This window comes from Mycolicibacterium sp. SMGY-1XX (assembly GCF_059132455.1).
The window spans coordinates 5,905,218-5,961,868 of the sequence record NZ_CP101139.1 but is presented as its reverse complement, the minus strand read 5'-3'; the positions used below and the strand labels follow the sequence as shown (position 1 = coordinate 5,961,868).

56 protein-coding genes, 2 tRNA genes and 1 riboswitch (2 of these 59 cut by a window edge) are annotated in these 56,651 nt (G+C 67.1%); of the genes, 27 read left to right on the top strand and 31 right to left on the bottom strand.

Annotated elements, in window-relative coordinates; translation table 11 throughout:
• On the bottom strand, positions 1 to 1,291 hold the 5' portion of the coding sequence (locus NL241_RS28475) for a cytochrome P450 (RefSeq protein WP_494395694.1). The gene continues 80 nt to the left of window position 1, outside the view; only the first 1,291 of its 1,371 coding nucleotides appear in the window; the start codon lies at positions 1,289 to 1,291; its stop codon lies beyond the left edge, outside the window.
• Positions 1,292 to 1,376: 85 nt separating this feature from the next.
• Positions 1,377 to 2,015 carry an NADPH-dependent F420 reductase gene (locus NL241_RS28470; RefSeq protein WP_494395693.1) on the bottom strand — a complete coding sequence of 213 codons (639 nt, stop codon included), beginning with the start codon at positions 2,013 to 2,015 and terminating at the stop codon, positions 1,377 to 1,379.
• Positions 2,016 to 2,107: 92 nt separating this feature from the next.
• On the opposite strand from NL241_RS28470, the gene NL241_RS28465 reads away from it, so the two are divergent.
• Complete coding sequence (locus tag NL241_RS28465) at positions 2,108 to 2,656, top strand: TetR/AcrR family transcriptional regulator (RefSeq protein WP_494395692.1); 549 nt, start codon at positions 2,108 to 2,110, stop codon at positions 2,654 to 2,656.
• Here NL241_RS28465 and NL241_RS28460 read toward each other — a convergent pair.
• From NL241_RS28460 to thiC, 3 genes are all read right to left on the bottom strand, one after another.
• Positions 2,653 to 3,285: an alpha/beta hydrolase family protein gene (locus NL241_RS28460; protein WP_487696717.1), complete on the bottom strand. Its 633-nt coding sequence runs from the start codon at positions 3,283 to 3,285 to the stop codon at positions 2,653 to 2,655. The genes NL241_RS28465 and NL241_RS28460 overlap by 4 nt on opposite strands.
• Positions 3,275 to 4,114: a bifunctional hydroxymethylpyrimidine kinase/phosphomethylpyrimidine kinase gene (thiD, locus tag NL241_RS28455; protein WP_494395691.1), complete on the bottom strand. Its 840-nt coding sequence runs from the start codon at positions 4,112 to 4,114 to the stop codon at positions 3,275 to 3,277. Before thiD ends, NL241_RS28460 begins: the two co-directional genes overlap by 11 nt.
• Positions 4,111 to 5,676 (bottom strand): phosphomethylpyrimidine synthase ThiC, encoded by a 1,566-nt coding sequence (gene thiC, locus NL241_RS28450; RefSeq protein ID WP_487696719.1) that lies wholly within the window; start codon positions 5,674 to 5,676, stop codon positions 4,111 to 4,113. Before thiC ends, thiD begins: the two co-directional genes overlap by 4 nt.
• Positions 5,668 to 5,777, bottom strand: a riboswitch (TPP riboswitch). (Overlaps the previous gene by 9 nt.)
• 160 nt (positions 5,778 to 5,937) lie before the next feature.
• On the opposite strand from thiC, the gene NL241_RS28445 reads away from it, so the two are divergent.
• The 7 genes from NL241_RS28445 (at position 5,938) to NL241_RS28415 (ending at position 13,831) form a co-directional block, all read left to right on the top strand.
• The gene (locus NL241_RS28445) at positions 5,938 to 7,683 is read left to right on the top strand and encodes an MFS transporter (protein WP_487696720.1); all 1,746 of its coding nucleotides are present in this window, start codon (positions 5,938 to 5,940) and stop codon (positions 7,681 to 7,683) included.
• A gap of 59 nt (positions 7,684 to 7,742) precedes the next feature.
• On the top strand, positions 7,743 to 8,696 hold the full coding sequence (locus NL241_RS28440) for an efflux ABC transporter ATPase subunit, DrrA-related (protein WP_487696721.1): 954 nt from the start codon (positions 7,743 to 7,745) through the stop codon (positions 8,694 to 8,696).
• Entirely contained in the window at positions 8,693 to 9,544 is an 852-nt protein-coding gene (locus NL241_RS28435) for an ABC transporter permease (RefSeq protein ID WP_494395690.1), read from the top strand. The genes NL241_RS28440 and NL241_RS28435 overlap by 4 nt, the downstream gene beginning before the upstream one ends.
• 92 nt (positions 9,545 to 9,636) lie before the next feature.
• Positions 9,637 to 10,629 carry a LacI family DNA-binding transcriptional regulator gene (locus tag NL241_RS28430; RefSeq protein ID WP_487696744.1) on the top strand — a complete coding sequence of 331 codons (993 nt, stop codon included), beginning with the start codon at positions 9,637 to 9,639 and terminating at the stop codon, positions 10,627 to 10,629.
• A gap of 112 nt (positions 10,630 to 10,741) precedes the next feature.
• A complete protein-coding gene (locus NL241_RS28425) occupies positions 10,742 to 11,743 on the top strand; it encodes a substrate-binding domain-containing protein (RefSeq protein ID WP_487696723.1) in 1,002 nt (333 codons plus the stop codon).
• Between the two features lie 141 nt (positions 11,744 to 11,884).
• Entirely contained in the window at positions 11,885 to 12,811 is a 927-nt protein-coding gene (locus tag NL241_RS28420; RefSeq protein ID WP_487696724.1) for an aldo/keto reductase, read from the top strand.
• On the top strand, positions 12,812 to 13,831 hold the full coding sequence (locus NL241_RS28415) for a zinc-dependent alcohol dehydrogenase (RefSeq protein ID WP_494395689.1): 1,020 nt from the start codon (positions 12,812 to 12,814) through the stop codon (positions 13,829 to 13,831). It abuts the gene before it with no gap.
• On the opposite strand, the gene NL241_RS28410 is transcribed toward NL241_RS28415, so the two are convergent.
• The 3 genes from NL241_RS28410 to NL241_RS28400 all read right to left on the bottom strand — a co-directional run bounded on the left by NL241_RS28410 (position 13,816) and on the right by NL241_RS28400 (position 15,484).
• Positions 13,816 to 14,088 (bottom strand): hypothetical protein, encoded by a 273-nt coding sequence (locus NL241_RS28410; RefSeq protein ID WP_487696726.1) that lies wholly within the window; start codon positions 14,086 to 14,088, stop codon positions 13,816 to 13,818. The genes NL241_RS28415 and NL241_RS28410 overlap by 16 nt on opposite strands.
• Positions 14,089 to 14,165: 77 nt before the next feature.
• A complete protein-coding gene (locus NL241_RS28405; protein WP_494395688.1) occupies positions 14,166 to 14,855 on the bottom strand; it encodes a hypothetical protein in 690 nt (229 codons plus the stop codon).
• Positions 14,856 to 14,998: 143 nt separating this feature from the next.
• Entirely contained in the window at positions 14,999 to 15,484 is a 486-nt protein-coding gene (locus NL241_RS28400) for a DUF6611 family protein (RefSeq protein WP_494395687.1), read from the bottom strand.
• 123 nt (positions 15,485 to 15,607) lie between these two features.
• Between NL241_RS28400 and NL241_RS28395 the strand changes: the two genes are divergently transcribed.
• Positions 15,608 to 16,642 carry a 4Fe-4S binding protein gene (locus tag NL241_RS28395; RefSeq protein ID WP_487696729.1) on the top strand — a complete coding sequence of 345 codons (1,035 nt, stop codon included), beginning with the start codon at positions 15,608 to 15,610 and terminating at the stop codon, positions 16,640 to 16,642.
• A gap of 99 nt (positions 16,643 to 16,741) precedes the next feature.
• Here the strand turns inward: NL241_RS28395 and pth are convergent, their stop codons facing one another.
• The 8 genes from pth to NL241_RS28355 form a co-directional block, all read right to left on the bottom strand.
• On the bottom strand, positions 16,742 to 17,320 hold the full coding sequence (gene pth / locus NL241_RS28390) for an aminoacyl-tRNA hydrolase (RefSeq protein WP_494395686.1): 579 nt from the start codon (positions 17,318 to 17,320) through the stop codon (positions 16,742 to 16,744).
• A 21-nt stretch (positions 17,321 to 17,341) separates the two neighbouring features.
• Positions 17,342 to 17,998 carry a 50S ribosomal protein L25/general stress protein Ctc gene (locus tag NL241_RS28385; RefSeq protein WP_494395685.1) on the bottom strand — a complete coding sequence of 219 codons (657 nt, stop codon included), beginning with the start codon at positions 17,996 to 17,998 and terminating at the stop codon, positions 17,342 to 17,344.
• A 143-nt stretch (positions 17,999 to 18,141) separates the two neighbouring features.
• A complete protein-coding gene (locus tag NL241_RS28380; protein WP_494395684.1) occupies positions 18,142 to 19,011 on the bottom strand; it encodes an oxidoreductase in 870 nt (289 codons plus the stop codon).
• 10 nt (positions 19,012 to 19,021) lie between these two features.
• Positions 19,022 to 19,675, bottom strand: coding sequence for an LpqN/LpqT family lipoprotein (locus NL241_RS28375; RefSeq protein WP_494395683.1), 654 nt, complete (start codon positions 19,673 to 19,675; stop codon positions 19,022 to 19,024).
• Positions 19,672 to 20,031, bottom strand: a complete 360-nt coding sequence (arsC, locus tag NL241_RS28370) for an arsenate reductase (glutaredoxin) (RefSeq protein WP_494395682.1) — start codon at positions 20,029 to 20,031, stop codon at positions 19,672 to 19,674. Before arsC ends, NL241_RS28375 begins: the two co-directional genes overlap by 4 nt.
• Positions 20,032 to 21,012, bottom strand: coding sequence for a ribose-phosphate diphosphokinase (locus tag NL241_RS28365; protein ID WP_487696735.1), 981 nt, complete (start codon positions 21,010 to 21,012; stop codon positions 20,032 to 20,034).
• Positions 21,013 to 21,099: 87 nt separating this feature from the next.
• A complete protein-coding gene (gene glmU, locus NL241_RS28360; protein ID WP_494395681.1) occupies positions 21,100 to 22,557 on the bottom strand; it encodes a bifunctional UDP-N-acetylglucosamine diphosphorylase/glucosamine-1-phosphate N-acetyltransferase GlmU in 1,458 nt (485 codons plus the stop codon).
• Positions 22,558 to 22,562: 5 nt separating this feature from the next.
• Positions 22,563 to 22,634, bottom strand: a tRNA-Gln gene (locus tag NL241_RS28355).
• Between the two features lie 39 nt (positions 22,635 to 22,673).
• On the opposite strand from NL241_RS28355, the gene NL241_RS28350 reads away from it, so the two are divergent.
• Positions 22,674 to 23,315: a TetR/AcrR family transcriptional regulator gene (locus NL241_RS28350; protein ID WP_494395680.1), complete on the top strand. Its 642-nt coding sequence runs from the start codon at positions 22,674 to 22,676 to the stop codon at positions 23,313 to 23,315.
• Positions 23,316 to 23,430: 115 nt separating this feature from the next.
• The gene (locus NL241_RS28345; RefSeq protein WP_494398408.1) at positions 23,431 to 24,336 is read left to right on the top strand and encodes an endonuclease domain-containing protein; all 906 of its coding nucleotides are present in this window, start codon (positions 23,431 to 23,433) and stop codon (positions 24,334 to 24,336) included.
• A gap of 7 nt (positions 24,337 to 24,343) precedes the next feature.
• On the opposite strand, the gene NL241_RS28340 is transcribed toward NL241_RS28345, so the two are convergent.
• Positions 24,344 to 25,507, bottom strand: coding sequence for a diaminopimelate decarboxylase family protein (locus NL241_RS28340; protein WP_494395679.1), 1,164 nt, complete (start codon positions 25,505 to 25,507; stop codon positions 24,344 to 24,346).
• A gap of 108 nt (positions 25,508 to 25,615) precedes the next feature.
• Between NL241_RS28340 and mfd the strand changes: the two genes are divergently transcribed.
• Both mfd and NL241_RS28330 read left to right on the top strand, forming a co-directional pair.
• Entirely contained in the window at positions 25,616 to 29,263 is a 3,648-nt protein-coding gene (gene mfd / locus NL241_RS28335) for a transcription-repair coupling factor (protein WP_494395678.1), read from the top strand.
• Positions 29,260 to 30,252 carry a nucleoside triphosphate pyrophosphohydrolase gene (locus NL241_RS28330; RefSeq protein WP_494395677.1) on the top strand — a complete coding sequence of 331 codons (993 nt, stop codon included), beginning with the start codon at positions 29,260 to 29,262 and terminating at the stop codon, positions 30,250 to 30,252. The genes mfd and NL241_RS28330 overlap by 4 nt, the downstream gene beginning before the upstream one ends.
• 9 nt (positions 30,253 to 30,261) lie before the next feature.
• On the opposite strand, the gene efeB is transcribed toward NL241_RS28330, so the two are convergent.
• From efeB to efeU, 3 genes are read right to left on the bottom strand one after another with little or no spacing between them, the layout of a single operon-like run.
• On the bottom strand, positions 30,262 to 31,587 hold the full coding sequence (gene efeB, locus NL241_RS28325; protein ID WP_494395676.1) for an iron uptake transporter deferrochelatase/peroxidase subunit: 1,326 nt from the start codon (positions 31,585 to 31,587) through the stop codon (positions 30,262 to 30,264).
• Positions 31,568 to 32,731 carry an iron uptake system protein EfeO gene (gene efeO, locus NL241_RS28320; protein ID WP_494395675.1) on the bottom strand — a complete coding sequence of 388 codons (1,164 nt, stop codon included), beginning with the start codon at positions 32,729 to 32,731 and terminating at the stop codon, positions 31,568 to 31,570. Before efeO ends, efeB begins: the two co-directional genes overlap by 20 nt.
• On the bottom strand, positions 32,728 to 33,642 hold the full coding sequence (efeU, locus tag NL241_RS28315) for an iron uptake transporter permease EfeU (protein WP_487697414.1): 915 nt from the start codon (positions 33,640 to 33,642) through the stop codon (positions 32,728 to 32,730). The genes efeO and efeU overlap by 4 nt, the downstream gene beginning before the upstream one ends.
• Positions 33,643 to 33,835: 193 nt before the next feature.
• Here efeU and NL241_RS28310 point away from each other — a divergent pair, with 193 nt between their 5' ends.
• Positions 33,836 to 34,558, top strand: a complete 723-nt coding sequence (locus NL241_RS28310) for a lytic transglycosylase domain-containing protein (RefSeq protein WP_487697415.1) — start codon at positions 33,836 to 33,838, stop codon at positions 34,556 to 34,558.
• A gap of 21 nt (positions 34,559 to 34,579) precedes the next feature.
• Here NL241_RS28310 and NL241_RS28305 read toward each other — a convergent pair whose 3' ends face one another.
• On the bottom strand, positions 34,580 to 35,905 hold the full coding sequence (locus tag NL241_RS28305; RefSeq protein WP_494395674.1) for an aminotransferase-like domain-containing protein: 1,326 nt from the start codon (positions 35,903 to 35,905) through the stop codon (positions 34,580 to 34,582).
• A 138-nt stretch (positions 35,906 to 36,043) separates the two neighbouring features.
• On the opposite strand from NL241_RS28305, the gene NL241_RS28300 reads away from it, so the two are divergent.
• From NL241_RS28300 to NL241_RS28275, 6 genes are all read left to right on the top strand, one after another.
• On the top strand, positions 36,044 to 36,442 hold the full coding sequence (locus NL241_RS28300) for a PaaI family thioesterase (RefSeq protein WP_487697423.1): 399 nt from the start codon (positions 36,044 to 36,046) through the stop codon (positions 36,440 to 36,442).
• An 87-nt stretch (positions 36,443 to 36,529) separates the two neighbouring features.
• Positions 36,530 to 37,819, top strand: a complete 1,290-nt coding sequence (gene eno, locus NL241_RS28295; RefSeq protein WP_487697418.1) for a phosphopyruvate hydratase — start codon at positions 36,530 to 36,532, stop codon at positions 37,817 to 37,819.
• Between the two features lie 38 nt (positions 37,820 to 37,857).
• Positions 37,858 to 38,535, top strand: coding sequence for an FtsB family cell division protein (locus tag NL241_RS28290; RefSeq protein WP_494395673.1), 678 nt, complete (start codon positions 37,858 to 37,860; stop codon positions 38,533 to 38,535).
• Complete coding sequence (locus NL241_RS28285) at positions 38,528 to 39,019, top strand: DUF501 domain-containing protein (RefSeq protein ID WP_494395672.1); 492 nt, start codon at positions 38,528 to 38,530, stop codon at positions 39,017 to 39,019. Before NL241_RS28290 ends, NL241_RS28285 begins: the two co-directional genes overlap by 8 nt.
• A complete protein-coding gene (locus NL241_RS28280) occupies positions 39,016 to 39,960 on the top strand; it encodes a Ppx/GppA phosphatase family protein (RefSeq protein ID WP_494395671.1) in 945 nt (314 codons plus the stop codon). Before NL241_RS28285 ends, NL241_RS28280 begins: the two co-directional genes overlap by 4 nt.
• Positions 39,961 to 40,013: 53 nt before the next feature.
• On the top strand, positions 40,014 to 40,571 hold the full coding sequence (locus NL241_RS28275; RefSeq protein WP_494395670.1) for a YdcF family protein: 558 nt from the start codon (positions 40,014 to 40,016) through the stop codon (positions 40,569 to 40,571).
• Here the strand turns inward: NL241_RS28275 and NL241_RS28270 are convergent.
• The gene (locus NL241_RS28270; RefSeq protein ID WP_494395669.1) at positions 40,548 to 41,063 is read right to left on the bottom strand and encodes a DUF4383 domain-containing protein; all 516 of its coding nucleotides are present in this window, start codon (positions 41,061 to 41,063) and stop codon (positions 40,548 to 40,550) included. The two genes, NL241_RS28275 and NL241_RS28270, sit on opposite strands and share 24 nt — an antisense overlap.
• 97 nt (positions 41,064 to 41,160) lie before the next feature.
• On the opposite strand from NL241_RS28270, the gene NL241_RS28265 reads away from it, so the two are divergent.
• A complete protein-coding gene (locus NL241_RS28265; RefSeq protein ID WP_487692747.1) occupies positions 41,161 to 41,946 on the top strand; it encodes an SDR family NAD(P)-dependent oxidoreductase in 786 nt (261 codons plus the stop codon).
• Between the two features lie 17 nt (positions 41,947 to 41,963).
• On the opposite strand, the gene NL241_RS28260 is transcribed toward NL241_RS28265, so the two are convergent.
• Genes NL241_RS28260 through NL241_RS28235 form a run of 6 tightly spaced genes read right to left on the bottom strand, consistent with a single transcriptional unit; the run spans position 41,964 to position 49,902 of the window.
• Positions 41,964 to 42,650 carry a response regulator gene (locus NL241_RS28260; protein WP_494395668.1) on the bottom strand — a complete coding sequence of 229 codons (687 nt, stop codon included), beginning with the start codon at positions 42,648 to 42,650 and terminating at the stop codon, positions 41,964 to 41,966.
• Positions 42,650 to 45,205 carry a DUF4118 domain-containing protein gene (locus tag NL241_RS28255; RefSeq protein WP_494398407.1) on the bottom strand — a complete coding sequence of 852 codons (2,556 nt, stop codon included), beginning with the start codon at positions 45,203 to 45,205 and terminating at the stop codon, positions 42,650 to 42,652. The genes NL241_RS28260 and NL241_RS28255 overlap by 1 nt, the downstream gene beginning before the upstream one ends.
• A complete protein-coding gene (locus NL241_RS28250) occupies positions 45,162 to 46,013 on the bottom strand; it encodes a potassium-transporting ATPase subunit C (protein WP_494395667.1) in 852 nt (283 codons plus the stop codon). Before NL241_RS28250 ends, NL241_RS28255 begins: the two co-directional genes overlap by 44 nt.
• A gap of 1 nt (position 46,014) precedes the next feature.
• Positions 46,015 to 48,141, bottom strand: a complete 2,127-nt coding sequence (kdpB, locus tag NL241_RS28245; protein ID WP_494395666.1) for a potassium-transporting ATPase subunit KdpB — start codon at positions 48,139 to 48,141, stop codon at positions 46,015 to 46,017.
• A gap of 1 nt (position 48,142) precedes the next feature.
• On the bottom strand, positions 48,143 to 49,813 hold the full coding sequence (gene kdpA, locus NL241_RS28240) for a potassium-transporting ATPase subunit KdpA (protein ID WP_494395665.1): 1,671 nt from the start codon (positions 49,811 to 49,813) through the stop codon (positions 48,143 to 48,145).
• Complete coding sequence (locus NL241_RS28235; protein WP_487692752.1) at positions 49,813 to 49,902, bottom strand: potassium-transporting ATPase subunit F; 90 nt, start codon at positions 49,900 to 49,902, stop codon at positions 49,813 to 49,815. Before NL241_RS28235 ends, kdpA begins: the two co-directional genes overlap by 1 nt.
• Positions 49,903 to 50,190: 288 nt before the next feature.
• On the opposite strand from NL241_RS28235, the gene NL241_RS28230 reads away from it, so the two are divergent.
• Complete coding sequence (locus tag NL241_RS28230; protein ID WP_494395664.1) at positions 50,191 to 50,889, top strand: hypothetical protein; 699 nt, start codon at positions 50,191 to 50,193, stop codon at positions 50,887 to 50,889.
• Between the two features lie 68 nt (positions 50,890 to 50,957).
• On the opposite strand, the gene NL241_RS28225 is transcribed toward NL241_RS28230, so the two are convergent.
• Positions 50,958 to 51,368 (bottom strand): RidA family protein, encoded by a 411-nt coding sequence (locus NL241_RS28225; RefSeq protein WP_494395663.1) that lies wholly within the window; start codon positions 51,366 to 51,368, stop codon positions 50,958 to 50,960.
• A 267-nt stretch (positions 51,369 to 51,635) separates the two neighbouring features.
• A complete protein-coding gene (locus NL241_RS28220; protein WP_494395662.1) occupies positions 51,636 to 52,637 on the bottom strand; it encodes a LysR family transcriptional regulator in 1,002 nt (333 codons plus the stop codon).
• 208 nt (positions 52,638 to 52,845) lie between these two features.
• Between NL241_RS28220 and NL241_RS28215 the strand changes: the two genes are divergently transcribed.
• From NL241_RS28215 to NL241_RS28195, 5 genes are all read left to right on the top strand, one after another.
• Complete coding sequence (locus NL241_RS28215; RefSeq protein WP_487692756.1) at positions 52,846 to 53,253, top strand: hypothetical protein; 408 nt, start codon at positions 52,846 to 52,848, stop codon at positions 53,251 to 53,253.
• Between the two features lie 55 nt (positions 53,254 to 53,308).
• On the top strand, positions 53,309 to 54,175 hold the full coding sequence (locus tag NL241_RS28210) for an alpha/beta fold hydrolase (protein WP_494395661.1): 867 nt from the start codon (positions 53,309 to 53,311) through the stop codon (positions 54,173 to 54,175).
• 279 nt (positions 54,176 to 54,454) lie between these two features.
• Positions 54,455 to 54,531: transfer RNA gene (locus NL241_RS28205), tRNA-Leu, on the top strand.
• A 95-nt stretch (positions 54,532 to 54,626) separates the two neighbouring features.
• A complete protein-coding gene (locus NL241_RS28200; RefSeq protein ID WP_494395660.1) occupies positions 54,627 to 55,241 on the top strand; it encodes a hypothetical protein in 615 nt (204 codons plus the stop codon).
• Between the two features lie 196 nt (positions 55,242 to 55,437).
• Complete coding sequence (locus tag NL241_RS28195) at positions 55,438 to 56,364, top strand: NAD(P)/FAD-dependent oxidoreductase (RefSeq protein WP_494395659.1); 927 nt, start codon at positions 55,438 to 55,440, stop codon at positions 56,362 to 56,364.
• A gap of 4 nt (positions 56,365 to 56,368) precedes the next feature.
• Here NL241_RS28195 and NL241_RS28190 read toward each other — a convergent pair whose 3' ends face one another.
• Positions 56,369 to 56,651: the final stretch of a PQQ-dependent sugar dehydrogenase gene (locus NL241_RS28190; RefSeq protein WP_494395658.1), read on the bottom strand. It continues 758 nt past the right edge of the window; the window shows 283 of its 1,041 coding nt (coding positions 759-1,041); its start codon lies off the right edge, out of view; it ends in the stop codon at positions 56,369 to 56,371.

Genomic DNA, 56,651 nt, shown 5'->3' with positions numbered 1-56,651 from the left:
GTGACTCGATCCGGGCGCCGCGCACCAGCGTGGCCAATGCCAGGGTCGCCTCCAACATGGCGAAGTGATCGCCGATGCAGGACCGAGGACCACCGCCGAACGGCAGGTACTGCCAGCGGTTGCGTCCGTGCGAGCGTTCCGGCAGGAACCGGTCCGGGTCGAATGTCAGCGGGTCGTCCCACAGGTTCGGGTCCCGGTGCAGCGCGTAGATGGAGATGCTGAGCATGGTGCCCGCTTCCACGCGGTGGCCGTCGACGGTGATCTCCTCGGAGATGACGCGGGGCATGCCGGCTGCCGGTGGACACAGCCGCAACGCCTCGTGCAACACCCGCACCGTGTACCCGAGCGCCGGGACGTCCTCCGGTGTCAGGGGTCGGCCACCGAGTGCTGCCACCTCGTCGTACACCCGTTGCTGGAGGTCCGGGTGGCGCCCGAGCGCCCACAGGGCATACGTCAGCGTCGTCGACGTGGTGTCATGCCCGGCGAGCATGAACAACACCAGTTCGTGGCAGATCTCCTCGTCGGTCAGCGCTCGACCGGTCGCGGGGTCCGACGCGTCCACCAGAGCCCGCACCAGTGGGGCATCGACGTCCGGGTCCGCACGCACCGAGGTCAGGATCTCGGCGGCCAACCGCTGCAGTGTGGCACTGGCCTCGCGGGCCCGCCGCTGGCCCGCAGTGGGCACCCATTGCGGCAGGTTGAGGGGCCGCGACGCGCGATCGGCGATCCATCCCAGCGCGGTCCGCAACGCCGGGCCCACCGAATCCGCGCGCTCGTCGAGATCCAGACCGAACACCGACCGCCCCAGTGCTCGCAGGGTCAGCGCCCGGCTTTCGATATCGAGATCGACAAGTTGGCCGTCGCGCCACCGCTCGGCGACCATCTGCGCTGCGGTGGCCATGTGGCCGGCGTAGCGCGGCACATGGGATTTGGTGAACATCGGCTGCAAGGCACGCCGCCGCGGCAGCCACTGGTCATGGGGCAGGTCGAGCAGGTTGCCGCCCATCAGGGTGCGCATCTGCACCATCGCCGTCGACCGGCCGCGGTCGGACACCGCGTCGCGTCGGCTCAGGACGTCATGCGCCCCTTGCGGTGTGGCCACGAGAACGATGGGTGGCACCAACCATTTGGGTCCGAAGGTGATGCGTGAGATCCGGCCCCCGGACGCGATCAGCACAGCGTGGCCTTCGACGAACGAGCGCAGCAGAGCCAGTTGTCGACGGCGCGGGAGCGGATTCATCGGCGCCAGCGGCAGTGCTGTCAGCTCGGTGCGTGTGGCGGTGTCCACCATGACCCATCCCCCCGATTCCTGTGCTCAGGTGTCAGGGTTCGAGCGTGCCGGGTGCGCGAGGCCCCGGCTTACGTAGTGCGCTACCTCAATCGGCCAGGTCCATCTCCGCGGGGCTGTTGCCGCCGATGGGCTGCGACAGCAGACTCAGCGTCGTCAGCGGCCCGCCGAACTGCTGCAGCAACCCGCCTTCGTCGTTGCGGCCCAGGTCGATCGGCGTGAATCCGAACTGCTGGATCAGCGCCTTCACTTCCTCGTTTGCGCTCGGGTGATTGCCGGAGACGAAGAGGACGCGGCGAGCACCCGATGTGTCGCGCGGTTCGCGGGCCAGGACCTTGGCCCAGGTGTGGCCGAACGCCTTGACCACGCGGGCGTTGACGGCCCATTCGCCCACCAGGTCCGACGATGCGCGTCCGCCCAGATCGGCCGGGGAGAAGTCGCTGTAGTCGATTGCGTTGGTGGCATCGACGATGATGCGTTGCCGCCAGTCCGGTATCTGCTCGACGAGTCCGCGAACGGCCTCGAAGGGGACCGCCAGCACCACCACATCGGCGAGAAGCGCGTCGCCGACCTCGATGGGCCTGATGGCGGGACCGATCTCACTCACCAGGCGGGATACCGAGTCGACACCTCGTGCGGCTGCGACACCGACCGGGATATCCGCGCGAGAGAACTGCCGGGCCACTGCAGAGCCGATGTTGCCGGCTCCGATGATCGCGTACTGCACTTTCCGCTCCTTCTGGTTCTATAACGCTCGACACAGAACGCCGACGATAGCAGGTTCTATAACGGTCGGCACAGAACGGTTAGAATCGCGCCATGGCACGGCCACGGGAATTCGACCGAACCGAAGCGCTCGAGCGCGCGATGTACGAATTCTGGAGTCGCGGCGGCTACGACCACACGTCGATCAGTGATCTCACGGCGGCCATGGGCATCTCATCGCCCAGTCTCTACGCCGCCTTCGGAGGCAAGCGGGGGCTGTTCGACGAAGCCGTGGCGATGTACGAGAGCCGACCGGCGGCGCCGGCCACGCGCGCGGTGGCCGCGCCGACCTCGCATGACGTGGTCGAGCGGATGCTGACCGCGGCGGCGCGCGAATACACCGACGCCGGCCATCCCCGCGGGTGCCTTGTCATGGCGGATCCCCAGTTGGCGCAACGACGCAATGACGGCCGGGCGTTCATTGCCGACCGGCTGCGGGACAGTGCCGACTCCGGTGACCTGCCGGACTCACTGGATCCCGAAGATCTTGCCGAGTTCCTCATCGTGATGCTGAACGGAATGGCCGCGCGCGCCCGAGACGGCGTCGATCACGAGCGCCTGAGCGCGGTCGCCGACATCGCGGTGCGCTGCCTGCGCTCCTAGAGCGCGCGCAGCGCGGCGTCGACCGCCAGTGCGGGCACGTCCAGCGTCTTGGAGTTCAGATCGTGACGGGCGCCGGTGATCTCGACGATCTCGGTGGGCCCGCTCACCAGTGCCGCGGCTGCCGTCAACTCCTCGATCGAGCCGAACGGGTCGGCCGTGCCGTGGGTGAAAACGGTGGGGATGCGGATGTCCGGCAGGTGTTCGGTGCGCGCCCGCTCCGGCTTGCCGGGCGGGTGCAGGGGATAGGAGAACAACGTCAGAGCTGTCAGGCCGCCACCGCCTGCCGCTCCGGCTTCTTCTCGCGCCGCCACCATGGACGTCATCCGCCCGCCGTACGAATGCCCGCCGGCCAGCACCGGGCCGTCGCTCAGCGTGTGCGCCAATTCGATGGCCTCCACGATGCCGGCCTGATCGGCCGCGGCTGAACCCGACGGCGGTCCCTTGGGGCGTCGCCGTCGATAGGGGAGGTTGTAGCGGATGGCCAACCACCCGCGGCCGGCCCACTCGTCGCACAGTCGGACCAGCAGTGGCGCCTCGCGGCTGCCGCCGGCCCCGTGTGTCAACAGCACGACTCCGGCGGGCGGGCTGTCGGGTTCGTGCGCCACCCCGGCGATCGGCTCAAGATCCATCGTCGGCCAACCGGAACAGTGGGTTGACGGGTCCGTGCCCACGGCCCAGAGGATAGGCGGCCCGGATGCACTCGGTCACCCACGCTTTGGCGAACTGCACCGCATCCGGCACCGAATAACCATGTGCCAGAGCGCAAGCGGTCGCGGCGGCCAGGGTGTCACCAGCACCGTGATCGTGGCCGGTGTCCACCCGCGGAGCGGCGAACTCGTAGAACTCCGTGCCGTCGAAGAGCAGGTCGGGGCTCGCGCTCGACGAGCGCAGGTGCCCACCCTTGACCAGCGCCCACTGCGGCCCGAGAGCGTGCAGCGCCCGCGCTGCGTCGCGCTGGGACTCGGTGTCGACCACCTCGATGTCGACCAGCAGGCGCACTTCGTCGAGATTCGGTGTCACCAACGTGGCCAGCGGGAACAACTCGGTGCGGATGGCCGACAGGGCGCTGGGGTGCACCAGCGGGTCCCCGTGCATCGATGCGCACACCGGGTCCACCACCAGCGGCACTGTCAGTGCCTCGGCTCGCCAGGTCTCGGCCACGCATCCGATGATCTCTGATGACGCCAGCATGCCGGTCTTGGCGGCTTCGATGCCGATATCGGAAGTCACCGCGCTGATCTGCCCGGCCACCACGTCGAGTGGAATCTCGTGAAAGCCCTTGACGCCCACCGAGTTCTGCACCGTCACCGCGGTGACGGCTACGCAGCCATGTAGGCCCAGCATCGCAAACGTGCGCATGTCGGCCTGGATGCCCGCACCGCCGCCGGAGTCGGAGCCGGCGATGGTCATCACCCGGTGCGGTGTCTGCCCGGGCGGGCTCAGCGGTAGGTACGTCATGAGGTCAAGGGTAGGTAGACGCGGTTGCCCTGCTCGGCGAACTCCGCAGATTTCTCCGCCATGGCTTCGCGGATGTCCTGGGTGATGCGCATCGAGCAGAACTTCGGTCCGCACATCGAACAGAAGTGGGCGGTCTTGGCCGGGGCCGCCGGCAGCGTCTCGTCGTGGAATTCGCGGGCGGTGTCTGGATCCAGCGACAAATTGAACTGATCCTCCCAGCGGAACTCGAACCGGGCCTTGCTCAACGCGTCGTCACGTTGTTGAGCGCGCGGGTGTCCCTTGGCCAGATCGGCGGCATGCGCAGCGATCTTGTAGGCGATCACGCCGTCCTTGACGTCTTTCCGGTTCGGAAGGCCCAGGTGCTCTTTGGGAGTGACGTAGCAGAGCATCGCCGTGCCGGCCTGGGCGATCATCGCCGCGCCGATCGCCGAGGTGATGTGATCGTACGCAGGCGCGATATCGGTGGTCAGCGGTCCCAAGGTGTAGAACGGTGCCTCGTCGCAGAGCTCTTCTTCGAGGCGGACGTTCTCGACGATCTTGTGCATCGGCACATGACCGGGTCCTTCGATCATCACCTGCACGCCATGGCTTTTCGCGATCTTCGTCAGTTCGCCCAGGGTTTCCAGTTCGGCGAACTGCGCCGCGTCGTTGGCGTCGGCGATCGACCCGGGGCGCAGCCCGTCGCCGAGGGAGAACGTCACGTCATACCGGGCCAGGATCTCGCACAGCTCGGCGAAATGGGTGTAGAGGAAGGACTCGGTGTGATGGGCCAGACACCACGCCGCCATGATGGAGCCGCCGCGGCTGACGATGCCGGTGACCCGGTTGACGGTGAGCGGGATGTAGCGCAGCAGCACACCGGCGTGCACGGTCATGTAGTCGACGCCCTGCTCACATTGCTCGATCACGGTGTCGCGGTACACCTCCCAGGTCAGCGCCGTCGGGTCACCGTTGACCTTCTCCAGGGCCTGATACATCGGCACGGTGCCGACGGGGACGGGCGAGTTACGCAGGATCCACTCGCGGGTCAGGTGAATGTCCTTACCGGTGGACAGGTCCATGATGGTGTCGGCACCCCACCGGGTGGCCCACACCATCTTGTCGACCTCCTCGCCGATCGACGAGCTCACCGCCGAATTGCCGATGTTGGCATTGACTTTCACCGCGAAGGACTTGCCGATGATCATCGGTTCGGTCTCGGGATGGTTGTGATTGGCCGGGATGACCGCGCGGCCCCTGGCAACTTCGGAACGCACCAGTTCTGCTGGTACACCTTCCCTTTCGGCGATGAAGGCCATCTCCGCGGTGATCTCCCCGGCGCGCGCCCGCTGCAGCTGGGTACCCCGGTCGCGCACGACCGTACGGCGTGGCAGCCCCTTCTCCAGGTCGACGTGCGCCTCGGCGTCGGTGTACGGCCCGGACGTGTCGTACAGGTCGAGATGCTCACCGTTGGTCAGGTTCACCCGACGGAACGGCACCTTGGCGCCGTCGGGAAGTTCGCGGTAGGTCTTGTGGCTGCCCGAGATGGGGGCATGGGTCACGGATACGGCAACAGCACTCATCAGTTCACTCCCTACGCCGGCATTACCCGGTCAGGTTCGTACGGTCGACGGCCCCAGCCGTCCTCTCAGCGCACTCGGTGTGCACTCCCGTGTGGGTTACGCGACCAACCTAGCGCAGTCCGGTGCCGTGCCACACCCCGGGACGACGGAACGGGATGGAATGGGAATTGCACCACGAAGGTTTGCATAGCTAACATATGTAAATTGCGGCACACACCGTGGTGGGCTGCGCACGCACTCGATACGAAACGAAGAATGCTGATGACTGCCGAGCTCACCACCACCGACGCGAGCCTCACCGCCACCGCTCGACGCCGGATCAAGATGGACCACGACCACCCCCGCTACAAGTGGGTGGTGCTGTCCAACACGACCCTGGGCACCCTGCTGGCCACCATCAACGCGTCCATCGTGTTGATCTCGCTGCCGGCGATCTTCCGCGGTATCGGCCTGAATCCCTTGGCGCCCGGCAATGTGAGCTACCTCCTCTGGATGCTGATGGGCTACCTGGTGGTGACCGCCGTGCTGGTGGTGCCATTCGGCCGCCTGGGCGACATGCTCGGCCGGGTGCGGATCTACAACCTCGGGTTCGTGGTGTTCACGGTCGCCGCGGTGGCCCTGTCGTTCGACCCGTTCTCCATGGGCGGCGGTGCGGTGTGGCTGATCGCCTGGCGCGTGGTCCAAGGTGTCGGCGGCGCCATGCTGATGTCGTCGTCCTCGGCGATCCTCACCGACGCCTTCCCGGCCAATCAACGCGGTATGGCGCTGGGCGTGAACATGGTCTCCGCGGTCGCCGGCTCATTCCTGGGCCTGCTGATCGGCGGTTTCCTCTCCGAGTGGCACTGGCAGGCCATCTTCTGGGTGGGCGTGCCGATCGGCCTGGCCGGCACGGTCTGGAGCCTGCGCTCGCTCAAAGAACTCGGATCCCGTACACCGGGCCGCATCGACTGGGCCGGAACGCTGACCTTCGGCGTCGGTCTGACGGTGCTGCTGGTCGGTATCACCTACGGCATCCAGCCCTATGGCGACTCCACCACCGGCTGGACCTCTCCTCTGGTCCTCGGTTCGATTGCCGCCGGGTTGGCACTGCTGGTGGTGTTCTGCCTCATCGAACTGCGGGTGTCGCAGCCGATGGTCGACATGAAACTGTTCAAGTCCGCATCGTTCGGCATGGGCAACCTCGCCGGGTTGATGTCGTCGGTGGGTCGCGGCGGCCTGCAGTTCATGCTGATCATCTGGTTGCAGGGCATCTGGCTTCCGCTGCACGGTTACAGCTTCGAGTCGACGCCGCTGTGGGCGGGCATCTACCTGCTGCCGGTCACCATCGGGTTCCTGGTGGCGGGTCCGATCGCGGGATCGCTGTCCGACCGGTTCGGGGCCCGGCCGTTCACCGTCGGCGGCATGCTGTTGATGGCGGTGACATTCGTTGCGCTGCTGCTGATCCCGGTGAACTTCGACTACTGGATGTTCGCGGTGATCGTGTTCCTCAACGGTCTGGGTGGCGGTATCTTCACCGCCCCGAACACCGCGGCCATCATGTCGAGCGTGCCGGCATCCCAGCGCGGTGCCGCCTCGGGTGTGCGCGCCACGTTCTTCAACGCCGGCTCGTCACTGTCGATCGGTATCTTCTTCTCGCTCATGATCGTCGGGCTGGCCAACACGCTGCCCTCCACCCTCAGCACCGGGCTGCAGGCGCAAGGCGTGTCCGCTGACGTCGCACACGACGTCGCCGGCCTGCCACCCGTCGGGAGTCTCTTCGCGGCGTTCCTGGGCTACAACCCCATCGCCGAACTGCTGGAGCCGTACCACGCGTTGCAGCAGCCGGGCGTCAACGCCGAGGTGCTCACCGGTAAGACGTTCTTCCCGGAGCTGATCACCCAACCGTTCCACGCGGGTCTGGTGGTGGTGTTCGCGGCTGCGGCGGTGATGATGGTGCTCGGCGCCGTCGCGTCCTGGATGTCGCCGGGCCGCTACGCCGACGCACCCGGCGCCGACAACGCCGCCTGATCCGGGCACCCCACAAAATCCAGTGGGGCTTGTCGGAGTCACCCGCTACGGTCGAGGGCATGCCCGAGGCAGCCATCGAGGCCATCGATCTGGTGAAGAGGTTCGGCGACCATACCGCCGTCGGCGGTATCAGTTTCACCGTCCCGCAGGGCACGGTGCTGGGACTTCTCGGACCCAACGGCGCGGGCAAGACCACCACGGTGCGGATGATGACCACGCTCACCGAACCCACCAGCGGCACGGCGCGGGTGGCCGGCTTCGATGTGCGGCGCGACCCCGAACAGGTACGCCGCCACATGGGCCTGACCGGGCAGGCCGCCACGGTGGACGAGCTGCTCACCGGCCGGGAGAACATCCGGATGATCGGCAGCCTCTACGGGCTGCGGCGCAAGGAGTTGGACCGGCTCGGCGACGAGCTGCTGCAGCAGTTCTCCATTGCGGACGCCGCCGATCGTGTGGTGAAGGGCTACTCGGGCGGGATGCGCCGCCGCCTGGACCTCGCGGTCAGCCTGATCGCCGCCCCGCCGGTGCTGTTCCTGGATGAGCCCACCACGGGTCTGGACCCGCGGTCGCGCAGCGAGCTGTGGGACGTGCTGCGCGGACTCGTCGCGGACGGCACCACGCTGCTGCTCACCACGCAGTATCTGGAGGAGGCCGACCAACTCGCCGACACCATCGTCGTCGTCGACCGCGGCCGCATCATCGCCGAGGGCACTCCGCTTCAGCTCAAGGAGCAGGCGGGCAATGCCAGCCTGGTCGTCACCGTGTCGCACGCCGCTGACCTGGAAAGCGCACAGGCCATCGTCGCCAGAACCGGTGCCGAGGTCCACGTCGACGTCGGCGCGCGCAGGCTCACCGCGTCGGCCGACGGGCTCGATGACATGACCCGGGTCGCGTCCTGGCTGCAGGACAGCCACATCGAGGTCGACGACATCGGCCTGACCCGGCCCAGTCTCGATGACGTGTTCCTGTCATTGACCGGCCGCACCACCGCTGAGGAGGCCACCGCATGACCACCGTCCGGGAAGGCGCGCCACCCAGCACCGCCGCGCGTCCACAGACCCGCCGCACGTCGCTGGCGTACCAATCGTGGATCATGGTGAAACGCAACATGATCCACACCAAGCGCATGCCGGAGATGTTGTCGGACGTCACCGCGCAACCCATCATGTTCGTGCTGCTGTTCGCCTTCGTCTTCGGTGCGTCCATCACCAATACCGGCGGAGCGTCCTACCGGGAGTTCCTGCTGCCCGGCATCCAGGCGCAGACCATCGTGTTCTCCGCGTTCGTCGTCGCCGCAGGCATCACCGCCGACGTCGAGAAGGGCATCATCGACCGGTTCCGGTCGCTGCCGATCTCCCGATCGTCGGTGCTCATCGGCCGCAGCGTCGCCAGCCTGATCCACTCGTCGATCGGCATCGTGGTGATGGCGTTCACCGGCCTGGCCATCGGCTGGCGCATCCGGGGCAGCGTCGGCGAGGCGGTCCTGGCCTTCGCGCTGGTGCTGGTGTTCGGGTTCGGCATGATCTGGTTCGGCATCCTGATCGGCTCGTTGATGCGCTCGGTGGAAGCCGTCAACGGCGTCATGTTCACCGTGCTGTTCCCGGTCACGTTCCTGGCCAACACTTTTGTGCCCACCGAACCGATGCCGCATTGGTTGCGGGTGATCGCCGAATGGAATCCGGTGTCCTCGCTGGCGCAGGCCATGCGCGAACTGTGGGGCAACGGCCCGGCTGCGGCGCCGGACGCGCAACTGCCACTGCATCATCCGGTGCTCGCGACCATTCTGTGGTCGTTGGCGCTGACCGCGGTGTTCGCGCCCTTCGCGTTGCGGGCGTACACCCGGCGCACATCCGACTGACGTTCAGTTGGACCGGTCGAAGCGAGCGCTATGCTGTGCCCAAACGCCGACGGCTAGGGGTAGCAGTGCCACAGGACAAGAGCCGGCCGACCATGCAGGACATCGCCGACAAGGTCGGCGTGTCCAAGGCGCTTGTGTCACTGGTGTTTCGCAAGGCGCCCGGCCCCAGTGCGGAAACCCGGGAGAAGGTGCTCGCCGCCGCTGAGGAACTCGGCTACCGGGTGAACCGCACGGCGGCGTTGATGACGGCGCGGCGGTCGCATCTGATCGGTGTTGCGGCGTTGATCCGGAACAGCTTTCACGCCGAGGTGGTGGAGCACATCGTCGCCGCCGCCGACCGCGCAGGATACGAGGTGGTGCTGGGTGCGGTGACGCCCACCCACGGCGAATCCAGGGTGATCGACACACTGCTCGACTTCCGCTGTGAAGGCCTGCTGCTGATCGGACCGGAGCTGGCGGGGACAGCGCTGACCGAGTTGGGGGAGCGGGTGCCCACGGTGGTGGTCGGCAGGCGGATCTCCTCGGAGTCGCTGGACGTGGTCCGCACCGCCGACGCCCGCGGTATCGGCGCCATGGTCGACCACCTCGTGGAGGCCGGGCACCGCCATATCGTGCACGTCGACGCCGGTTCCGGTGTCATCGCCACCGACCGGCGCAACGGATACCTGCGGGCCATGCGACGCCACGGTCTCGGTGACGCCACGCAGGTGGTCGGGGGCGCCTTCACCGAGGAGGCGGGCATGGCAGCGGCGAAGTCGCTGTTGAGCGCCGAGCTGCCGACCGCGGTGGTGTGCGCCAATGACCGCATCGCCGTCGGGGTCATCGACACCTTCCGGCGGGCCGGGCTCGACGTGCCCGCCGATGTCTCGGTCACCGGCTACGACGACAGTGCCCTGGCGCGGCTGGGCCACATCGACTTGACGACCGTGAGCCAGCAGCCCCGTGAGCAGGCCGATCGCGCCATCGGTGCGGTGGTGTCGCGGCTGGACGCGGGCCGCACCGAGCCGCTGTCCTCGGTTCTGGCCCCTGAGCTCGTGTTCCGCACCACCACGGCGGCGCCGCGCCGCCACGCTGATACCGCCTGAGGCGAGCGACCACTCCACTCTTGACACCCGGGTGTGACCGCGCTCATAGTGGGACTTAGACCGGTCAAATAGACCGGAGCAAGTCAGATCATTCGATCGAGAGAAGGACACCGTGGCTTCACCGAAACGTGCGGTAGGAATCGCCTTGGCCACTGCCGCTGTGGCCCTCGGCCTGGTGGCCTGCAGCAGCACCGGCGGGAAGCCGGAAGAGCAGGGTGGCTCCCAGGACGGAGCGAGTATGAACGTCGATCTGCCCCGGCACACCGTGGCGATGATCGGGCACTGGGACCCCAGCGACGCGTTCGTCGACATCCTGCGCAAGGGTGCTGAGCAGGGCGCCGCCACCAACAACGTGGAGTTGCGCTACTCGTCTGATCCGCAACCCGACAAGCAGGCCACGCTGGTGCAGAACGCGATCGACACCGACGTCGACGCCATCGCACTGGATCTCGCGCATCCGGAAGCGCTGATGGAGGTCTCCAAAAAGGCTGTCGCAGCCGGTATTCCGGTGGTCGCCTTCAACTCCGGTTATGACGACTGGAAGCGTGCCGAAGCGTTGATGTACATCGGTCAGGACGAAGTGATCGCCGGGACCGCAGCCGGCGAGCGACTCAAGGACCAGGGCGCCACCAAGGTGCTCTGCGTGGTGCACGAGCAGGGCGTCTCGGCACTCGACAAACGGTGCAACGGAGTCGAAGCCGGCTTCGGCGGCGCAGTCGAACGGATCTATCTGTCGGGCTTCGACATGGCCGCCGCACGCAGCACCATGGAAGCAAAACTGGCCCAGGACCCGGCCATCGACGCGCTCATCACCCTCAACGCCTCGTACGCCATGACCGCGCTACCGGTCACCGAAGCCACCGGCCGGCCGATCACCGTGGCCACCTTCGACACCAACCCGGAACTGATGAACGCCATCAAGGACAACAAAGTGGCCTTCGCCGTCGACCAGCAACCCTGGCTGCAGGGTTACCAGGCCGTCGACACGCTGGCCAACTACCTCAACAACCGCAGCATCCTCGGCGGTGGTCAGCCGATCCTCACCGGTCCGTCCTTCATCGACGGCTCCAACATCGAACAGATCGCGCAGTACGCACAGGAAGGTGTGCGTTGACGGCGGATAGTCACCGAATCAGCCCAATACCGCTGCGCTGCCGTCACACTCGTCTAGAAGCGAAAGGGAGTCCATGAAGCTCGGTGTCTACACCGCGATCCTGAATGCCGTGCACCTGCGCGCCGACTCGGTGTCGATTCGGTGAAGTATCAGCCGCTGGGTACGACGGGGCTGCAGGTGTCGGCGGTGTCGTTCGGCACCGCCCCGCTCGGTGACATGTTCGGCACCGCCGACCAGGGCACCGCGATCAGGTCGGTGCGTGAGGCGCTGGATGCCGGCATCAACTTCTTCGACTCCTCGCCGTATTACGGCGGCGGTTTGGCCGAGGAGCGTCTGGGTGCCGCATTGAAAGGCCGTCGCGACGACGTGATCATCGGCACCAAGGCGGGCCGCTACGGATTCGACGAGTTCGACTTCTCACCACAGCGCATCCGCGACGGTGTGCACCGTAGCCTGGAACTGCTGCAGACCGATCACGTTGATGTCCTGCAGCTGCACGATATCGAATTCGTCTCGCTGGACGGCGTTTTCGCAGACTCCTACGGGGAACTCGTCCGGTTGCGTGACGAAGGGAAATGCCGGTTCATCGGGATGACGGGCTACCCGTTGCACACGTTGCGGCGGGCGGTGACCGAAACCGATCTCGACGTGGTGCTCAACTACGCCCACTTCACCTTGTTGAACACCGAACTGACCGGCTTCCTGCCGATGGCGCAGGAGAACGGGACGGCGGTGATCAACGCCGCTGCGGTGGCGCTGGGGCTGCTCACACCGGCCGGGCTGAAGGCCGATGTACCGGTCAGTGACGCGGTGCGGGCCGCGTCGCGGCGGGTCAACGACATCTGCATCCGGCACGGTGTCGACATCGCCTTCCTGGCCAACCAATTCGCGATTCAGCGCTCGGGATGTCCCACCACCGTGATCGGCACCACCAAACCCCATCACCTCCACTCGGCGGTACGGGCGGCCGGTGAACCCATCGACGAGGACCTGCTGGCCCAGGTTCTGGCCGCCACCGCCGACGTGCAGAACGTGTCCTGGCCCAGCGGATTGAAGGAGAACAACTAGATGCATGCTGTTGTGCTCGGTGCCGACGGCAGAGAGTACGTGGGCGAGTTGCCCGACCCGGCACCGGCAGCTGATGAGGTGGTACTGCGGGTCGACTACTGCGGCATCTGCGGCAGCGATCTGCACGCCCAACAGCAGGGCTTCGGGGTGGGGGTCGCCCTCGGACACGAGTTCGCCGGAGAGGTCGTCGAACTCGGTGCCCAGGTAACGGATTTCGCCGTCGGTGACCGCGTGTGTGTCAACCCCAACGGTGACTGGTGCGGTCGGTGTGGATTCTGCCGCGCGGGCCAGTACAACCTGTGCACGGCGCTGTTCCGCACGGCCGTCGGTGTGGCGCGCCACGGGGGTATGGCGCCCTATGCGGCGGTGCCCACCAAGGTGCTGTACCGCCTGCCCGACGGTGTGACCACCAAACAAGGCGCTTGGGTGGAACCGCTGGCGACGGCGCTGCGTGGTGTGCGCAGGTCGGGAATCGGCATGGGCGACCCGGCAATCGTGTTCGGCGGCGGCCCGATCGGGCTTCTGGTCATCACACTGCTGCGCGCGATGGGAGCCGGTCAGATCACCGCGTTCGAACCGTCGCCACTGCGGGCAGCCAAGGCCGCCGACGTCGGTGCCGACGCGGTGATCGATCCGTTGACCGTCGACGCAGGCGAGGTGTTCCCGGATCTGGCGGCGGCGCCGTCGCATGCGTTCGAATGCTCGGGCGTCGCCGCCGCCACCGAGATGGCGTTGCGCGTGCTGCGTCCCAGAGGCACACTCACCGTCACCGGTGTCGCGGCGAAACCGCCGTTCTACCAAGCGCCGGACCTCGTGTTCAAGGAACTGACCATTCAGGGCAGCTTCATCTACGAGGGTGAGTTCGCCATGGCGATCGACCTGCTGGACCGCGGGATGGTCGATATCGACCCGCTGACCAGTGGTGTCCGCGATATTGCCGCTGGGCCGGAGGCTTTCGACGAAATGCGGGACGCGTGCACCTTGGTGAAGGTGCTGTTGCGGGCTCAGTCGTCGATGTAGACGTGCGGGCAGCTCAGGTCCACATACACCGTCTCGGTCGGATCGCCGGACATGCCGCGTACCGCGTTGACCGCGCATTCAGAGATCGGGCCGTTGCGCGAACCGTTGATCTGCACGCTGTAGCCCTGACTGCGCAGTTCTCGGATGGTATCGGTGGCCGACGAACCTGCCGGTGCGGCAACGGCATTGCCCGCCAGGCCGATGGTGACGGGTGCCAGCGCGGCGCAGGCCGCGGTGGCGAACAGATAGCGTTTCATGGTTGACTCCTAGAGGCGTTGGGTTTCAAATGACTGGGTGGTCGTGCCTGTGCTGTTGGTGGGGCGCTCCTAACGTGTCAGGGGTGGGCGAACAGTGCTCCGGGAAAGTTGCGGGAGACTTCGGCGCGGCCGTCGTGGAACAGTCGCACGTACGAGAAGCGGAAGAACCGGCTCAACCGCTGCGGCGGCGTCACCAGAAGCGCCGAGCTCAGCGCATGGGCCGTCACCGCGTCGTCGGCCACCACCCACGCCGCGGCGATGTCTGCTGTGGACTCCGGCGCGGAGGCGCACACCGCCTGGTCGGTGAGCGTGGCGACGCCGATGGCCAGATCGGGCTGGGCGGGGTGTCGTAGCGCCACATGCAATCCCGTCGTACCGCTGTGGCGCATGCCGCCGTCGACGTCGACCACGAAGCCGTCGCTCCCGCGCCGGTGCAGCACGGCGGTGATGGTGTCGATCAGGTGGCCCGCACTCGCTGTGCCTGAGCCACCCAACGGATCGACGGCACCGCCGGTGGCCGCATGAAGAGCGTCGTGTACGGCGAAGACTTTCGCCGCGTCGGCAGGGGAGCTGAGTCGACCGCCGTCGTCGGTGAACAGCGATCGCTCGAATTCCTCTAGTACGCTTGTTATTTTACCGGTGGGCAGCGGATCCTCGGCTTCGATAGTCACGGAGAAGGTCCGTGCGGACTCGAAACGCGGGCGCCGCGGTCCGCCCATTCGTGTGGTCATGGTCTGGGGCGAGTCGACGGACTGCAGCTTGGTCATCGGGATCCTCAGGAAAAGGTCGTTGGGCCTGTTGATTTCAACCTAACGACGTCTGAAGACCCCGCCCATGGCTACATAGGAGTTCCATATCCGGGGAGCGCTTGCGTAGGAAAGTTCTATGAATCAGGTGACATTCGGGGTACTCACGCTTTTGAGGTCGGCCGGGCGTCGCGGCCGGAAGGCGTGAGTCGCTCGTACACCCGCCACCACATCACTTCGTGGTCGACCATGGAGATCTCACCCCGCTTCAGGCGGGAGTCGGCGACCGTCAGTGCGTGCGCAAGGGTGGTGATCTCCGCGGCGACAGCCTGAGCGCGGTCGTCATGATGGCCTCGCAGGAGCGCGACCGTGCGGGTGCGGACCAGCGAGCGCTCGGGACCGGCCTGAAAACAACTGGCGGCGCCCGCACTCAGAACGATCCCTGTGGACATCGCCAACGCTTGCCACGGGCTGAGGAACTGGGTCAGGACGATCTCGGCGACCATCCAGGCAGCAGCGCCCCACACGGGGAAGCCACGCCACAGTCGCAGCCGCCGGCGCTGTAGGGCCGTGATGCCGGGTGGATACACCGTGAGGCGGTAGCGGGTCATCCCGAAGCGGTCGGACTGCACATCCAGAGCGCCCCACACTGGTCCACCTACTGCCATATCTCCAGGTGTAGTCGCCGCCAGGGCGCCTGGCATCGATCCATACGGATCCTTGACGGCGTAATCGAGCCTGGACAGCTAGGTATATCTATATATACTCAGCAGATGACTGCTGGCCGCATCTCGCCGCGTATCGCCGACCACCCCACTGTGCGAGCAGTGCGGGCCAAGCCCGCTCCCAAACCGGGGGTGCTCGACGCCGGGTGGCTGCGGCAGGTGTGTCTGGATGCCGGGGCCGACGACGTGGCGTTCGCGGCCGTCGCCAACCCTGACCTGGCGTCTGAGCAGGAACATGTCGAGGCGGCGCTACCCGGCGCGCGCAGCTACATCTCGCTGGTGGTCAAGATGAACCGCGACAACGTGCGTTCCACGGCCCGCAGCGTCGCCAACCAGGAATTCCACCGCAGCGGCGAGATCATCAACGAGGCTGCGCACCGGATCACCCGCACGCTGCAGGATGCCGGCTATCGCGCGCTGAACCCGTCGGCGACCTTTCCGATGGAGATGGACCGATACCCGGGGCGCATCTGGGTGGTGGCGCACAAGCCGGTGGCCGTCGCCGCCGGACTCGGCGTGATGGGCATCCATCGCAATGTCATCCATCCGCGCTTCGGCAACTTCATCCTGCTGGCCACTGTCATGGTCGATGCCGATATCAGCAGTTATGGTGCGCCGCTGGACTATTCACCGTGTCTGGAGTGCAAGCTGTGTGTTGCGGCATGCCCGGTCGGGGCCATCGGCAAGGACGGGGACTTCGATTTCGTGGCGTGCTCGGTGCACAACTATCGCGAGTTCATGGGTGGGTTCACCGACTGGGCGCAGACCGTCGCCGACAGCGCCGATGCGGACGAATTCCGGTCCCGTGTCAGCGATTCCGAGAACGCGTCGATGTGGCAGAGCCTGTCGTTCAAAGCCAACTACAAGGCGGCTTACTGCCTGGCGGTGTGTCCGGCCGGGGAAGAGGTGATCGAGCCCTACCTCGATGATCGCAAGGGCTTCATGGATCTGGTCCTGAAGCCGTTGCAGGACAAGGTCGAGACGCTCTACGTGCTGCCCAACTCGAAAGCCAAGGCGTTCGCGGAGAAGCGATACCCGCACAAAGCCGTCAAGGTGGTCGACAGCGGTATCCGCGGCCGCTGACCCGCAACCACCGGCGAGCGCGCGCGTTTGTACAAAAACTTCCGGCGTGTCGCGGACAAACGCGCGCGCTCGCGCCAAAGAAGGGAGAGGGGAACTGACTCAGGTCCAGGCGTGGACTTGGTTCTGGGCGGGCTCGATGCCCAGCTGCACCAACAGCTCCGCCGCATCGGCGGCCTGCTCGCAGATCACCGGAATCTCCGGCCGCTCGCGGGAATTGAACGGCTCCAGCACAAATGCGGCACCGGACTTGCTGCCCGGCGGACGGCCGATGCCGACCCGGACGCGGTGAAAATCATTGGTGCCCAACGCCGAACCCACCGACCGCAGACCGTTGTGGCCGGCCACGCCGCCGCCGAACTTGAGCCTGATGCGGCCGAAGTCGATGTCGAGCTCGTCGTGGACAATCACCACATCAGCGGGTGCCACCGAATAGAAGTTGGCCAGTGGTCCGACCTGGCGGCCGGACTCGTTCATGTACACCCGCGGTTTGGCCAGGACGACGGCTCTGCCGCCGAGGCGGCCGGTGGCCACCTCGGCGCCAGAACGCTTGTGCACCTTGAACTTCTCGCCCAGCCGTTCGGCCAGGACGTCGACGACCATGAACCCGATGTTGTGCCGGGTCTTGGCGTAGTTCGGCCCGGGGTTACCCAGGCCGACCACCAGCATCGGTTCGGCCATGTCGCAGTACGAGCGCTGGTCTTATTCGGCTTCGGAGGTCTCGGCAGCGGCCTCGGCCTGCTCCTCGAGCTGCTCTTCGACCGACTCGCCGCCACCCTCGGCTTCCAGCTCCTCGGCGCTGGGGGCCTCGACGATGTTGACCACCAGCAGCTCCGGATCCGACACCAGGGTCACGCCGTCGGGCAGCTCGACCTGTGCGGCGGTGATCTGGGTGCCGGCCTCGACGCCCTCGACCGAGACGGTCAGCTGCTCGGGGATCGACAACGCGTCGGACTCGATCTCGATGGCGGTGGCGTCCTGGGTGACCAGGGTGCCGGTGGCGGCCTCGCCCTCGACGACCACGTTGACCTCGACGGTGACCTTCTCACCACGGCGCACGATGATCAGGTCGAGGTGCTGGATGCTGCGCTTGATCGGGTGGATCTCGATCTGCTTGGGCAGCGCCAGTGCCTCGGTGCCGTCGACGTCGAGGGTCAACACCGCGTTGGTGCCGAAGTTGCGCAGCACCGCGGCCAGCTCGCGGCCGGGGAGGTTGAGGTGCTGGGGATCGGTGCCGTGACCGTAGAGGACGGCGGGAATCTTGCCGTCCCGGCGGGCCTGACGTGACGCGCCCTTGCCGGTCTTGCTGCGGACCTCAGCGGTCAGATTGTTGGCGGCGTGCGCCTGGGCCTTGGCCATGTGGTTTCTCCTGTGCCTGTGCTGTCATCGCACGGCCAGGGTCACGCGCATTTGCGCGGAGGTCCCGTCGATAACGGTGGCCTGGCCACCCTCGCCGTGATCGCCGGTAAGGGTAACGCACGATCAGGCGAGAACAGAAATCCTCAGAGTGGGAACCGCGTCTCCGTGAGCTGCTCGGACAGGGCCCACAGCGCGGCGGCCTTCTTCGAATCGCGGGCCAGTGGGCTGCGCCCGACGGCCTGGGTGGGGCCGCGGCTGCCGAACTTGGGGCCGATGAAGCTGTTGCCCGGTAGGTCCTGCGATGCCGCGAACAGCGTCTGACGCGCGCCGAAGGAGGCGTCGGTGGCGAACAGCTTGTTGGCGGCCAGCCACACCGGGGTGCCGAGCTTGTTACCGGTCTTGCCCTGCAGATTGGTCGCCGAGTAGCCGGGATGGGCGGCCAGTGCGGTCACCGATGATCCGGCCCGGTCGAGGCGGCGCTGCAGCTCACTGGTGAACAGCAGATTGGCCAACTTCGACTGTCCGTAGGCCGGCCACGCGAAGTACGGCCGCGACCTGTAGTTCAGGTCGTCGAGGTTGATCCGCCCGAACACATGCATCAGCGAAGACACGGTCACCACCCGGTCGGTGATCTTGGGCAGCAGCAGGTTGGTCAGCGCGAAATGCCCCAGATGGTTGGTGCCGATCTGGCTCTCGAAGCCGTCGGCGGTCTGCGCGTAGGGCACCGCCATGATGCCGGCGTTGTTCACCAACACGTCCACGGCCTCCACGGTGCCGGCGAATGCCCGCACCGACGCCAGGGACTGCAGGTCGAGTGCACGGACCTCGACGTCGCCGGTCATGCCCGCCGCGGCCTTCTCGCCTTTGACGGTGTTGCGCACCGCCAGGATCACCTTCGCGCCCACGCGGGCGAGTTCTCGGGCGGTGATCTCACCGAGCCCGCTGTTGGCGCCGGTGACGATAACGGTGCGTCCGGCGAAAGACGGCAGGTCGGCGGCTGTCCACTGGGTCATGCCTGACAGGTTAGCGAGGAACTGTCACGGCGAAACCCTTGATCGTCTCCTCGATCGGATCAGATTGCGCCACGGCCTGATTCGCCAGGGTGCTGGCGGTGAACTGGATGAGGTAGCGATCGAAGCCGGGAGTCACGGGGATGACCACCCGGTTGTAGGTGTGCACCCGCCGGCCGTCGGGGGCGTCGTAGCTCCCCTCGATCATCGCCGAGGGAAACCCGTCGAACTCGTCGAACGACTCCCCGAGTTTGGTGAAGTTCTTCGACATCAGGGCATCGGCGTTGGCGTGTTTCATCGCTTCGGCGACGTCGAAATTGCCCCACAGCTTGAACGCCATCACCATGACGTTGGGGTAGTGGTCCTGGCTGTCGTTCGGCCGGATCAGTTCGACATCGCGCAGTTCGGGATCGTCGTCCTTGCCCCAGCCACGGGGGACCGGCAGGGTCAGCGTCACGTCCTTCAACGCGTCGACGGCGATCGGTTGGCCGGTGACGCCCAGGCCCTCTAGGTACTCGTAGAAGGGCACCGGCTCGGCTGAGGTGGTGGCCGGCGCCGGGGTGGCGGGGGTGGGGCTGTCGGTCCAGATCGATTGGTAATCAGGGGTTTCCGCGCCGCAGCCGGCAACCAGGATCGCCACCGCAAGGGCGGCAGCGACGAGTCTCACAGAATCTCGCGGACCGTATCGATCGGCCGGGCCAGCCGGGTGCCGTTGTCGGTCACGACGAAGGGGCGTTCGATCAGGATCGGGTGCTCGGCCATGGCGTCCAGCAACTCGTCATCGGACGCGTCGGCCAACCCGAGCTCGGTGTACAGCGATTCGCGCTTACGTAGGGCGGTGCGCACGTCGATCCCGGCGTCGGCGATCATCTGCGCCAGTTCCGCGCGTGACGGCGGCGTCTTCAGGTACTGCACCACCGTCGGCTCGATCCCGGACTCGCGCAACAGATCCAGCGTCTTGCGTGACGTGGTGCACCGCGGGTTGTGGTAGATCGTCGCTCTTGTCACGGGGTCAGCTTCCATCTAGGCCGAGCCGTCGAACAGACTGGTCACCGACCCGTTGTCGAACACCTGACGAATGGTGTTGGCCAGCAGCGGCGCGATGGACAGCACGGTCAGTTGCGGGAACCGCTTCTCCTCACCGATCGGCAAGGTGTTGGTGACGATCACCTCGCGGGCGCCGCAGTCGGCCAGGCGTTGTGCGGCCGGGTCCGACAGCACGCCGTGGGTGGCGGCGATGATGACGTCGCTGGCGCCGTCCTCGCGGAGCAGGTTCACCGCGCCGGCGATGGTGCCGCCGGTGTCGATCATGTCGTCGGTCAGGATGCAGGTCTTGCCCCTGACGTCACCGACCACGCGGTTGGACTTCACCTGGTTGGGCACCAGCGGATCTCGGGTCTTGTGGATGAAGGCCAGCGGCACCCCACCCAGGGAGTCCGCCCACTTCTCGGCCACCCGGACACGTCCGGAGTCGGGGGAGACCACCACCATGTTGTGATCGGAGTAGTTCTCGGCGATGTAGCCGGTGAGCAGCTTCTGCGCCCGCATGTGGTCGACGGGGCCGTCGAAGAAGCCCTGGATCTGGTCGGTGTGCAGATCCACCGTCACGATGCGGTCCGCGCCTGCGGTCTTGAGCAGATCGGCCACCAGGCGCGCCGAGATGGGCTCGCGACCCCGATGCTTCTTGTCTTGGCGGGCGTACGGATAGAACGGCACGATCGCGGTGATGCGCTTGGCGCTGCCGCGCTTGAGCGCGTCGATCATCAGCAGCTGTTCCATCAGCCACTTGTTCAACGGCGCCGGATTCGACTGCAGCACGAACGCGTCGCTGCCGCGCACCGACTCGTCGAAACGGACGAAGATCTCACCGTTGGCGAAGTCACGTGCGGTTGTCGCGGTCACGGGAACGTCTAGTTCCTTGGCGACCTGCTCGGCCAGCTCGGGATGCGCCCGACCCGAGAAGAGCATCAACGCTTTGCGGTTGTCGGTCCAGTCGTGGCTCACCATTGCCCTCGCCGGTCGGGAACTGATACGGAGCAATCGTACGTAGCGTTTCGGCGGGTGTGGTGGCGGGTTACCAGATTCCCAACGTCAGGCATCTTCTGCTGGGTCTTTTCGGGCAGCCTGGGCTGCCGTCGCCGCCGCACTACCGGGACGCTTGCGTTGCACCCAGCCCTCGATATTGCGTTGTGGGCCCGCGGAGACCGCCAGCGCGCCGGGCGGAACGTCTTCGCGCAGCACAGTGCCGGCACCGGTGTAGGCGCCGTCGCCGACGGTCACCGGCGCCACGAACATGGTGTCCGAACCGGTGCGCACGTGTGAGCCGACCGTGGTGCGGCGCTTGGTCTCTCCGTCGTAGTTGACGAACACGCTGGAGGCGCCGATGTTGCTGTGCTCGCCTATGTCGGCGTCGCCGACATAGGTCAGGTGCGGCACCTTGGTGCCCGTTCCGATGGTGGAGTTCTTCGTCTCGACGAAGGCGCCGAGTTTGGCGTCGTCGCCGAGGATCGTGCCGGGGCGCAGATAGGTGAACGGGCCGACGGTCGCCTCGGCGCCGATCGACGACGACGTGCCGTGGGTGCGGATCACCGACGCCGCATCCCCGACGGTGACGTCGGCCAGGGTGGTGTCCGGCCCGATGGTGCAGTGCCCGCCGATGGAGGTGGCGCCGAGCAGCTGGGTACCGGGATGCACCACGGTGTCCTGGCCGATGGTCACGTCGACGTCGATCCACGTGGTGGCGGGGTCGACGACGGTGACGCCCGCACGTTGGTGGGCGGCGACGATCCGGCGATTCAGTTCGGTACCGAGGGCGGACAACTGCACGCGGTCGTTGACGCCGGCCACCAGCACGCTGTCGTCGACGTGCTGGGCGTGCACGATCTGCCCGTCACCGCGCAGGATCGAGATGACGTCGGTCAGGTACAGCTCGTGTTGGGCGTTGTCCGAGCGCAGCCGGTTGAGCGCCGAGCGCAGCGCCGCCACGTCGAATGCGTACACCCCGGCATTGACCTCGCGGATCTCCTTCTGGCTGGGGCTGGCGTCGGCCTGCTCCACGATCGCGATGACCTCACGGTCCTGCGTGCGCAGCACCCGGCCATAGCCGGTCGGGTCCGGCAGGGTCGTCGTCAGGACCGTCGCCGCGGCGGCGGCCGCCCGGTGCGTGTCGATCAGGCCGGCCAGCGTGTCGGCGTCCAGCAGGGGGACATCACCGGAGGTCACCACCACCACGCCGGCGAAAGCGTCGGGAAGGGCTTTGAGCCCGCAGAGCACGGCGTGACCGGTGCCCAGCTGCTCCTCTTGGATCGCGATGTCGATGGTGCGCCCCAGCTTGGCGGCCAGGTCTTGTACCGCGGGGGTGATGCGGTCGCGGTTGTTGCCCAGCACCGTCACCAAGTGTTGCGGTGACACCTTGGCCACAGCGTGGATGGCATGCGCCAGCATGCTGCGACCCGCCAGCGGGTGCAGCACCTTGGGGGTGTCTGACCGCATACGGGTACCGGCGCCCGCGGCCAGCACGAGAACAGCGGATTCACCGTGAATTGTCATAAAAGCTCCGTCGCCAGGACTCGAACCTGAACTATCTGAACCAAAATCAGAGGTGCTGCCGATTACACCACGACGGACTGCCGACGCCGGAAATCCTAGTGCAAGCCGATAGTCTGATGCTCGTGGCTGCTCCGGACAAAGACGTGCGCGCCCCGCGGGCCCGCATGACCGGCAGCGAGCGGCGGCATCAGCTGATCGACATCGCCCGCTCGTTGTTCGCCGAGCGTGGCTACGACGCCACCTCGATCGAGGAGATCGCGCAGCGCGCCAACGTGTCCAAACCCGTGGTCTATGAACATTTCGGCGGCAAAGAGGGCCTCTACGCCGTGGTGGTGGACCGGGAGATGTCGGCCTTGCTCGACGGCATCACGTCGTCGCTGACCAACAACCGCTCCCGGGTGCGCGTGGAGATGGTGACCCTGGCGCTGCTGACCTACGTCGAAGAGCGCACCGACGGGTTCCGCATCATGATCCGCGACTCGCCGGCGTCCATCAGCTCGGGCACGTACTCGTCACTGCTCAACGACGCCGTGTCGCAGGTGGCGTCGATCCTGGCCGGCGATTTCTCCCGCCGCGGGCTGGACCCGGAGCTGGCGCCGCTGTATGCGCAGGCCCTCGTGGGCTCGGTGTCGATGACCGCGCAGTGGTGGCTCGACACCCGCGAGCCGAAGAAAGAAGTGGTGGCCGCGCATCTGGTGAACCTGATGTGGAACGGCCTGACCCATCTCGAAGCGGATCCGCACCTGCAGGACGAGTGATCGAGTGTCACTCAGCGGCGGGAATTCGTGCCCGCTTCCGCCCTGGTGTGACACTCGATGGAGCTGTGGATTGACGAACTCGGGCTCGCGCTGAATCTGCGACGCTCCCGGCGTGATCGTCGGGCCCTTTCTCGGAGCAGAGGCGTTGGCCGCCGGGCTTGTGACGCGGCATCAGCTCCGCACGCGCTACCGCGCCATCCTCCCGGGGGTGTACCTCGACAAGACCGTTGTGCCCACGCTCTACGACCGCACGGTGGCTGCATGGCTGTGGAGCCGGCGACAGGCGGTCATCGCCGGCGACGCGGCAGCGGCTCTGCATGGCGCGAAATGGATCGAGCCCACCGTCGACGTGGACATCTACTACGCCAGCACCAGGCCGCCCACCCGGATCAACGCTCACCGTGACAGCCTTCTTGCGGGCGAGACGTGCCGGATCGAGGGCATGCTCGTCACCACCCCTGTACGAACCGCTTTTGACCTCGCGCGCCGTGACACCGGGGAGGACGAAGACGCACGCTGTCGCGTCGTGGCTGGTGTCGACGCATTGCTCAGTGCGACGGGGACCAGCGTGGGAGATGTCGAGGCAGTGGCGGCACGGCACCGCGGCGCCCGACGACTGCGAAACCTCGAGCGGGTTCTTGCCTCCGTCGATGCCGGGGCCGAGTCGCCGAAGGAGACCTGGCTGCGGCTACTGCTGAAACGCTGTGGGCTTCCCCCGGTTCGAACACAGATCGAAGTGCGCGACGAGTTCGGCGATTTCGTCGCCCGCCTGGACATGGGCTGGCCCGAGTTGAAGCTGGCCATCGAGTACGACGGCGACCAACACCGCAGCGACCGTCGTCAATATGTTCGCGATATGCACAGACTCGAGGAGCTGACACGGTTGGGCTGGGTCGTCGTGCGGGTGATCAAGGAGGATTCCGAAGTGCTGATAGCCCGGAGAGTGCGGGCAGCGCGGACCCTTCAAGAATCGAAAGTCACTCAGCGGCGGAAATTCGGGTCGAATGCCGCCCTGGCGTGACACTCGTTCACCCGCGGTCGCGGGCCATCACGTCGGCGACGGTCTCGCGCCGCACCAACGTCCGCAGGCGCCGGTCGCGCACCGCGACCAGCGGTGGCCGCCCCACCAGGTGGCGATTGGATGCCGTGGAGTGGTGATAGGCGCCGGTGCCCGCCACCGCGATCAGGTCACCGGGATGGACATCGCAGGGCAGCTCGGCGCCGCGGACGAGCTCACACCCGAGGCCCACGATTGTCATCGGCTGCGACGGCCCCAACGGATGCCGATTGACCAGCGTCGCGGTGTGCCCGTCGCATCCCGGGCAGTCGCCACTGCCGCCGTCGACCGTCACCTGCCCCTCCGCGACAGACAGCACCCGATACAGCGTCACGCCGGCCCGAGCGGCGAGCGCGCGCCCGGGTGCGACGACGATCGTGGGCCGCGGGAACCGCTCGGCGCAGCAGGCGTCGAGTGCGTCCTCGATGGACAGTGACAGCGCACGCGGATCCGGTTCCACGTCGCCGCCGATGTTCAGCTCGCCGAGCAGCACGCCGTGCGCCCGCCGCACATCGGCCATGACGCAGATCATCTGTCGCACCACCTCGCCGCACCGCCCGGCCTCGTCGACCTGGCAGTGCAGACCGGCCAGTCGCAGGGTCGGCTCGTCCACCACGGCGGCGGCCAGCTCGGCCGAGCCCACCAGCACATTCTGCGGCTGACGGGCCAGGCCGGCGAGGTAGGCGAGTTGAATCGTCGAGTCGACGACGATGCGGCCGACACCGGCCTGCACGGCAGCGGCGAGGTCGTCGTGGGTTCTGCCGCGGTAGACGATGCGGGCCGGATCGACGCCGCCGGCCAGGGCGGTCGTCAGCTCGCCGGCCGAACAGATGTCGAGGCCCAGGTGTTCGGATGCTGCCCAGCGGGCCACCGCTGTGGTCAGCAGGGCCTTTCCCGCGTAGACCACCTTGGTGCCGGGTAGTTCCTTGCGGTAGCGCCGGGCGCGATACCGGAAGTCGGCTTCATCGAGCACATAGGCCGGGGTGCCGACTTCATCGGCGATATCGGCCAGCGCGATGCCGCCGACGGTCAGTCGGCCGGCCTCGTCGGCGTGGGTGGTGTGCGGCCACAACATGGGATCGACCCGCGGCCTCACGGCGGTGCGCAAGGAGGGCAGGATGTCCAGAAGCGTCATGGATCCACCGTGCGCCCGCCGGCTGGGAACAGGCACAGGCCTTGACGAGGTCTTGACAGCTACGGGTCGATTCTTGACGGCGATCCACCCGCCTAGAATGGGTGCATCATGACCGCACCGGGGCATCCTTCTGTTCAGACCCCGATCGCGGGGCTCATCGAATTGGCGCTCAGTGCGCCGACATTCACCGACCTGATCGACCGCGCCAAGCAGCGGCCCGACGAGCTCACCCTGGTGGGACCGAGCAGCGCACAGGTTTTCGTGGCGGCGGCACTGGCGCAGCAGGGTCCGCTGCTGGTGGTCACGGCGACCGGCCGGGAAGCCGACGACCTCACCGCCGAACTGCGCGGCGTCTTCGGCGAGGCCGCGGCCATGTTCCCGTCCTGGGAGACCCTGCCGCACGAGCGCCTGTCCCCGGGGGTGGACACCGTCGGCGCGCGGCTGATGCTGCTGCGCCGGCTCACCCACCCCGACGATGCCCGCCTGGGCCCGCCGCTGCGGGTGGTGGTGACGACGGCACGGTCACTGCTGCAGCCCATGACGCCCGGGCTGTCGCACGTCGAACCGCTGACCTTCGCCGTCGGAGCCGAACTGGACTTCGACGACACCATCCACCGGCTGGTCGAGCTCGCCTACACCCGCGTCGACATGGTGGGCAAGCGCGGCGAGTTCGCGGTCCGTGGCGGCATCCTCGATGTGTTCGCGCCCACGGCCGAGCACCCGGTTCGTATCGAATTCTGGGGCGACGAGATCACCGAGATGCGGCTGTTCTCCATCGCCGACCAGCGCTCCATCACCGAGATCCCCATCGAGCACCTGGTGGCTGTCCCGTGCCGGGAACTGCTGCTCACCGAGGACGTCAAACAGCGCGCGGCGATGCTGGCCGGCAGCAGCCCGGCCACCGACAACGTGGTGACGGGCAGTGTCGGCGACATGCTGGCCAAGCTCGCCGAGGGCATCCCGGTCGACGGTATGGAGGCGTTGCTGCCGGTGCTGCGGCCCGAGGACCCGGCCCTGCTGACCGATCAGCTGGCACCCGGCACCCCGGTGCTGGTGTGCGATCCGGAAAAGGTCCGCACCCGCGCCGCTGATCTGATCAACACCGGCCGGGAGTTCCTGGAGGCGTCGTGGTCGGTGGCCGCCATCGGCGGCGATGCACCCATCGACGTCGAGCAGCTCGGGGGTTCGGGATTCCGTGAGCTCGGCGAGGTGCGCGCGCAGGCCCGCAAGGCGGGCCATCCGTGGTGGACACTGAGCCAGCTGCCCGACGAGTCGGCGATCGAACTCGAGGTTCGAGCCGCGCCGTCGGCCCGAGGCAGCCAACAGAATGCCGAGGAGATCTTCGCGATGCTGCGGGCGCACTGCGCCACCGGGGGCTCCGCGGCGATCGTCACCCCGGGTACCGGCACGGCCACCCGCGTCTGCGAACAGCTCGCCGATGCTGACACCCCGGCCGCACTGCTGGATCCCGGTGCCACTCCCAAGCCCGGCGTCGTGGGGGTTCTCAAGGGCCCGCTGCACACCGGTGTCGTCTTACCGGGTGCCCACCTCGTCGTCATCACCGAGACCGACCTCACCGGTAACCGGGTCACCGCCACCGAAGGCAAACGCCTTGCGGCCAAACGGCGTAACACCGTCGACCCGCTGGCCCTGACCGCCGGCGACCTGGTGGTGCACGACCAGCACGGCATCGGCAAGTTCGTCGAGATGACCGAACGTGTGGTCGGCGGCGCCCGTCGCGAGTACCTGGTGCTGGAGTACGCCTCCGCCAAGCGGGGCGGCGGGTCCGACCGGCTCTACGTCCCGATGGATTCCCTCGATCAGCTGTCGAGGTATGTCGGCGGCACGGCTCCCACCTTGAGCAAGCTCGGCGGCAGCGACTGGGCGAACACCAAAACCAAGGCGCGCAGGGCGGTTCGCGAGATCGCCACCGAGTTGGTGGCCCTCTACGCCAAACGTCAAGCGGCGCCGGGCTTCGCGTTCCCGCCGGACACCCCGTGGCAGAACGAGATGGAGGACGCGTTCGGGTTCACCGAGACCGTCGACCAGTTGACGGCCATCACCGAGGTGAAGGCCGACATGGAGCGGCCTGTTCCGATGGACCGCGTGATCTGCGGCGACGTCGGATACGGCAAGACCGAGATCGCGGTGCGGGCGGCGTTCAAGGCGGTGCAGGCCGGAAAGCAGGTCGCGGTGCTGGTGCCCACGACGCTGCTGGCCGATCAGCACATGCAGACGTTCGCCAACCGGATGGCCGGTTTCCCGGTGACGGTCAAGGGGCTGTCGCGGTTCACCGATCCCGCGGAGTCGCGCAAGACCACCGAGGGAATGGCCGACGGTTCCGTCGACATCGTGATCGGCACACACCGGCTGCTGCAGACCGGCGTGCGCTGGAAGGACCTGGGGCTGGTGATCGTCGACGAGGAGCAGCGATTCGGCGTCGAACACAAGGAGCACATCAAGAGTCTGCGCACGCACGTCGACGTGCTGACCATGAGCGCCACCCCGATTCCGCGCACGCTGGAGATGAGCCTGGCCGGAATCCGGGAGATGTCAACGATTCTGACACCGCCCGAGGAGCGCTACCCGGTGTTGACCTATGTCGGTCCGCACGACGACAAGCAGGTGGCCGCGGCGCTGCGACGGGAACTGTTGCGCGACGGGCAGGCCTTCTACATCCACAACCGGGTCAGCTCCATCGATTCGGCGGCCGCGAAGGTCCGTCAGCTGGTCCCCGAGGCCCGCGTGGTGGTGGCGCACGGGCAGATGCCCGAGGAGCAGCTGGAGAGGACCGTCGAGGGCTTCTGGAACCGGGAGTACGACATCCTGGTCTGTACGACGATCGTCGAGACCGGTCTGGACATCTCCAACGCCAACACCTTGATCGTGGAACGCGCTGACACCTTCGGCCTTTCGCAGCTCCACCAGCTGCGGGGCCGCGTCGGTCGCAGCCGCGAACGCGGATACGCGTACTTCCTGTACTCGCCGGAGAAGCCACTGACCGAGACGGCATATGACCGGCTGGCCACCATCGCGCAGAACAACGAACTCGGTGCCGGTATGGCCGTCGCGATGAAAGACCTCGAGATCCGCGGCGCCGGTAACGTGCTGGGCGCCGAGCAGTCCGGCCACGTCGCCGGCGTCGGCTTCGACCTGTACGTGCGCCTGGTCGGTGAGGCCGTGGAGGCCTACCGTGCCGCTGCCGACGGTGAAACCGTCGCGGGCGCAGAGGAACCCAAAGAGGTCCGGATCGATCTGCCGATCGATGCCAACCTGCCGCCGGACTACATCGACAGCGACCGGCTCCGCCTGGAGGGCTATCGCAGGCTCGCCGCGGCCACCAGCGATGCCGATGTCCTGTCCGTGGTCGACGAACTGGTCGACCGCTACGGCCCGCTGCCGGAGCCGGCGCTGCGGCTGGTGGCGGTGGCCCGGCTGCGGCTGCTGTGCCGTGGTTACGGCATCACCGAGGTGTCGGCCACCGGCTCGGCGGGGCAGCCCTCCACGCTGCGGATCTCGCCTCTGACGCTGCTGGATTCCGGGCAGCTACGGCTCAAGCGGATGTATCCGGGCGCTGCGTACCGTGCCACCACGTCGACCATCCAGGTGCCGATCCCGCGGGCGGGCAGCGGAATCGGCGCACCACGCATCCGTGATCTCGAGCTGGCGCAGATGGTGGCGGATCTGGTGCTGGCACTGGACGGGAAACCGCAGGGCGAAGTGGACATCACGAAGCTGGAGGGGGCGGGTACGTGACCGTGATTCTGGTTGACCCCAGGCGTCCGACGCTGGTGCCCGTCGACGCGGTGGCGCTGCTGGCCGGCGAGGTGCAGTACACCGAGGAGATGCCGGTCAAGGTGCCGTGGTCGCTTCCCAAGGCAAGGCCTTTGCTCGTAGGGAATGTCACCGGCGAGGTGTCGCCCGTGCTGTTGTCGTCAGACCCCAAGCACCCCGCCGTCCTGGCGCGGATAGCCGCGGGGGAGCAGGTGATCTCGGCTCCGGCTCCCCAGCCCGGGGAGCGGCTGCTGGACGCGGTCGCGGTGATGGACAAGCTGCGCACCAACGGCCCGTGGGAGAGTGAGCAGACCCACGATTCGTTGCGCCGTTACCTGCTCGAGGAAACCTACGAACTCTTCGATGCCGTGCGCAGCGGCGACACCGACGAGCTGCGCGACGAGCTCGGAGATGTGTTGCTGCAGGTGCTGTTTCACGCGCGGATCGCCGAGGACGCCACCGACAAGGCGTTCTCGATCGACGATGTGGCCGACGCGCTGGTGCGTAAGCTGCGCAATCGGGTGCCCGCGGTGCTGGCCGGTGAGACCATCTCCCTGGAGGAGCAGCTGGCGCAGTGGGAGGAGCGCAAAGCCCGCGAGAAGTCGTCCCGTGAATCGGTGGTGGCGGATCTGCCCACGGGCCAACCCGCTCTGGCATTGGCGCAGAAGGTGATCACGCGCGCCCAGCAGGCGGGGGTGCCCGCCGATCTCTTCCCGTCCGGCATGCTCGCGGTCACGTTGGCGCCGGAGTTCGACGCCGAGAATCACCTGCGCACAGCGGTTCTCGAATTCATGGACGACGTGCGCAGTGCCGAACGGGCGGTGGCGGTGGCGCGGGGTGTCTCGGTCGGCGATCTGGACGACGTGGCCCTGGGTGCGGTCAGCGAGGACGAGTGGCGCGCCGCCTGGCCCAGTGAAATCGACGACGTGCTCGATGCCGACGAACTGGTACCGGTCGACGACGAGTCGTAGGCCACCCGCTCAGGCGAACAGCTGCGAGCCCCAGAACGCCGTCGGGTCGCCCTCGCGCAACCCCGGCGGGCACGCGAAAATCGCGGTGCCGGTGTGGGTGATGTACTCGTTCATCGCGTCCTTGCGGGACATCTCCGCCTGCATGGGGATGAACTGCTTGACCGGGTCCCGCACGAAGGCGATGAAGAACAGACCCGCATCCATGTGCCCGAAACCGTCGGTGCCGTCGGTGAAGTTGTAACCGCGACGCAGGATCTCGATGCCGCCGAGGTGCTCGGGGGAGACCAGCCGGACATGGGCGTTCACGTCGATGTGCGGTTGGTCTTTGTCGTCGACGAGGTCGAAGTCGAGTTCCTGGAATTCCTGCGTGAGGCCGTTGGGGGCACCCGAGCCCTTCTGGCGTCCGATCACCCGTTCCTGTTCCAGAAGCGTGGTCCGGTCCCAGTTCTCGATGCGCATCCGGATCCGCCGGGTCACCAGGTAGCTGCCGCCGGTCAACCAGGCCGGCCCGTCACCGTCGGCCACCCACACGAAATTGTTGATCTTGTCGGTTTCCTCGGCCTTGATGTTGGCCGTCCCGTCCTTGAACCCGAACAGATTCCGGGGAGTCGCCTGTTCCTGGGTGGTCGAGGAGGTGCGTCCGAAACCCTGCTGCGCGTAGCGCACCGCGACGGTGCCGAAGCCGACGCGGGCGAGGTTGCGGATCGCGTGGAAGGCCACCTGCGGGTCGTTGGCGCAGGCCTGCACGCAGATGTCGCCGCCGGAGCGCGCCGGGTCCATGCTCTCGTTCGGGAACTTCGGCAGATCTGCCAGCTGGGCGGGTTTCTTGTCCGCGATACCGAAGCGGTCCACGCCGTCTCTGAGAAACAGCGACGGGCCGAATCCGATGGTCAACGTCAACTGCGACGCCGGCGACCCCAGCGCTTCGCCGGTATCCGACGGTGGCGCATACGGATTCATGCCCACGGCGCCGTCGGCGAACGCCTCCTCACCGCGCGTCATGCGCTCGGCCATCGCGGTCCATTCCTGCAGCAGCGCAATCAGGTCGTCCCGCGAATCGGTGGTGACGTCGAAGACCCCGAAGGTCATCCGATCCTGTTGGGCCGTGACGATCCCGGCCTGGTGCTCACCGCGGAAGGGAACCTCCACCTGCAGGTGGTCGGTTGACGGCTGGGCCGCCGACGCGCGACCGGCGAGTGCACCCGCACCCGCGGCCCCGACGACGGCGGCACCGACACCTGCGGCGCCGATCAGCCTGCGTCGGGAGAATCCCTTGGCCGGCTGGACGGGAGAAGCTGAATTGTCCTCGTCTGAATCATTGTGGGGCGATGACACCTTGGACCTGGCTCACTTCTTTGCTGAGGGCGTCGATGGCGCGGGAGAGTTCTTGGCGCTGGGGTTCGGTGACGGTGTCGTAGGAGACGAAGCCGTCACCTTGGCGGTATTGCAGCAGCAGGGCTTCGGTGTTTTGGAAACGCTGATCGACCCGGGTGCCCAGGTCGGGATTGCGCTCGTCGAGGATCGGGCGCACCGAGGCCACCGCGGTCTGGGAGCCCTGCAGGTTGGCGTTGAAATCCCACAGGTCGGTGTGGGAGAAGATGTCTTCTTCCCCGGAGATCTTGCTGATCGCGATCTCATCCAACAGGCCCTGCGCGCCGCCGGCGATCTGGGTGGAATCGATGCTGTAGTCCGGCGCTTTGACGCCCTGGGCCAGTTCGTTGACATCGGCGACCAACTGATCGGCCAACGCGGCGGCATCGGGTTGCAGCCCGGTGACCCACAGCTGCTTTTCCAGCGCATGGAAGCCGGTCCAACGCTGGCCGTCTTCGAGGTCGGCCTCGCGCAGATCGATACGCGGATCGAGGTCGTTGGGGAAGGACTCGGCCACCGGTTCGATGCGCTCGTAGTACACCCGCGACGTCGGATACTGCGCCTTGGCGGCCTCGACGTCGCCGGCTTTGACGGCCGCGGCGAAGGCGTCGACCGCCGGCACCAACGCCTCGGTCTGCGAGATCACATAGCGTTTGTAGTTGTCGGAGGCTTCCTTGAACTTGCCTTCGGTGTCGACCTGCACTTCCTGACCGGTCACGGTGAAGTCACCGCGGATGCCGTCGCCGATCATGCCGGGCTTGCACGCGGTCTGGTAGGTGCCGGGCTGGGTCAACTGCACGATCAGGGTGCGCTGCAATCCGGGGGAGACGTTTTCCACCTCACCCATCACCCGGTCCCCTTCGCCGTAGACGTAGAACTCAGTGACCTTGGTGCCGTTGTTGGTGATGACGAAGGTGTTGGCGCCGGTGGCCCCTTCGGTGCCCGACAGGGTGCACTCGGTGTCGGTGGCCTCCACGCTGACCTGCTCGGCCCCGGCCGCCCCGGTGTCCTGCTCGGCCGAGGACGCCGACTCCTTGGCCGTGCAACTGGTCAACGACACACCCGCCAACACCGCCGCGGTCACAGCGACAAAGGGAAAACGGCTCATTTGGTTGACCTTTCGGATGTGGATTCGCTGTCAGGAGCCGGGGCAGCTTGGCGGCGCGCCGACACCGGCCGGAGGAAGAACGCCAGGACGATCACCAGGTAGGCGAGCCAGCACACCAGCTGCAGCACCGTGGGCGTCGGCGTCACGTTGAACACGCCCTGGATCACTTCGCCGTACCAGGCCGACCAGTCGAACCAGGAACTGATGTCGAAGGCGCGGCTGGACAACCCGGGCAGCCAGCCGACGGTCTGCAACGCGCCGACGCCGTAGGACAGGATGCCCGCGGCCACCACGATCAGGAGTACGCCGGTGTACTTGAAGAATTTGGCGAGATTGATGCGTACCGCGCCGGCGTACATGCCGTACGCGATGGCTGCGGCGATCAACACCCCGATGATCAAGCCGGTCAGCGGCCACAGTGTCTCCGCTTCGGCGTACCCCACCATGAACAGGGCGGTCTCCACGCCTTCGCGGCCGACAGCCAGGAAGGCCAGCACCGCCACGGCCACACCGCCGGTCTCCAGGGCGCGCGACATCTCGCCGCGCAGCTCACCGGAAAGGCCGGCGGCGGCCTTCTTCATCCACAGCACCATCGTGGTGACGATCACGACGGCGATCAGGGAGGCCACCCCGGCGATGGCTTCGGCTCCCAGGCCGCTGATGGTCTTCTCACCGAACTGGATTCCCAGGAACACACCCAGCGTCATCAGGATGGCCAGGCCCACACCCAGCCAGACCCATCTGAGTGCGTCGCGGCGTTCCGATTTCACCAGGAACGCCACCAGGATGCTCACCACGATGGCTGCTTCCAGGCCCTCGCGCAAACCTATGAGTAAGCTGCCAAGTACCTGTGTGGACACGCTCGGAGCTGCGGCCAGCACGGATACCGAGGTGTCCACCACCGTGGTCATTCCACGTTCCTTCATGCCGCGACGTACACCCGGCAGCACCGACGAACACGCCGGCGAAAGCTAGGTGTGGCTCACCTAACGATGAGCCGAATCGGACGTTACACCTGTGCGCCCCGCCGCGGCCAAACCCTGGTACTTCGTTCGCTATGCGACCATGGGTCAAGACCAGAGTGGGTTGAGGAGTCCTGTGTCGATGCGCTGGCTACAGGCTGCCGCAGCTGTAGGCGCGGCAGCACTGCTGATGGCATCGAGCTGCTCGTGGCAGGTCGGCACGCCAGTTCCGGAGGGTGTTCCGCCGCCCTCGGGTGACCCGGTGCCCGCCGTGGACACCTATGCCGACGGCCGCGGGGCGGATCAACTTCACCAGTGGGCCGCCGAGCGTGCACCTGCCCTGGGTATCCCCGCCACCGCCCTGGAGGCCTACGCCTACGCGGCCCGGGTGGCCGAGGTGGAGAATCCGGACTGCCACCTGTCGTGGACCACGCTGGCGGGCATCGGGATGGTGGAAAGCCACCACGGGACCTACCGCAACGCCGATATGGCCGGCAACGGCGATATCACCCCGCCGATCCGGGGTGTGCGGCTCGACGGCACCGCGGGCAACATGCACATCCCGGACACCGACGGCGGCCTCCTCGACGGCGATCCGCATCTGGACCGGGCGATGGGGCCCATGCAGTTCATCCCCGAGACCTGGAAGCTCTACGGCGTCGACGCCAACAACGACGGTGTGATCAGCCCGGACAACATGGATGATGCGGCGCTGTCGGCGGCGGGATACCTCTGTTGGCGCGGCGGTGACCTGTCCAGCCCGCGCGGCTGGATGGCCGCGCTGAAGGCCTACAACAACTCCGAGCAGTACGCGCGGACGGTCCGGGACTGGGCCACCGCCTACGCCAGCGGCCGCGCCCTGTAAGGGGCGGGTGTCTACCGGCGCTCAGACGCCACACATCACCCGGATCTCGGCGAGCGCGTCGCTGAGGTCGATCAGCGCCGGGGTGGCCAACGCGATTCGCAGGGCGTTGGGCGCCGGAGCCGACAGGGCGAACGCATCGGCGGTGGACACCAGGATCCCGCGCTGCGCCAGTTGGCGGGCGGCGATATCGGCGCGGGTCTCCTCGGGCAGCGTCAGCCAACCGGTGTACGAGCTGGGATGTGCGCGGTAGTCCAGGCCGGCGAATGCGGCCCGCGCCAGCCCCTGCCGGTCCCGGGCGTCAGCGCGGCGTAGCTTCTCCAGCCGCTGCGCGGTCCCGTCGGTGAGCCACCGGGTGGTCAGTGCGGTCGACAGGCTCGAGGTTCCCCAGCTGCCGGCCCGCAGCTGGCGGGACAGTGCGGCGCGGTATCGGGGTGGGGTGACCAGGAATCCGACCCGAAGGCCGGCGGCCAGGTTCTTCGACATGCTGCCCACGTACACGGTGCGTTCCGGGGCCAATGTCTGCAGCGGTGGTGGTGCCTCCGGTTCCAGGAACGCATATGTCGCGTCCTCGATGAGGATGACGTCGTGGCGGCGCGCGATGTCGACGATGCGCTGTCGCGCCTGGCTGTCCAGCACGAAGCCGAACGGGTTGTGCAGGGTGGGCATCGTGTACAGGGCGCGGATTGGCCGGCGACCGCACAGCCGGTCCAGGTGGTCGAGGTCGGGTCCGGTGAAATCGGCTGGCACCGAAGCCAATTCGATATTGCGGGCGGTGCTGATCAGCTTGATCCCCGGGTAGGTCAGGCAGTCGGCGGCCACCACCGATCCGGCACCGGCGAGCGCTCCCAGTGCCGTGTCCAAGCCGTGTTGGGCTCCGCCGGTGAGCAGCACGTCCCTGGGGGCGACGTCGATATCGCGGTCGAGCAGGTACCTCGCGATGGCGGCCTGGTCGCGGCTGCGACCGCCCGGAGGTTGTTGCGCCAGCAGCGCCGTCAGGTCGCCTTCGGCGGCCATCTCCCGCAGTCCGGTGCGCAGTTGGTCGGCCTGCGCGGGTGCCAGCGGCTGATTGAAGGACAGATCCGCGACGCGGCGATCGTGCGGGAGCCGGCGCGGCTCGAGCCCGGCGAACCCGCTGAGATCACGCACGAAGGTGCCCCGTCCCGGCTCGCCCACCACCAGCCCGGATGCGATGAGGGCGCGGTACACCTTCGTGGCGGTGGCCACGGCAATCCCGTGCTCGCTGGCCAGGGCCCGGTGCGTCGGCAGCCGGGTGCCGGGCGGCAGGGTTCCGCGCCGGATCTGTTCGGTCAGCCGGTCGACCACGGTCGTGTAGCGCTGCACCCGCATGACGTCAATGTAGCTAGGACAATTTCTTGATTGCATCAGTATCGTCCTCCTAACGTCGGCCTCGTGACCGAACAACTGCCCGTCCTGGCGTTCCTCGAAGGCATGCTGGCCGGCGACAACGCCCCCGCTGACCTGCACATGCGCTATCCGACCGCGATCTCCGAGCTGCTGGGGTTCGACATCGTCGCCGTCGGCGCCGGCACCGCCTCGGTACAGGTGAAAGTCGACGCCGCACGGCACGGCAACCAGCAGGGCACCGTGCACGGCGGCTTCCTGGTCGAGCTGGGGGACGCCGCCATCGGCACCGCGCACTCGACCCTGATGCGGGCCGGCGAGTCCTTCACCAGCATCGACATCCGCGCTGTGTTCCTGCGTCCGGTGTGGACCGACACCCTGATCGCGGCTGCCCGTCCGACGCATTCGGGCCGGACCATCACCCACTACACCTGCGATATCACCCGCGGAGACGGCAAGACCGTGGCCACGGTGACGAGCACGGTGCTGACGCTGCGGGGTGATCAGGCCGCGGGCCGGTGAACAAGGAGATCCGGCCTCGGCACCCCGGGCGGCCAACCTCTAGGCTGAACGCGCAATCGATTCAGCTGAAGACACAAGGAGACGTCCGTGCCCATCATCGAGCAGGTCGGCGCCCGAGAGATCCTCGATTCGCGCGGCAATCCCACAGTCGAGGTCGAGATCGCACTGACCGACGGAACCTTCGCCCGCGCCGCGGTGCCGTCGGGTGCCTCCACCGGTGAACACGAAGCGGTCGAGCTGCGTGACGGTGGCGCCCGGTACGGCGGCAAGGGTGTGGAGAAGGCCGTCGAGGCCGTTCTCGACGAAATCGCTCCCGCCGTGATCGGCCTGTCCGCCGACGACCAGCGTCTGGTCGACCAGGCGCTGCTGGATCTCGACGGCACCCCCGACAAGTCGCGGCTGGGCGCCAACGCCATCCTCGGCGTGTCGCTGGCAGTGGCCAAGGCCGCCGCCGACAGTGCCGCCCTGCCGCTGTTCCGGTACCTCGGCGGGCCGAACGCGCACATCCTGCCGGTGCCGATGATGAATATCCTCAACGGCGGCGCACACGCCGACACCGGTGTCGACGTCCAGGAGTTCATGGTCGCCCCGATCGGCGCGCCCACGTTCAAGGAGTCGCTGCGCTGGGGTGCGGAGGTCTACCACGCCCTGAAGTCGGTGCTCAAGAAGCAGGGCCTGGCGACGGGCCTCGGTGACGAGGGTGGATTCGCCCCGGACGTGGCGGGCACGAAGGCCGCGCTGGACCTGATCAGCTCGGCCATCGAGACCACCGGCTTCAAGCTTGGTACCGACGTGGCGCTGGCCCTGGATGTGGCCGCCACCGAGTTCTACACCGACGGAACGGGTTACGCGTTCGAGAAGCAGACCCGCACCGCAGCCGAGATGGCCGACTTCTACGCCGGTCTGCTGGACGCCTACCCGCTGGTGTCCATCGAGGATCCGCTGTCGGAGGACGACTGGGACGGCTGGGTGGCGCTGACGGCCGCGATCGGTGACCGGGTGCAGCTGGTGGGCGATGACCTGTTCGTCACCAACCCCGAGCGCCTGGAGGAGGGCATCGAAAAGGGTGCCGCCAACGCGCTGCTGGTGAAGGTCAACCAGATCGGCACTCTCACCGAGACCCTCGATGCTGTGGCGCTGGCCCACAACAGCGGCTACCGCACCATGATGAGCCACCGCTCCGGCGAAACCGAGGACACCACCATCGCCGACCTGGCGGTGGCGGTCGGAAGCGGTCAGATCAAGACCGGCGCCCCGGCCCGCAGTGAGCGTGTCGCCAAGTACAACCAGCTGCTGCGTATCGAGGAAGCCCTGGGTGACGCCGCACGCTACGCCGGTGACCTGGCTTTCCCCCGACTGTCGGTGGACGGCAAATAACCGGGTAGCCCGGCAGGGCTCGGTACGCTTTAACCACGATGTCCGACGCGAAGCGCCCCGAGAAACGGCGGTCCCCGACCTCCGGTCCGGGGCGCTCCGGCGACCCCAAGGCCGGGCGCCCGCGTAAGGGCGCCACCAAGTCGTCCTCGCTGGTCCGCAAGGAACAGCCGCGGCCCGCCGACGAGGCCGACGCTCAGGACGACGGTCGGGAAGCAGTTGTCCATGAACCGATCCGCCAGTCGATCATCGTGTCGGCGGAGCGCCAGTCGGAGCAGCGCCTGGGTTTCACCGCCCGGCGGGCGGCCATCCTGGCGGCGGTGATCTGTGTGCTGACTCTGACGATCGCCGGGCCGGTGCGCACCTACTTCGCCCAGCGCACCGAGATGAACCAGCTGATGGCGTCCGAGGCCGCGTTGCGCGAACAGATCTCCGAGCTCGAACAGCAGAAGGCGAAGCTGGCGGATCCGGCCTACATCGCCGCCCAGGCCCGGGAACGCCTGGGGTTCGTCATGCCCGGTGACATTCCCTACCAGGTGCAGTTGCCGCCGTCGGCTACGAATCCCGAAGCGCCCGAAGCTCTTCCGGGTACTTCGGCCGTTCCCGAGGGGCCCTGGTACAGCACGCTGTGGAAGACCATCGCCGACGATCCGCACGGCCCGCCGGCACCCGCCTCCGTGCCGCCGCCCCCGCCACCTGCGCCGGTGACCGGTGGTTGACCCGAAAGACCTGGACGCCGTGGCCGCCCAACTGGGCCGGGAACCGCGGGGAGTCCTCGAGATTGCGTACCGGTGCCCGAACGGGGAGCCCGCGGTGGTCAAGACCGCGCCGAAACTGCCTGACGGGACCCCGTTTCCGACGCTGTACTACCTGACCCATCCGGTGCTGACGGCGGCGGCGAGTCGGTTGGAATCCTCCGGTCTGATGAAAGACATGACCGATCGGCTGGCCTCGGACCCGGACCTGGCCGCCGCCTACCGGCGTGCACACGAGCAGTTCCTGGCCGAACGTGACGCCATCGAGCCACTGGGCACCACGTTCTCCGGCGGGGGAATGCCCGACCGGGTGAAGTGCCTGCACGTGGTGATCGCCCATTCGCTGGCAAAAGGCAAGGGTGTCAACCCTTTCGGCGATGAAGCGCTGGCCATCCTGGCCGTCGACCCCGGCATGGCCGGCATCCTGGACAAGGAGTACTGGCTGTGACACGAGTGGCGGCGGTGGACTGTGGCACCAACTCGATCCGGCTGCTGATCGCCGATGTCGAGGCCGACGGGCTGCACGATGTGCATCGCGAGATGCGGATCGTGCGGCTGGGGCAGGGGGTGGATGCGACGGGGGAGTTCGCACCGGAGGCGATCGCCCGTACCCGCGCGGCGCTGGCGGACTACGCCGAACTCATGCGGGCCCACGACGTCACGCGGGTGCGGATGGTGGCGACGTCCGCGGCGCGCGATGTGAGCAACCGCGACGCGTTCTTCGCGATGACGTCCGAGATCCTCGGCGCGGTGGTGCCCGGCGCGAGCGCCGAGGTGATCACCGGCGACGAGGAGGCCGGCCTGTCGTTCCACGGCGCGGTGGCCGAATTGGATTCCGCGGCGGCGCCTTTCGTGGTCGTCGACCTCGGTGGCGGGTCGACGGAGGTGGTGCTGGGTGACGCCGGCGGCGCCCAGGCCGCGTACTCCGCCGACATCGGCTGTGTCCGGCTGACCGAACGCTGCCTGCACTCCGACCCGCCCACCGCCGAGGAGGTGGAGGCTGCGCGGGAGGTGGTGCGCCACCGGCTGGACGAGGCGCTGCGTGTCGTGGCCGTGGAGCGGGCCCGCACCTGGGTGGGGGTCGCTGGTACGTTCACCACCATCGCGGCCCTGGCCCAGGACATGACCACCTATGACTCGGCGGCCATCCACCTGTCGACGGTGCCGTTCGGCAGGCTGTTGCAGGTGTGCGACGAGCTGATCGCCATGACCCGCAAACAGCGCGCTGCGCTCGGGCCGATGCACGAGGGCCGCGTCGACGTGATCGGTGGCGGCGCGATCGTGGTGCAGGAACTGGCCGCGGCGCTCGGTTCACGCGCCGGCATCACCACGCTGACGGTCAGTGAGCACGACATCCTCGACGGCATCGCCTACTCCCTCCTGGCCTGACCGCGACCCTCCCCCCAATAACCGCGAGCGAGCGTGTCTGTACGGCGACACACGTGAAAACACGGGCAAGACTGCGCGCTCGCCGGGCCGTCGTTGCGCTCCTCGTCCTCGCCGTGGCGTTGGCCGCCGCGGGCTTTCCCGTCTACGTCAGACCGCAGGTCGACGAACCCAGGCAGGCCGACGCGATCCTGGTCCTCGGTGGCACGGCGTCAGCGGCACGGTATCTGGCAGGCCTGGAGCTGGCGCAGCAGGGCATGGCCCCAACGCTGGTGCTGTCCAATCCGTACCGCCCTCCCGACCCGGTGCTGGACGGACTGTGCGCTCGCCCGCAGGCCGGTTTCGACATCGAGTGTTTTGCGCCCGATCCCCGGACGACCCTGGGCGAGGGCCGTGAGCTGCGCCGGCTGGCTGACGAACGTGGTTGGCGCACGGTGATCGTCGTGACCTCGACGTCGCACATCTCACGGGCGCGTTACATCATCGGCAAGTGCTTCGACGGGACACTGGTGCTGGTGGACACCCCATCGAGGCTGAGCCCGTGGGGCTGGGCGTGGATCTATACCTATCACTCCGCGGGGTACGTCAAGTCATGGTTGCAAGGGGCCTGCTGACTCTTCCGGCGGGACCAAGACCTCGCCGCGCGCGCCGGTGGGGACCTTGCAGCCGGCGAGGGTGAGTCCGAGGATCACCATCGTGGCGCCCAGCCCGAGGTGCAGCCAGTTGTCGGCGCTGTTCACCGGCAGGAAGTTGGCCGGGGACTGCGTGTCGATGAGCAGTCCGTACACCCACAACGCCAGGTAGACGACGCCGCCGACCAATAGATACGCCCGGGACCGACGGAACGTTGTCGCCATCGCCAGACCGAGCAGGCCGACAACGATGTGAATCAGATTGTGCAGTATCGAGGTTTCGAAGATCCCGAACAGTTCGGCCTCCGACTGCGGACCTGCCATCTGCAGCGAGTCGAGGTGGCTGGTGACCCCGGGAACGAACCCCAGAACACCGGCCAGCAGGAACAGCGAACCCACGAGAATCGCTGCGCCCTGCACCGCGAGCAACCCCACTTGGGGACGACGCCGCACTCGAGCATGACTGGTGGTCATGGCCGTCCTCCTCCCGACAATTTGACGTCGCCGTAGGCCCCCCGCATACCCCGGCCCGAGCCCGATTAACCGTGCAATCGCCGGGTAGCCGGGCCCCATGGTTGACGCACGACTGGCCCTGGTCACCGGGGCCTCCAGCGGTATCGGATTCGAACTGGCCCGGCTCTTCGCCGAGAACGGCTACGACCTGGTGGTGGCCGCCGACAGCGACAAGATCAACGACGTCCCCCAACGGCTGGCCGACACCGGCGCGTCGGTGCAGGCGGTGCAGGTCGACTTACGCACCCCCGGCGGCGTCGAACACCTTTACCAGAGCACGGTCGCCGGGGGCCGGGTGCTGGCGGCCGCGGCGCTCAACGCCGGCGTCGGGCGCGGTGACATGTTCTTGAAGACCGAACTCGAGGACGACTTGTCCGTCATCGACCTGAACGTGCGCTCCACCGCGCATCTGGCCAAGCTCGTGCTGCGCGATATGGCCAACCGGGGTGAGGGCAAAGTGCTCTTCACCTCGTCGGTGGCCTCGATGATGCCGGGCTCCTATCAGACGGTGTACAACGCCTCGAAGTCGTTTGTGCAGTCCTTCGCCGAGGCGCTGCAGGACGAGCTGCGTGACAGCGGCATCACCATCACGTCGCTGATGCCCGGGCCCGTGGACACCAACTTCTTCCACCGCGCCAAGATGGACGAGACCCCGGTGGGCAAGATGTCCAAGGACGACCCCGCCGACGTCGCCAGGCAGGGCTTCGAGGCGCTGATGCGCGGTGACAAGAAGGTGGTCGCCGCCTCACCGCTGTCCAAGGTGATGGGAACCGTCAGCCGGGTGCTACCCGACAGTGTGAAAGCCGCCGGGAGCCGGCTCATCTCGGTGCCGCTGCGCCGCTAGCGGGGCTGGCACGCTGCTCACTCCTGGAAGCGGTAACCCATCCCCGCTTCGGTGAGCAGATGTTTGGGCTTGGAGGGGTCGGCCTCCAGCTTGCGTCGCAGTTGCGCCAGATACACACGCAGATAGTGCGTCTCTTTGGCGTAGGCCGGGCCCCACACCTCCTTGAGCAGTTCTTCACGGCCGACGAGCTTGCCCCGGTTGCGTACCAACATCTCCAACATGCCCCACTCGGTGGGGGTCAGGTGCACTTCGATGCCGTAGCGGGTGACCTTCTTGGCCGCGAGATCAACTGTGAACGAGGAGGTTTCGACGACGGGCTGATCGGTTTCCGAGGCGGCGGCGCCGCGGCGCACGGCGGCGCGCAACCGGGCCAGGAACTCGTCCATACCGAACGGCTTGGTCACGTAATCGTCGGCGCCGGCGTCGAGCGCCTCCACTTTGTCCGACGAATCGGTGCGCGCCGACAGCACGATCACCGGCGCCGACAGCCAGCCGCGCAACCCGCCGAGCACCTCGATACCCGACATGTCCGGCAGGCCGAGGTCGAGGATCACCACGTCGGGCCGGTGCTCGGCGGCCACCCGCAACGCCTCCGCGCCGGTGGCGGCCGTGAACACCTCGTAGCCGCGTACCGACAGGTTGATCCGCAAGGCCCGCAGGATCTGCGGTTCGTCGTCGATCACCAGGACCCGGGTCTTGCCCATCACAAACCTCCTATGGCAGCCGGCAGCTCGACCACCACGGTCAGCCCGCCGCCGGGTGTGTCCGTCACCGAGACGGTGCCGCCCATCGCCTCGGTGAAACCCCGGGCCACCGACAGGCCCAGGCCCACGCCGCTGCTGTTGTCGGAGTCGCCGAGCCGCTGGAACGGTTCGAACATCTGCTCCTCGGTGCCGCGGACCACCCCCGGCCCCTCGTCGACGATGTTGATCAGCACGCGGTCGCCGATGTGTCCGGCGTTGACCCGCACCCACCCCTGCGCCGAATAGCGCAGCGCGTTGTCGATCAGATTCACCAGCACCCGCTCCAGCAGACCGGAATCCGCCAGCACCACGGCGTCGCCCACGTCGACCTTCACACGGTCCAGCGATGCCGTTGTGCCGCGGCTGATCCCGAGCAGGGCCCGCTGCACGGCCTCCTCCACGTAGACGCGGTTGACGCTGGGTTTGACCACCCCGGCGGCCAGCCGCGACGAATCGAGCAGGTTGCCCACCAGTGCGGTCAGGCCGTCGACGGATTCCTCGACGGTAGCCAGCAACTCGGCGGTGTCCTCGGGTGAGAACTCGACGTCGTCGCTGCGCAGGCTCGAGACCGCCGCTTTGGCCGCGGCCAGCGGAGTGCGCAGGTCGTGGCTCACCGCCGACAGCAGAGAGCGGCGCAGTTCGTCGGCTTTCGCGATCGCCTCGGCGCGGCTGGCTTCTTCGGTGAGCTCGCGTTGCCGCACCAGGCCGGCGGCCTGCGTCGCCACGGCGCCGAGCACCCGACGGTCGCGGGCCGGCAGCCGCCGCCCGGACATCAGCAACCAGAACTCGTCATCGCCCACTTCGATTGCGGTGTCGGCGGACTCGATGTCCACGCAGGGGTTGTCTCCCACGCAGGCCACCACGCCGGTGCCCTCGCGCAGCAGCGACACCGACCGCTGCAGGTATGTCTCGCGGACCCGGTCCAGCAGCGACGTCAGGTCCGCGCCGCGCAGCACCGATCCGGCGAACAGCGCCAGCAGCTCGGCCTCCTGGGCGGCGCGTCGGGCCTCCCGGGTCCGCGTGGCGGCGCGATCAACCAGCGCGGCGACGGCCACCGCCACCACCAGCAGCACGAAAATGGTGATGGCACTGTCGGGTTCGGAGATGGTCAGGCTGTAACGCGGGTCGGTCAGGAAGTAGTTGAGCAGCATTCCCGACAGCAGCGCCGACACCACCGCGGGTCCGATTCCGCCGAGCAGCGCCACCACCAGTACGCCGATGAAGAACAGCGCACTGTCCCCGCCGATCCCGATGGCCGGGTCCAGGAATGCGTAGATCAGCGCGCAGATGGCCGACGGCACCGCGAAGGCGGCCAGCCAGGACACCACGCGCCGCTCGCGTGGCGCCAGCCGCGCCAAGGTGAACGGCCGTTTGGCTTCTTCGTGACTGACCATGTGGACATCGATCTTGCCGGAATCCTGCACCGTGCGGGCGCCGATGCCTTCGTCGAAGATCCGCGCCCAGCGCGACCGGCGTGAGGTGCCGACCACCAACTGGGTGGCGTTGCGCTCCCGTGCAAAGTCCAGCAGGGCAGCGGTGACGTTCTCGCCCACGACGGTGTGCACGGTGGCGCCCAGACTCGCGGACAGCTCCCGGATCTTACCCATCTGCGGGGCGGACACTCCCGACAGGCCGTCGCCGCGGACGACGTGGACCACCATCAGTTCGGCGCTGGATTTTGATGCGATCCGAGATGCGCGGCGTACCAGGGTTTCCGACTCCGGGCCACCGGTGACGGCGACGACCACCCGTTCGCGGGCCTCCCAGGTGTCGCTGATCTGGTGATCGGCACGGTATTTCGCCAGCGCGGCGTCCACCTGGTCGGCCAGCCACAGCAGCGCCAGTTCGCGCAGCGCGGTCAGGTTGCCCTGCCGGAAGTAGTTGCTCAGGGCCGCGTCGATACGGTCGGAGGCGTAGACATTGCCGTGAGACAGTCTGCGCCGCAACGCTTCCGGGGTGATGTCGACGAGCTCGATCTGGTCGGCGCTGCGGACGACGGCGTCGGGTACGGTCTCCTGCTGCTGGATCCCGGTGATCTGGGTGACGACGTCGTTGAGGCTCTCGAGGTGCTGCACGTTGACTGTCGAGATGACGGTGATCCCGGCGTCGAGCAGCTCCTCGATGTCCTGCCACCGTTTGGGGTTCTTGCTGCCGGGGGTGTTGGTGTGGGCGAGTTCGTCGACCAGCACCACGTCGGGGTCGCGGGCCAGGACCGCCGCCACATCCAGTTCGGCGAAGGTGCCGCCGCGGTAGTCGATGTACCGCGGCGGCACGATCTCGATGTCTTCGAGCAGCTCGGCGGTCTTGCGGCGGCCGTGGGTCTCCACCACGGCCGCCACCAGATCGGTGCCGCGCTCGAGACGGCGGTGCGCCTCGCCGAGCATGGCGAACGTCTTCCCGACGCCGGGGGCCGCGCCCAGGTAGATGCGCAGCTCACCGCGTTTGGATCGGGGGCCGGTGCTCACCTGAACATCATCCACCCAGCCCGTCGAGTGCGAGGTTGACCTCCAGCACATTGACACGGGGTTCACCCATGAAACCCAGCGCGCGGCCGGTGGTGTGCTCGTCGACGATCCGGCGCACCTGCTCGGCGGGGATGCCGCGCGCGGCCGCCACCCGGTCGATCTGCAGGTCGGCGTAGGCGGGGGAGATGTCAGGGTCGAGACCGCTGCCGCTGGCGGTCACCGCATCGGCAGGCACCACCGCTTCGGCGGACCCTTCGACGGCGACCAGCTGTCCGGTGGCGAGGTCACGGCCGTCGTTGCACTGGACCGGGACTCCTTCGTAGGTGGTCACGAAGGGCCGCGCCGGGCACAGCTGATTGACGCTGATCACCTCGGTGGGGTTGACGACGTTGCCTCGCGCGTCACGGGGGCCGTGCACCGACAGCACCGCACCCACCCCGTCGCCGGTGCAGAACGGTCGGCTGCCGTCGACACCGTTGGCCGCCCCGATCTCGAGGCTGCGGGTGCACACCAGAGTCAGCAGGCTGGTGCGGTCTGCCGTGTCGACGAGGTCTTCGGGGCCCAGATTGCTGGCACTGGTGGCCATCGGGTCGTAACCGTCGCCGGCGGCCGACGGGCGGGACTGGAAGTACTGCGGCAGCGGGTTGCCCTGGGCGTCGGTGAACAGCTGACCGATCAAGCTGGAGCCCACGGCTTTTCCGTCGACCTGGATGATCGAGCCGTCTGCCTTGTGCTGCAGGCCGGGCACTTGCGCCACGGCCCACACCACCAGCGGGTAGGCCAGGCCGGTGATCACGGTGAGCACCAGCAACGCGCGCAGTGCGGCCCAGTGCTGGCGGGCGATGGACGAGAGTTTCATGTCAGGACATCCCAGGGAAGAGTTGAATGACGAGATCGATGAGCTTGATGCCGAGGAACGGCGCGATGATGCCGCCCAGGCCGTAGATGTAGAGGTTGCGGCTCAACAGCTTCGACGCACTGGCCGGGGTGTAGCGCACCCCCTTGAGCGCCAGCGGGATCAGGAACACGATGACGATCGCGTTGAAGATCACCGCGGACAGGATCGCCGACTGCGGGCTGTGCAACCGCATCACGTTCAGCAGGTCCAGGCCGGGGAACAGCGTCACGAACAGCGCCGGAATGATGGCGAAGTACTTGGCGATGTCGTTGGCGATGGAAAACGTGGTCAGCGCACCCCGGGTGATCAGCAGCTGCTTGCCGATCTCGACGATCTCGATCAGCTTGGTGGGATCGGAATCGAGATCGACCATGTTGCCGGCCTCTTTGGCCGCCGAGGTGCCGGTGTTCATCGCGACGCCGACGTCGGCTTGGGCCAGTGCGGGAGCGTCGTTGGTGCCGTCACCGGTCATCGCGACCAGCCGGCCACCGGCCTGCTCCTTCTTGATCAACGCCAGCTTGTCCTCGGGGGTGGCTTCGGCCAGGAAGTCGTCGACACCGGCTTCATCGGCAATCGCCTTGGCGGTCAACGGGTTGTCGCCGGTGATCATGACCGTGCGGATTCCCATGCGTCGCATCTCGTCGAAGCGTTCACGCATGCCTTGCTTGACCACGTCTTTGAGGTGAATGACGCCGAGCACCTCGGCGTGTCCGTTGAACACCCGGCCCACCACCAAAGGCGTACCGCCGGCGTTGGAGACGTCGTTGACGATATCGGTCAGCGCAGGCGGTACGTCGCCGCCCAACGACCGCACCCACTCGGCCACCGACGCGGCCGCACCCTTGCGCAGTGACGGGCCGTCCTCCAGATCGACACCGGACATGCGGGTGGCTGCGGTGAACTCCACCCACTGGGCGCCGGCCAGTTCGCCGGGGTGGCGGGCCCGCAGGCCATATGCCTCCTTGGCATACACCACGATCGAGCGGCCCTCCGGCGTCTCGTCGGCCAGGCTGGACAACTGCGCGGCATCGGCCAGCGCCTCGGCGGTGACACCGGGCAGCGGAATGAAGTCGCCCGCTTGGCGATTGCCGAGGGTGATGGTGCCGGTCTTGTCCAGCAGCAGGGTGTTGACGTCCCCGGCGGCCTCAACCGCACGGCCCGACATGGCCAGCACATTGCGCTGCACCAGGCGGTCCATGCCGGCGATGCCGATGGCGCTCAGCAGCGCGCCGATGGTGGTGGGGATCAGGCACACCAGCAGCGCCACCATGACGATGCCCGTCACGCCGTTGCCGTCGAGTGAAAGACTGTCCGGCACTCCGGGATTGTTGGCCTTGGAGTAGATGGCCAGCGGCTGCAGGGTGGCGACGGCGAACACGAAGATGATGGTCAGCGCGCTCAGCAGGATGTTGAGCGCGATCTCGTTCGGGGTCTTCTGCCGGTTGGCGCCTTCCACCAGGGCGATCATCCGGTCGACGAAGCTCTCGCCGGGCTTCTGGGTGATCTTGACGACGATGCGGTCGCTCAGCACGGTGGTGCCGCCCGTCACCGCCGAGCGGTCGCCGCCGGATTCGCGGATCACCGGTGCGGATTCGCCGGTGATGGCCGACTCGTCCACCGAGGCAATGCCTTCCACCACGTCGCCGTCGCCGGGGATGACCTCACCGGCTTCCACCACCACGTAGTCGCCCTGTTTCAGCATCGGCGCCGGCACCGTCTCCTCGGCCCCCGACGGGGTGAGCTTGCGGGCGACGGTATCGGATTTGGCTTTCCGTAGTGAGTCGGCCTGGGCCTTGCCGCGGCCTTCGGCGACGGCTTCGGCCAGGTTGGCGAAGATGACCGTCAGCCACAGCCAGAACACGATCAGCCAGGAGAACCACGAGGGTTCGAGCACCGCGAGCACGGTGGACCAGACGGCGCCGATCTCGACGATGAACATGACGGGGTTGCGCCACAGCGTGCGCGGGTCCAGCTTGCGGACGGCGTCGGGCAGGGAGCGCCACAACATCTTCGGGTCCAGTAAGCCGCTCTGGACCGATTTCGGTTTCTGTGCGGTGGGTGCCGCGGATGTCACCATGGTGACGGTCATGTCAGTGGATTCCTTCAGCGAGGGGGCCCAGCGCGAGCATGGGCAGGAAGGTCAGGGCGACCAGGATCAGCGTCACCCCGGACACCATCCCGACGAACTGCGGACGGTGTGTCGGTAGGGTTCCGACGCTGGCAGGTGTTTTGCCCTGTCGGGCAAGCGATCCCGCCAGCGCCAGCACCAGGATCAGGGGCAGGAAGCGGCCCAGCAGCATGGCCAGTCCGAGCGCGGTGTTGTACCACGGGGTGTTGACGCTGATACCGGCGAACGCCGATCCGTTGTTGTTGGATGCGGAGGTGAAGGCGTAGAGCACCTCGGACAGGCCGTGCGGTCCGGTGTTGAGCATGCTGTCGCGTTGCTCGGGCAGGGCCATCGCAATCGAGGTGCCGGTGAGCACCAGCAGCGGGGTGATCAGGAAATAGCTTGCGGCCAGCTTGATCTCGCGGGGGGTGATCTTCTTGCCGAGGTACTCCGGGGTGCGTCCCACCATGAGGCCTGCGACGAAGACGGTGATGATCGCCAGGATCAGCATGCCGTAGAGCCCGGATCCCACACCGCCGGGTGCGATCTCACCGAGTTGCATGTTGAACATCGTCATCATGCCGCCCAGGCTGGTGTAGGAATCGTGGAACGAGTTCACCGCACCGGTGGACGTCAACGTCGTGCTGGCGGCGAACACCGCCGAGTTCGCCACGCCGAAGCGTTGTTCCACCCCTTCGGTGGCGGCGCCGACGGCGGTGGGGATGGTGCCGTGCGCCTGCAGCTGGAAGAACATCGTCAGGCTGACGCTCAGGGTGGCGATGGTGGCCATGACGGCGACGATCGCCAGACCCTGCTTGGTGTTGCCGACCATCTTGCCGAAGGTGCGCGGCAGCGAGAACGCGATCACCGACAGCAGGAAGATCTCGACGAAATTCGTCCAGGCCGTGGGGTTTTCGAACGGGTGCGCCGAGTTGGCGTTGAAGAAGCCGCCGCCGTTGGTGCCGAGTTCCTTGATGGCTTCCTGGCTGGCCACCGGCCCGCCGGGGATGGTCTGCTGCGCGCCGGCCAGGGTGTCGATCACCTGGGTGTGCAGGGCGAAGTTCTGGATCGCACCTCCGGCGATCAGGATGATCGCGGCGATGAACGAGATGGGCAACAGGATGCGCAGAGTGCCCCGCACCAGGTCCACCCAGAAGTTGCCCAGCTCACCGCTTCTGGTGCGGGCGAACCCGCGGACCAGGGCGATCGCGACAGCCATGCCCACCGCCGCGGAGACGAAGTTCTGCACCGTCAGGCCGGCCATCTGTACCAGGTGACCTTGGGTGGACTCGCCCGAGTACGCCTGCCAGTTGGTGTTGGTGACGAAGCTGACCGCGGTGTTCCAGGCCAGCGCCGGGGTCATCTCGGTGCCGGGATCGTTGAGGTGCAGCGGCAGCCTGCCTTGCAGCAGCTGGAAGAAGAACAGGAACAGGATGGACACCGCCGAGAACGCCAGCGCACTGCGGGCGTAGGCGCCCCAGCTCTGTTCGGCCTTGGGGTCGGCGCCGATGGTGCGGTAGATGGCGCGCTCGATCCTGGAGTCCTTGGCGCTGGTGTAGACGCGGTACATGTAGTCGCCCAACGGCACGTGCACGGCGGCCAGCGCGACGATGAGGGCCAGGAGGAACAGCACGCCGGCTGTTGTGGTGCTCACTAGAACCTCTCCGGGAACAGCAGGGTGGCGATCAGGAACAGGGCTATGAGGACGGCCAGTATCAGGCCGACGCTGTTGGCAAGGCTCATCGCTCGAGCAACCTCACTGCCCCGCCGAGGACCGCGAAGATCGCGACGGTCAGCACGACATAGGCGACTACAGACATCTCTTCCGACTCCGTTTCGTGGCCCACATCCGGTGGGCTCGCTGTGGAGTCAACGCCTAGTGAACGTCGTCTTTACGGGCCTTGACGCTTTCTTGACAGCGGCACTGCGGCTCTTTACGGAGTCCTTGCGGCGAGTGTGATGGCCTGCACTGATGCACCTTTACGGTGCCCTGACGCACTAGGGTCGACAAAAAGAATTCAAAATGCGGAGGTGGTTGTGGTGCGACTGCACCTGGTGGCTGGCGTGTTGATGACAGCGGCGCTGCTGTCCGGCTGTGGCGGCGAACGTCAGGTGCAGGGGTCGCCGTCGCCGGTCGCGGAAACCAGCACGACGGCGGCCGACCCGGCAGCCGACATCGCGGCAATCAAGGCAGTCTTCGAGCGCTACCGCGCCGAGGTGCTCGCCGGCAACGGCGCGGCCGTGCCCGAGATCGTCAGCCCGTCCACCATCTCGCATTACGACCAGGTGGTGCGGTTGGCGCAGAGCGCCGGTCCCGCCGAGATCGCGTCCGCAGGGGTGATGGACCGGCTCATGATCGCCCGGTTGCGGGTGTCCATGCCGCCGGAGGAACTGGCCGCCTTGGACGGGGCGGGCCTGCTGGTCTACAGCGTCGACAACGGCATGATCGATGCGTCGTCAGTGGAGACCAACAGCCTCGGTGAGGTGCGCGTCGACGGCGACCGTGGGTATGCCGAGATGCTGGTGGATGCGGTGCCCAGCGGGGTGGACTGGGAGTTCGTCCGCGCCGGTGACTGGAAGTTCGATCTGGCCGCCGGCTTCCCGCTGATCAACGACACGCTGTCACAGGTGGCCGCCGAGAACGGCATGACCGAGGACGAGTTCATCTTCGAGGCGGTCACCATGGTCACCGGTGAGCCCGTCGACGCGTCGGTGTTCGAGGCGCCCTGAGCCACTTCCGTCACGCCGGGAGAACCATGGGCCGAAATGCCCGCGTCTGTGCGACTTTCGTACGACTCTCAGTCGAGGACGGCGGTGGCTTCGATCTCGACCAGCAGGTCCGGTTCCGCGAGCGCCGCCACACCGATGCCGGTAAGCGGCGGGACGGGCGCGTCGATACCCATCTGCTCGAAGGCGCGCGCCGCGCCTTCGAGGTAGGCGCCCATCTTGTCCGGCGTCCAGTCGACGAAGTACACCGTCAACTTCACGACGTCGGCGAAGGTGGCACCCGCAGCCGCCAGCGCGGTGCCGACATTGAGGTAGCACTGCTCGACTTGGGCGGCCAGGTCGCCTTCGCCGACCTTGCCGCCGTCAGCGGTACGGGCCACCTGACCGGCGATGAATACCAACTGTGATCCGCTGGCGATCGACACCTGCCGATACAGGTCGACTTCGGGCAGTCCGTCGGGGTTCACCAGGCTGATGGGCATATCGCTCCTCGTCGTCGGCGGCAGTTGGTGGCTGCAACCTCGCCTCCGCCCGGGATGTTCCGCGGGGCAGAAGGCGCGCTGGTCATGCCCGGTGACGCTGGGCTGTGAGATAGCGCCTGGGCGGCAGCTCGCAGACGAGACGGCCGATCGATTCATCGCCAGCCGTCTGAGCGCCGGGGGATATCGGCACCGTGTCGACGAGCGCGCCCCTCGACCCGATTGCCCCCCACGGCGGCGTGGCGGGGTGGTTCGACGAGCACGGCCCAGCTACTGCACTCGACGCAAATGTGAAACGGCTTGCCAGGCGCCGGTTTTGGTCGGCGGCACTTGGGCTTCTGGGAGCCGGTTGGGAATCCAAGCGCCGGGAATAGGGCTCAGTGATGCGACGGCTTTCGCCGTTTCCACGAAATCCCCCACGACGGGGGAGTCCACGTCCGTGCGCCAGGCGATCGTCAGCGTCGTCGGAGGGATGTCGGTGACGGGGATGAAAGCCAACCCTGGTCGGTCATAAAAACGTTGGGTGGAGGCCTGGGAGAAGGCCATCCCGCGCTCGGCGAGAATGGCCTCGAAACATTCATCGACAGTGGAAGCTTCGGCGCCGAGCTGAACGGGCGTTCCCCGGCGACTGTCCGCGGCGAGCCAAAAAGTGCGCCACGCGTCGGGCGACTTGCGCGCCACGAAAGGCTGGTCCAATACCTGCTCGACACTGATCTCGGTGAGGTCGGCCAACGGTGACGTCGCCGAAACGACGAGGACGCGTGGCTCTACGAACAACGTCTCGATGCCCAGCCAATCCTGCACGAGCACGGGCGGACGTAGAAATGCGACGTCCACTGAACCGTCAGCCAATCCCACATAGGGATCGGAGAAGTCGTGGGAGCGCATGTCGACCTCGATGTCGAGATGGAGGTCGTGAAACGCGTTGAGGATCCTGGGGGTGAGCTCGGCTGCGGCGTTGGCTTGAAAGCCCACCACCAGGGGGCGGCGAGATCCGAGGCGCCCCGCATCTTGTACCTGCCAGGCCAACCGTTCGGCGTCACCGAGTAGCCGCTTGCTGCCGTCGAGCAACAGCTGCCCGACTGCTGTGAGCTCGACATGGCGGCTCGTGCGGACGAATAGCGGCGCGTTGAGGGAGTGCTCCAGCTTTCGGATCTGGGTGCTCAGAGACGGCTGCGCGATGTGCAGGCGGGCGGCGGCATGACCGAAGTGCAGTTCCTCGGCGACCGCGACGAAATACGTCAGAAGTCGCAGGTCCAGTGAGGGGAGCACAGCTCAACGGTAGTTCAGCACATCGGTTACCACCATTAGTTCTTGCCTATCGATCAGTTGGCGATAGGTATTGGACGCCACTACCGATTGCGAGTGTGATGGGGACCATGCACGGCGATTCGTTCGGAACGATTCGTTCCACGTCGGTCTTGCCCGCATGACGAGCAGAAATCCTGTCTCGGTTTTCACCTTCCGCGAAGGAACCATCATGACTGTCACAACCTCGGCAACGACTGCCGCCGAGTGGGCCGACGCGTTCGCCCACGCGAGCAACAGCGACCCCGAAATTCAGGCGCACGGAAAGTACTTCACTTGTTCGTACTTACTTGACATGACCGAGCGGACCTTCGTCGTCGAGGTCAGCCGCGGCCAGGTCGTCAACGTCGCCATCGATCCCGGCCCCCTCGACGTGGCCTATCAGTTCGCGCTCCGCGCGAGCGTGGACACCTGGCAGAACTTCGGCGTACCGGTACCGGCGCCGATGTATCACGGCATTTGGTCGGCGAGCTTTCAGCGCGACCTGAAACTCGAAGGCGACATCTTGGTGCTGATGCAGAACCTGCGGTGTTTCACCCGCCAATTCGAACTGCTGCGTGCCGTCGGGGTTCCCGTCTAATTCACCACCCTCCAACAACTTCCGCGACACCCACCAAACAGCAAAGGACACAACGATGAGCAAGATTTCCCCCGTCACCGGGCACTACGTCGACGTCGACGTCGATGGGCTTCTGTACAAAGTCTTCTACCTCGAGAACGGCAAGGGGCAACCGCTGGTCTGCCAGCACACCGCGGGGTGTCACAACCACCAGTGGCGCGGCCTTCTCGAAGACGACGAGATCACCAAGGACTACCGCGTGATCGCCTACGACCTGCCCCGGCACGGCAAGTCCGACCCACCGGAGAACACCCAGTGGTGGACCGAGGAGTACCAGCTCTCGGCCGATCACTTCGTGAACTTCATCGTGGCGCTCGTCGATGCGCTGGAGCTGGAGAACCCGATCTTCATGGGCTCCTCCTTCGGCGGCAACATCGCCCTGCAACTGGCACTGCGCCATCCCGAGCGCTTCGCCGGCGTCATACCGGTCGAAGGTGCCGACTACTCGCCAGGCTTCTACCTCGATTGGTGGCAGCACCCGCACGCCAACGCAGCCCAGGTGTGTGCCAGTGGCGTGTGGGATCTGATGGCCCCGCAGTCGCCCGAGGCCGATCGCTGGAAGACCTGGTTCTATTACAGCCAAGGCTCGGAGGCGTTCAAGGGCGACCTGTACTTCTACTCTGTCGACCATGACCTGCGCGACCATCTGGGCGAGATCGACGGAGACCGATGCCCGGTCGTCATGCTCACCGGCGACTACGACTACCTCACCACTCCCGAGGACAGCGCGCGGACCGCGGGGCAGATCAAGGGCGGCGAGTTCATCGAAATGACGGAGATCGGACACTTCCCGATGAGCGAGAACCACGCCGTCTTCCGCACCTACCTGCTGCAGGCACTGGAAATTCTGCAGAAGAAGGCCGGGTCCGCTCTCACCGCATAGCCGCCGCATTCCACCGACCGCCGCCTGCCCGCACGGAACACCGTGCGGGCAGGTTGGTCTCCTCTCACTGCACGCCGCGGTGTACTGACTTCCCGCGTGGGGTGATCTTTCAAAGTGCTGTCATTAAACGAAACTCAGTCCTCGCCAACGGTGCCGCCTTGGTCGACATCACCCTCCACCGAAGAACCCGCCGGAAGGACACGCCGACAAAGAACTGCCTAACAGGGATTTAGGGCGCCAGGAGGCTGACACGGGCTGAAGTATGCTCTGAGCCGCAACGCCCCCATAGCCCAATTGGCAGAGGCAGCGGACTTAAAATCCGCCAAGTGTCGGTTCGAGTCCGACTGGGGGCACCAGGCCGGCGGACTTGACGGATAGTCGCCGTCTCAAGAACTGTCTCAGGTGGATGCGACGCTGAGCATCTGATGGCTGAGGACGGGAGACGGGTTCTGTGACCGCTGCTGACTGGACACTAGTCCCCGGCAAGGGGCTGGGCGGGCTGGAGTTCGGAATGTCGCCGTCGCAGGTGGACGCACTCGCTGAGGTCTACGGCCCGCTGGAGTCGCGAATGGGTGACGGGGTTACTGACGATCTCCTACACGAGACTCTGCAACTGTTCGGCGATGGATTGAGCGACCAGGAGAAGCAGGATCTCATCGCCGCTTACGCCGAGCACGGGCCTTCCTCGCAGAGCGTCACGGAAACGCGCAAGGGTTCAGGCTTGATTCTGACGTACATGACAGATCGCCTGACCGAGATCATGGTGCCCGCCACGAGCCCCGTGATGCTGGCCGGTGCCGATCTGCTGTCGCTTGGCCCAGCCCAGGCGTTGGCGCTGCTGGAGCGCCTGAACGGCGCCCCCGGGCGCTTCGCCGACACGGAAGCCGCGTTCGACGCCCTCGCGCTGTCGGTGGACGGGTTCTGCGTCACCGACCGGGCTGCCGGTGTGCAGATCCTGGATGCCGCCGATGACCGGTTTCGGGCGCGGACGATAGTGGCCCGTTCGACGCCGTATCTGCCGGAAGATGAGAGAGAGCGGTTCCGGATCTACTCGGTTCTCGAGTAGCGCCGGCGCACGAGTCCTGCTGCTGCACTTGGTTTTCGGGGTGCACGCGCGACGCAGAACTTCATCTCGGCGTCTGTGGATCCGCTGGCCACCGCGTGTCGGAGACCGGACCCGCACCTACCTTGCGCACCACCGCCAGCACGATTCGCGCGCGGTGCCCACCACGCCCCGATCCACCCCGGCTACCCTCGCGGGCATGGCATCACCACGCGTCGCGGTCATCGGAGCGGGTCTGTCCGGGGTGGCATGCGCACGGGCGTTGCAGGAGCGCGGTGTTGCAGTCGAGGTCTTCGAGCGTGGCCGCGCTCCGGGCGGTCGCATGGCATCGCCGACCCTGCACGGACGTCGCGTCGACATGGGTGCGGCGTACTTCACCGTCAAGGATCCGGACTTCGCCGCCGTCGTCGACGGGTGGGCAGCCCGCGGACTGGCGCGCCGGTGGACGGACACCTTCGACGTGATCTCCCCGGACGGCCGCGACGTCACGACGGGGCCGGTGCGCTTCGCGACGCCGGACGGGCTGCGGTCGTTGGTGCGCGATCTGCTTCCCGATGACGTCCGCCTCGAGTCGGCGGTCGAATCCCTGGACGATCTCACTCATGACGCCGTGGTGCTGGCCATGCCTGACCCGCAGGCCGCCCGGCTGGCGCCGCAGGCTTGTGAGTGGGTGGAGTACGAACCGGTGGTCGCCGTCGTGGCCGGCTGGTCCGAGCGGAACTGGACGGTGGCCGATGCCGCGTTCGTCAACGACGACCCGGACGTTTCCTTCGTCGCCGACGACGGATCGCGGCGCGGTGACGGCGCACCGGTACTCGTCGCGCACACCACCGCGACACGTGCGCGTGCGCACCTGGAGCGTCCGGACGACGCAGTGGCGCCGGTGCTCGCCGCACTTCGCCGATTGTTCGGCACGGCCGGGGAACCGTTGTGGACGCACGCGCACCGCTGGACGTTCGCCAAACCCGCGGGCACCCACGGCGACGCCGAGTTCGGCTTGACGAGCACGGGCCGTCCACTCGGTCTCTGTGGCGATGCGTGGTGCCCGTCGGGTGCTCCGCGCGTCGAGTCGGCCTGGCTGTCAGGGCGGCGACTCGGCGCTGCGCTCGCCGAGATCCTGACCTAGCCGCTCAGGGACGGAACTGAAGGATCCGGTCGTCTCCGTCGCGGGGATCACCGCGGCCGTCGCGGTTGCTGGTGGTGAACCACAGCGATCCGTCCGGCGCCGACGTCACCGTGCGCAACCGCCCGAACTGCCCGACGAACCGCGCCGACGGCGATGCCAGCACGCCATCGGCTGCCACCGGGATCTGGATCAAGCGCTGGCCGCGCAGCGCCGCCACCCACAGCGACCCGCTGTGGTACGCCAGCCCCGACGGCGACGCCTCATCGGTGGACCACTGCAGCGCCGGG

Bases quoted from the DNA above. Each gene is read 5' to 3' on its own strand.
- NL241_RS28465 (WP_494395692.1), top strand. From the start codon at position 2,108: ATGGCACGGCCACGGGAATTCGACCGAACCGAAGCGCTCGAGCGCGCG.
- glmU (WP_494395681.1), bottom strand. From the start codon at position 22,557: ATGACAATTCACGGTGAATCCGCTGTTCTCGTGCTGGCCGCGGGCGCC.
- NL241_RS28445 (WP_487696720.1), top strand. From the start codon at position 5,938: ATGACTGCCGAGCTCACCACCACCGACGCGAGCCTCACCGCCACCGCT.
- NL241_RS28290 (WP_494395673.1), top strand. From the start codon at position 37,858: ATGTCCGACGCGAAGCGCCCCGAGAAACGGCGGTCCCCGACCTCCGGT.
- kdpB (WP_494395666.1), bottom strand. From the start codon at position 48,141: ATGACCGTCACCATGGTGACATCCGCGGCACCCACCGCACAGAAACCG.
- NL241_RS28265 (WP_487692747.1), top strand. From the start codon at position 41,161: ATGGTTGACGCACGACTGGCCCTGGTCACCGGGGCCTCCAGCGGTATC.
- NL241_RS28310 (WP_487697415.1), top strand. From the start codon at position 33,836: ATGCGCTGGCTACAGGCTGCCGCAGCTGTAGGCGCGGCAGCACTGCTG.
- NL241_RS28410 (WP_487696726.1), bottom strand. From the start codon at position 14,088: ATGAAACGCTATCTGTTCGCCACCGCGGCCTGCGCCGCGCTGGCACCC.
- NL241_RS28460 (WP_487696717.1), bottom strand. From the start codon at position 3,285: ATGGATCTTGAGCCGATCGCCGGGGTGGCGCACGAACCCGACAGCCCG.
- NL241_RS28430 (WP_487696744.1), top strand. From the start codon at position 9,637: ATGCAGGACATCGCCGACAAGGTCGGCGTGTCCAAGGCGCTTGTGTCA.
- NL241_RS28270 (WP_494395669.1), bottom strand. From the start codon at position 41,063: ATGACCACCAGTCATGCTCGAGTGCGGCGTCGTCCCCAAGTGGGGTTG.
- NL241_RS28235 (WP_487692752.1), bottom strand. From the start codon at position 49,902: ATGAGCCTTGCCAACAGCGTCGGCCTGATACTGGCCGTCCTCATAGCC.
- thiC (WP_487696719.1), bottom strand. From the start codon at position 5,676: ATGAGTGCTGTTGCCGTATCCGTGACCCATGCCCCCATCTCGGGCAGC.
- NL241_RS28250 (WP_494395667.1), bottom strand. From the start codon at position 46,013: ATGAAACTCTCGTCCATCGCCCGCCAGCACTGGGCCGCACTGCGCGCG.
- NL241_RS28380 (WP_494395684.1), bottom strand. From the start codon at position 19,011: ATGACCCAGTGGACAGCCGCCGACCTGCCGTCTTTCGCCGGACGCACC.
- NL241_RS28225 (WP_494395663.1), bottom strand. From the start codon at position 51,368: ATGCCCATCAGCCTGGTGAACCCCGACGGACTGCCCGAAGTCGACCTG.
- NL241_RS28210 (WP_494395661.1), top strand. From the start codon at position 53,309: ATGAGCAAGATTTCCCCCGTCACCGGGCACTACGTCGACGTCGACGTC.
- NL241_RS28415 (WP_494395689.1), top strand. From the start codon at position 12,812: ATGCATGCTGTTGTGCTCGGTGCCGACGGCAGAGAGTACGTGGGCGAG.
- NL241_RS28435 (WP_494395690.1), top strand. From the start codon at position 8,693: ATGACCACCGTCCGGGAAGGCGCGCCACCCAGCACCGCCGCGCGTCCA.
- NL241_RS28305 (WP_494395674.1), bottom strand. From the start codon at position 35,905: ATGCGGGTGCAGCGCTACACGACCGTGGTCGACCGGCTGACCGAACAG.
- NL241_RS28300 (WP_487697423.1), top strand. From the start codon at position 36,044: ATGCGCTATCCGACCGCGATCTCCGAGCTGCTGGGGTTCGACATCGTC.
- NL241_RS28385 (WP_494395685.1), bottom strand. From the start codon at position 17,998: ATGGCCAAGGCCCAGGCGCACGCCGCCAACAATCTGACCGCTGAGGTC.
- NL241_RS28195 (WP_494395659.1), top strand. From the start codon at position 55,438: ATGGCATCACCACGCGTCGCGGTCATCGGAGCGGGTCTGTCCGGGGTG.
- mfd (WP_494395678.1), top strand. From the start codon at position 25,616: ATGACCGCACCGGGGCATCCTTCTGTTCAGACCCCGATCGCGGGGCTC.
- efeO (WP_494395675.1), bottom strand. From the start codon at position 32,731: ATGAGCCGTTTTCCCTTTGTCGCTGTGACCGCGGCGGTGTTGGCGGGT.
- NL241_RS28260 (WP_494395668.1), bottom strand. From the start codon at position 42,650: ATGGGCAAGACCCGGGTCCTGGTGATCGACGACGAACCGCAGATCCTG.
- NL241_RS28350 (WP_494395680.1), top strand. From the start codon at position 22,674: ATGCTCGTGGCTGCTCCGGACAAAGACGTGCGCGCCCCGCGGGCCCGC.
- efeU (WP_487697414.1), bottom strand. From the start codon at position 33,642: ATGACCACGGTGGTGGACACCTCGGTATCCGTGCTGGCCGCAGCTCCG.
- NL241_RS28215 (WP_487692756.1), top strand. From the start codon at position 52,846: ATGACTGTCACAACCTCGGCAACGACTGCCGCCGAGTGGGCCGACGCG.
- pth (WP_494395686.1), bottom strand. From the start codon at position 17,320: ATGGCCGAACCGATGCTGGTGGTCGGCCTGGGTAACCCCGGGCCGAAC.
- arsC (WP_494395682.1), bottom strand. From the start codon at position 20,031: ATGGAAGCTGACCCCGTGACAAGAGCGACGATCTACCACAACCCGCGG.
- NL241_RS28255 (WP_494398407.1), bottom strand. From the start codon at position 45,205: ATGTGCTGGAGGTCAACCTCGCACTCGACGGGCTGGGTGGATGATGTT.
- NL241_RS28340 (WP_494395679.1), bottom strand. From the start codon at position 25,507: ATGACGCTTCTGGACATCCTGCCCTCCTTGCGCACCGCCGTGAGGCCG.
- NL241_RS28440 (WP_487696721.1), top strand. From the start codon at position 7,743: ATGCCCGAGGCAGCCATCGAGGCCATCGATCTGGTGAAGAGGTTCGGC.
- thiD (WP_494395691.1), bottom strand. From the start codon at position 4,114: ATGACGTACCTACCGCTGAGCCCGCCCGGGCAGACACCGCACCGGGTG.
- NL241_RS28395 (WP_487696729.1), top strand. From the start codon at position 15,608: ATGACTGCTGGCCGCATCTCGCCGCGTATCGCCGACCACCCCACTGTG.
- NL241_RS28405 (WP_494395688.1), bottom strand. From the start codon at position 14,855: ATGACCAAGCTGCAGTCCGTCGACTCGCCCCAGACCATGACCACACGA.